The organism is Halorubrum sp. (assembly GCF_046498025.1).
In the GTDB taxonomy this organism is placed as follows: domain Archaea; phylum Halobacteriota; class Halobacteria; order Halobacteriales; family Haloferacaceae; genus Halorubrum.
The window spans coordinates 1-41,214 of sequence record NZ_JAWOBM010000028.1; the positions used below are offsets into that span (position 1 = coordinate 1).

The 41,214-nt window shown below is 66.6% G+C and carries 45 protein-coding genes and 1 tRNA gene; 25 read left to right on the forward strand and 21 right to left on the reverse strand.

Annotated features, from left to right (window positions below; all coding sequences use genetic code 11):
- Positions 1-514: 514 nt before the first annotated feature.
- Entirely contained in the window at positions 515-1,246 is a 732-nt protein-coding gene (gene ribB, locus R6U01_RS06395; protein ID WP_410285631.1) for a 3,4-dihydroxy-2-butanone-4-phosphate synthase, read from the reverse strand.
- Positions 1,246-2,010 (reverse strand): DUF120 domain-containing protein, encoded by a 765-nt coding sequence (locus tag R6U01_RS06400; protein WP_410285632.1) that lies wholly within the window; start codon positions 2,008-2,010, stop codon positions 1,246-1,248. The genes ribB and R6U01_RS06400 overlap by 1 nt, the downstream gene beginning before the upstream one ends.
- Positions 2,011-2,261: 251 nt before the next feature.
- Here R6U01_RS06400 and R6U01_RS06405 point away from each other — a divergent pair.
- The 3 genes from R6U01_RS06405 (at position 2,262) to R6U01_RS06415 (ending at position 4,428) form a co-directional block, all read left to right on the forward strand.
- Positions 2,262-2,333: transfer RNA gene (locus tag R6U01_RS06405), tRNA-Ala, on the forward strand.
- Positions 2,334-2,824: 491 nt separating this feature from the next.
- On the forward strand, positions 2,825-3,511 hold the full coding sequence (locus R6U01_RS06410; RefSeq protein WP_410285633.1) for a hypothetical protein: 687 nt from the start codon (positions 2,825-2,827) through the stop codon (positions 3,509-3,511).
- Positions 3,512-3,684: 173 nt separating this feature from the next.
- On the forward strand, positions 3,685-4,428 hold the full coding sequence (locus tag R6U01_RS06415; protein ID WP_410285634.1) for a hypothetical protein: 744 nt from the start codon (positions 3,685-3,687) through the stop codon (positions 4,426-4,428).
- Between the two features lie 905 nt (positions 4,429-5,333).
- On the opposite strand, the gene R6U01_RS06420 is transcribed toward R6U01_RS06415, so the two are convergent.
- The 4 genes from R6U01_RS06420 to R6U01_RS06435 form a co-directional block, all read right to left on the reverse strand.
- The gene (locus R6U01_RS06420) at positions 5,334-5,969 is read right to left on the reverse strand and encodes a hypothetical protein (protein WP_410285635.1); all 636 of its coding nucleotides are present in this window, start codon (positions 5,967-5,969) and stop codon (positions 5,334-5,336) included.
- Positions 5,970-6,219: 250 nt separating this feature from the next.
- Positions 6,220-6,903: a hypothetical protein gene (locus tag R6U01_RS06425; protein ID WP_410285636.1), complete on the reverse strand. Its 684-nt coding sequence runs from the start codon at positions 6,901-6,903 to the stop codon at positions 6,220-6,222.
- A gap of 49 nt (positions 6,904-6,952) precedes the next feature.
- Complete coding sequence (locus R6U01_RS06430) at positions 6,953-7,960, reverse strand: tyrosine-type recombinase/integrase (protein WP_410285637.1); 1,008 nt, start codon at positions 7,958-7,960, stop codon at positions 6,953-6,955.
- Between the two features lie 328 nt (positions 7,961-8,288).
- Positions 8,289-8,663 (reverse strand): hypothetical protein, encoded by a 375-nt coding sequence (locus R6U01_RS06435; protein WP_410285638.1) that lies wholly within the window; start codon positions 8,661-8,663, stop codon positions 8,289-8,291.
- 83 nt (positions 8,664-8,746) lie between these two features.
- On the opposite strand from R6U01_RS06435, the gene R6U01_RS06440 reads away from it, so the two are divergent.
- The 4 genes from R6U01_RS06440 to R6U01_RS06455 all read left to right on the forward strand — a co-directional run bounded on the left by R6U01_RS06440 (position 8,747) and on the right by R6U01_RS06455 (position 11,366).
- Positions 8,747-8,998 (forward strand): Rieske 2Fe-2S domain-containing protein, encoded by a 252-nt coding sequence (locus R6U01_RS06440; RefSeq protein ID WP_410285673.1) that lies wholly within the window; start codon positions 8,747-8,749, stop codon positions 8,996-8,998.
- Between the two features lie 75 nt (positions 8,999-9,073).
- Positions 9,074-9,208, forward strand: coding sequence for a hypothetical protein (locus R6U01_RS06445; protein WP_410285639.1), 135 nt, complete (start codon positions 9,074-9,076; stop codon positions 9,206-9,208).
- A 60-nt stretch (positions 9,209-9,268) separates the two neighbouring features.
- A complete protein-coding gene (locus R6U01_RS06450; RefSeq protein ID WP_410285640.1) occupies positions 9,269-10,012 on the forward strand; it encodes a MaoC family dehydratase in 744 nt (247 codons plus the stop codon).
- Between the two features lie 76 nt (positions 10,013-10,088).
- Entirely contained in the window at positions 10,089-11,366 is a 1,278-nt protein-coding gene (locus R6U01_RS06455; protein WP_410285641.1) for an MFS transporter, read from the forward strand.
- 22 nt (positions 11,367-11,388) lie between these two features.
- On the opposite strand, the gene R6U01_RS06460 is transcribed toward R6U01_RS06455, so the two are convergent.
- The 3 genes from R6U01_RS06460 to R6U01_RS06470 all read right to left on the reverse strand — a co-directional run bounded on the left by R6U01_RS06460 (position 11,389) and on the right by R6U01_RS06470 (position 13,656).
- Positions 11,389-11,808 (reverse strand): hypothetical protein, encoded by a 420-nt coding sequence (locus R6U01_RS06460; RefSeq protein ID WP_410285642.1) that lies wholly within the window; start codon positions 11,806-11,808, stop codon positions 11,389-11,391.
- Between the two features lie 115 nt (positions 11,809-11,923).
- Positions 11,924-13,225, reverse strand: a complete 1,302-nt coding sequence (locus tag R6U01_RS06465; protein ID WP_410285643.1) for an RNB domain-containing ribonuclease — start codon at positions 13,223-13,225, stop codon at positions 11,924-11,926.
- 80 nt (positions 13,226-13,305) lie between these two features.
- On the reverse strand, positions 13,306-13,656 hold the full coding sequence (locus R6U01_RS06470) for a hypothetical protein (RefSeq protein WP_410285644.1): 351 nt from the start codon (positions 13,654-13,656) through the stop codon (positions 13,306-13,308).
- Positions 13,657-13,846: 190 nt separating this feature from the next.
- Here R6U01_RS06470 and R6U01_RS06475 point away from each other — a divergent pair, with 190 nt between their 5' ends.
- The 3 genes from R6U01_RS06475 to R6U01_RS06485 all read left to right on the forward strand — a co-directional run bounded on the left by R6U01_RS06475 (position 13,847) and on the right by R6U01_RS06485 (position 16,941).
- Positions 13,847-14,326 carry a cation:proton antiporter regulatory subunit gene (locus R6U01_RS06475; protein WP_410285645.1) on the forward strand — a complete coding sequence of 160 codons (480 nt, stop codon included), beginning with the start codon at positions 13,847-13,849 and terminating at the stop codon, positions 14,324-14,326.
- Between the two features lie 61 nt (positions 14,327-14,387).
- Positions 14,388-15,608 carry a cation:proton antiporter gene (locus tag R6U01_RS06480; RefSeq protein ID WP_410285646.1) on the forward strand — a complete coding sequence of 407 codons (1,221 nt, stop codon included), beginning with the start codon at positions 14,388-14,390 and terminating at the stop codon, positions 15,606-15,608.
- Between the two features lie 265 nt (positions 15,609-15,873).
- Positions 15,874-16,941, forward strand: a complete 1,068-nt coding sequence (locus tag R6U01_RS06485) for a zinc-dependent alcohol dehydrogenase family protein (protein WP_410285647.1) — start codon at positions 15,874-15,876, stop codon at positions 16,939-16,941.
- Positions 16,942-16,981: 40 nt separating this feature from the next.
- Here the strand turns inward: R6U01_RS06485 and R6U01_RS06490 are convergent, their stop codons facing one another.
- The 3 genes from R6U01_RS06490 to R6U01_RS06500 form a co-directional block, all read right to left on the reverse strand.
- Entirely contained in the window at positions 16,982-17,428 is a 447-nt protein-coding gene (locus R6U01_RS06490; RefSeq protein ID WP_410285648.1) for a DUF302 domain-containing protein, read from the reverse strand.
- 50 nt (positions 17,429-17,478) lie between these two features.
- Positions 17,479-17,766, reverse strand: coding sequence for a DUF5789 family protein (locus R6U01_RS06495; protein WP_410285649.1), 288 nt, complete (start codon positions 17,764-17,766; stop codon positions 17,479-17,481).
- Positions 17,767-18,199: 433 nt separating this feature from the next.
- The gene (locus R6U01_RS06500; RefSeq protein WP_410285650.1) at positions 18,200-19,336 is read right to left on the reverse strand and encodes an aminopeptidase P family protein; all 1,137 of its coding nucleotides are present in this window, start codon (positions 19,334-19,336) and stop codon (positions 18,200-18,202) included.
- A 95-nt stretch (positions 19,337-19,431) separates the two neighbouring features.
- Between R6U01_RS06500 and R6U01_RS06505 the strand changes: the two genes are divergently transcribed.
- Together R6U01_RS06505 and R6U01_RS06510 are read left to right on the forward strand one after the other, a co-directional pair.
- On the forward strand, positions 19,432-19,572 hold the full coding sequence (locus R6U01_RS06505) for a hypothetical protein (RefSeq protein WP_410285651.1): 141 nt from the start codon (positions 19,432-19,434) through the stop codon (positions 19,570-19,572).
- 70 nt (positions 19,573-19,642) lie between these two features.
- Positions 19,643-19,873, forward strand: a complete 231-nt coding sequence (locus R6U01_RS06510; RefSeq protein ID WP_410285652.1) for a hypothetical protein — start codon at positions 19,643-19,645, stop codon at positions 19,871-19,873.
- A gap of 31 nt (positions 19,874-19,904) precedes the next feature.
- Here R6U01_RS06510 and R6U01_RS06515 read toward each other — a convergent pair whose 3' ends face one another.
- Positions 19,905-20,291 (reverse strand): VOC family protein, encoded by a 387-nt coding sequence (locus tag R6U01_RS06515; protein ID WP_410285653.1) that lies wholly within the window; start codon positions 20,289-20,291, stop codon positions 19,905-19,907.
- 26 nt (positions 20,292-20,317) lie between these two features.
- A complete protein-coding gene (locus tag R6U01_RS06520) occupies positions 20,318-21,775 on the reverse strand; it encodes a DUF1743 domain-containing protein (protein WP_410285654.1) in 1,458 nt (485 codons plus the stop codon).
- Positions 21,776-21,973: 198 nt separating this feature from the next.
- On the opposite strand from R6U01_RS06520, the gene R6U01_RS06525 reads away from it, so the two are divergent.
- The gene (locus R6U01_RS06525) at positions 21,974-22,945 is read left to right on the forward strand and encodes a transcriptional regulator (RefSeq protein ID WP_410285655.1); all 972 of its coding nucleotides are present in this window, start codon (positions 21,974-21,976) and stop codon (positions 22,943-22,945) included.
- 24 nt (positions 22,946-22,969) lie between these two features.
- Here R6U01_RS06525 and R6U01_RS06530 read toward each other — a convergent pair whose 3' ends face one another.
- Positions 22,970-24,634, reverse strand: a complete 1,665-nt coding sequence (locus R6U01_RS06530) for a P-loop NTPase (protein WP_410285656.1) — start codon at positions 24,632-24,634, stop codon at positions 22,970-22,972.
- A 156-nt stretch (positions 24,635-24,790) separates the two neighbouring features.
- On the opposite strand from R6U01_RS06530, the gene ahaH reads away from it, so the two are divergent.
- From ahaH to R6U01_RS06580, 10 genes are all read left to right on the forward strand, one after another.
- Complete coding sequence (gene ahaH, locus R6U01_RS06535) at positions 24,791-25,147, forward strand: ATP synthase archaeal subunit H (protein WP_410285657.1); 357 nt, start codon at positions 24,791-24,793, stop codon at positions 25,145-25,147.
- A 4-nt stretch (positions 25,148-25,151) separates the two neighbouring features.
- On the forward strand, positions 25,152-27,380 hold the full coding sequence (locus tag R6U01_RS06540; protein WP_410285674.1) for a V-type ATP synthase subunit I: 2,229 nt from the start codon (positions 25,152-25,154) through the stop codon (positions 27,378-27,380).
- A 286-nt stretch (positions 27,381-27,666) separates the two neighbouring features.
- Complete coding sequence (locus R6U01_RS06545) at positions 27,667-27,918, forward strand: ATP synthase subunit K (protein WP_066412079.1); 252 nt, start codon at positions 27,667-27,669, stop codon at positions 27,916-27,918.
- A 21-nt stretch (positions 27,919-27,939) separates the two neighbouring features.
- A complete protein-coding gene (locus R6U01_RS06550) occupies positions 27,940-28,518 on the forward strand; it encodes a V-type ATP synthase subunit E (RefSeq protein ID WP_410285658.1) in 579 nt (192 codons plus the stop codon).
- A complete protein-coding gene (locus R6U01_RS06555; protein ID WP_410285659.1) occupies positions 28,515-29,561 on the forward strand; it encodes a V-type ATP synthase subunit C in 1,047 nt (348 codons plus the stop codon). Before R6U01_RS06550 ends, R6U01_RS06555 begins: the two co-directional genes overlap by 4 nt.
- Positions 29,558-29,887 (forward strand): V-type ATP synthase subunit F, encoded by a 330-nt coding sequence (locus R6U01_RS06560; RefSeq protein WP_410285660.1) that lies wholly within the window; start codon positions 29,558-29,560, stop codon positions 29,885-29,887. Before R6U01_RS06555 ends, R6U01_RS06560 begins: the two co-directional genes overlap by 4 nt.
- Position 29,888: 1 nt before the next feature.
- Positions 29,889-31,667, forward strand: a complete 1,779-nt coding sequence (locus R6U01_RS06565; protein WP_410285661.1) for an ATP synthase subunit A — start codon at positions 29,889-29,891, stop codon at positions 31,665-31,667.
- Between the two features lies 1 nt (position 31,668).
- The gene (locus R6U01_RS06570; RefSeq protein WP_410285662.1) at positions 31,669-33,090 is read left to right on the forward strand and encodes a V-type ATP synthase subunit B; all 1,422 of its coding nucleotides are present in this window, start codon (positions 31,669-31,671) and stop codon (positions 33,088-33,090) included.
- A gap of 200 nt (positions 33,091-33,290) precedes the next feature.
- Positions 33,291-33,986, forward strand: a complete 696-nt coding sequence (locus R6U01_RS06575; RefSeq protein WP_410285663.1) for a V-type ATP synthase subunit D — start codon at positions 33,291-33,293, stop codon at positions 33,984-33,986.
- Positions 33,987-34,047: 61 nt separating this feature from the next.
- On the forward strand, positions 34,048-34,473 hold the full coding sequence (locus R6U01_RS06580) for a DUF6276 family protein (protein WP_410285664.1): 426 nt from the start codon (positions 34,048-34,050) through the stop codon (positions 34,471-34,473).
- 19 nt (positions 34,474-34,492) lie between these two features.
- On the opposite strand, the gene R6U01_RS06585 is transcribed toward R6U01_RS06580, so the two are convergent.
- Entirely contained in the window at positions 34,493-34,849 is a 357-nt protein-coding gene (locus tag R6U01_RS06585) for a hypothetical protein (protein ID WP_410285665.1), read from the reverse strand.
- A gap of 164 nt (positions 34,850-35,013) precedes the next feature.
- Between R6U01_RS06585 and R6U01_RS06590 the strand changes: the two genes are divergently transcribed.
- The gene (locus tag R6U01_RS06590; protein WP_410285666.1) at positions 35,014-36,399 is read left to right on the forward strand and encodes a cryptochrome/photolyase family protein; all 1,386 of its coding nucleotides are present in this window, start codon (positions 35,014-35,016) and stop codon (positions 36,397-36,399) included.
- Between the two features lie 563 nt (positions 36,400-36,962).
- Entirely contained in the window at positions 36,963-38,462 is a 1,500-nt protein-coding gene (gene cysS / locus R6U01_RS06595) for a cysteine--tRNA ligase (RefSeq protein WP_410285667.1), read from the forward strand.
- Between the two features lie 69 nt (positions 38,463-38,531).
- On the opposite strand, the gene R6U01_RS06600 is transcribed toward cysS, so the two are convergent.
- The 5 genes from R6U01_RS06600 to R6U01_RS06620 form a co-directional block, all read right to left on the reverse strand.
- Complete coding sequence (locus tag R6U01_RS06600; RefSeq protein WP_410285668.1) at positions 38,532-38,804, reverse strand: hypothetical protein; 273 nt, start codon at positions 38,802-38,804, stop codon at positions 38,532-38,534.
- 55 nt (positions 38,805-38,859) lie between these two features.
- Positions 38,860-39,135 carry an ArsR/SmtB family transcription factor gene (locus R6U01_RS06605; protein WP_410285669.1) on the reverse strand — a complete coding sequence of 92 codons (276 nt, stop codon included), beginning with the start codon at positions 39,133-39,135 and terminating at the stop codon, positions 38,860-38,862.
- Between the two features lie 102 nt (positions 39,136-39,237).
- Positions 39,238-39,738 (reverse strand): fasciclin domain-containing protein, encoded by a 501-nt coding sequence (locus R6U01_RS06610; protein ID WP_410285670.1) that lies wholly within the window; start codon positions 39,736-39,738, stop codon positions 39,238-39,240.
- Between the two features lie 163 nt (positions 39,739-39,901).
- Complete coding sequence (gene pheA, locus R6U01_RS06615) at positions 39,902-40,708, reverse strand: prephenate dehydratase (RefSeq protein WP_410285671.1); 807 nt, start codon at positions 40,706-40,708, stop codon at positions 39,902-39,904.
- Between the two features lie 134 nt (positions 40,709-40,842).
- Positions 40,843-41,214, reverse strand: a 372-nt coding sequence (locus R6U01_RS06620) for a hypothetical protein (protein ID WP_410285672.1), incomplete at its 5' end; no start/stop codon positions are given.

A 41,214-nucleotide genomic window follows, 5' to 3' on the forward strand; every position in this document is an offset into this window, starting at 1 on the left:
GACGCGGACCGCGTCGCCGCGCAGGTGCCCTGTCGGTTGCATACCCGAAGGCGGGCCCGGACGGGGTAAGGGGGTTGCGGTCGGTACTCGGCCGATCACGGAGTCTCTGGTCGGGAAGCAGACATTTATAAATGAATCCGGATGTTGCCGTCGAATATTTATAAACGATCGATGGCGCTGCGACGAACGACTTCAAAGCCCCAACCGCTCGGCTATACGTCGTCACAGTCGCTGTGACAGAGAACACCTCCAAAGCCCCAGCCGCGAGGACGGCGCACGCTCGCTTCGCTCCTCAGTCGCTCGTTACACTCGCTCCTTGCGGTGCTTACGTCGCCTGCGCCGTCCTCGCGGCTGCCCCTTTGAGTCCCACCGACCGCACCGCGCCCGCACCGCAACCGCACCTCACGCCTCCCCAGCCTCGCGGCTCCCTTCGGTCGCCGCGTCCCTCGCACGCGCCCCTCACGGCCGCCTCCGGCGGCCGTTCGGCGGCGCGCGCCGACGGCACCGCGTTCGGTTATTTAAGCGCCTCGACGAGCGCCGCGCCCTCGACGTAGGGGATGCCGCGCCGGCGGGCGTACACCTCGGCGTCCGCAGGCGTCAGTGCGGCACCGGTCTCGTCGTCGAGCATCTCGCAGACCACGGCGGCGGGGGCAGCGCCGACGGCTTCCGTCATCGCGAGCCCGAGCTCGGTGTGACCGGTCCGGCCGGCGAGGCCGTCGCGGTCGCCCCGGAGCACGTGGACGTGGCCGGGCGCGCGGAACTCCGCCGCGAAGTCCTCGGGGCCGTACTCCGCGGGATCGTCGTCGACTGCGGCGGCCGCGCCCGCCAGTTCGACGATGGTCCGAGCGCGGTCCTCGTCGGTGATGCCGGTGAACGTCTCGCGGTGGTTCACGGGCAGCGAGAACGAGGAGCGGTCGTCGTAGTCGGGGTCGTCGTCGACCGCGGGGTGGTCGAGGGCGTCCGCGAGGAACGGGAGCCCGAACGCGTCGGCGACGGGGTCCCCGACCGCCACGCAGATCAGCCCGCCGGCGTCGTTGCGCATGTGCGCGACGGCCGCCTCGTCGACGGCGCCGGCCGGGTAGACGATGTCGGTCTCGCCCTCGCGGTCGGCGAAGTCGTGGACGCAGACGGGTTCGCCGGCGCGGAACGCGTCGAGCGCGCGCTCGACGGACTCACTCGCGTCGGCGGGCGTCCCGGTCTCGGCCTCGGGGGCGACCTCCGCGTCGGCGTCGACGTCGGCGCGCATCAGGCCACCTCCGTCCCGGGGGCGTCGCGCTCGGTCTCCTCGTCGTCGGGGTCGTCCGCCCGGCTCGCCGTGGTTACGCGCACTTCGACCTCGTCGCCGTCGGCGAGCGCGAGGGCGTCGCGAAGCCGGTCGGGCGCGATGAGCTCGAGCTGGTCGTCGTCGTGGTGGGTGCGGTCGGGGACGATCGCGTGGACCTCCTCGTAGCGCTCGTCGCCGGCGACGAGGGTGACTCCGTAGCACGAGGCCGCGCCGTAGGTGCGGTCCTCGTCCTCCCACGCATCGATGGGGACCGCGTCGATTCCGGCCATCTCGCCGCGGCGCCGGATGCTCTCCTCGCTCAGGTCGACGTTGAGCGTCCCCGGGAACGGCTCGTAGCCGAGCCGCGCCCGGAACTGCTCGGCGTAGCCGGGCAGGGTGATGTAGTGACGTCCCTCGCCCATCCCGCCGGTGACGGCGCCGCGGAGGACGAGTTCGATGTCGGTCTCGAACAGCCGGCGGTAGTCGGCGTACTCGGCGCGGAGGGCCGCCTCGCCCGCGTCCGTGATACGCACCCACTGACCGTCGCCGACCACGTCGCGTTCGACGTAGCCCGCGGATTCGAGCGTCTGGAGCCGCCGAGAGGCGGTCTGTGTCGAGGCGTCGAGCCGGTCCCCGAGGGCCGCACACGACACCTTCGTCTCGGTCAGGCCGCCGACGAGCCCGACGTGTTTCAGGGCCGCGATCGCGGCCGGATCGGGGTCCGTCGTCGCCGTCGCTTCTGCCATACTCCGATCTGCGCCGCCCGTACGCAAAAGTGTAACGAATATGGGATGCGTCTCAAAAACGTTAATCTGGTTTTAATTCGGCACCGACCGTTCGACACCGCTCCGTTTCAGGTGCAACTCGGTGCGACGGTTACCTAATCCCGTCGGTACCGGCGGGGCTCGTCCCGTGTCGGATACTCGCCTGCGAACCTCTCTCGTGCGGGTCGTCGAAAGGTAAGGTACAAATACGAACGGCGAGTGGTTTCGGGTGCGGGCTCGTAGATCAGCGGCAGATCGCTTCCTTCGCAAGGAAGAGGCCCGGGGTTCAAATCCCCGCGAGTCCACTCACTTTTTGAAACCGCCGAATGACTGTATTACTACCTTAGAGGGCCTCATACATCAATATTCGCATTCAGGTACTCTCCAACAAGGCCATTTGAATCCGTCTCGCGGACGGGATTGCCGCCAACATTTGATTCGGTAGCGGGGTTGCGGGCGAGCCGTGATGCGGTCTGTGCAAAGGAGCTGTATTCGGACAAGCTTCCGGTTCGAGGTTGATCGCCGGCACCCTCGCGTGGGCTCTCGTTGCGATAGAACGCCCCAGCGACGCCGAATGACGCCCGGGTCGGTTAGAACACGGTCAGGCGACTTGTGTGCGTGACACAGAGTTAGGCCGAGAATCGATCTCGAATTTTGCGATGGTCATATATGGCTGCTTGATTGTGGCCAATCATCTTTGTAAATAATAATTGACAGAACTATAATGACGGGCACAAAGATATTCACATACAATAATAAGTAATGTCTGTGTGTATGTTCTCATAAGGGCAGAAAGATGTCATTAGGGACAAATCAACAATTAGCACGCAAAGTTGCCTCAGCGATTGAAGATTGGACGCCATCAGAGGCCCACGATCATGAGTCAAAGTTCCAAAACGAATTACAGGCTCATCTTGATCACCAGCTAAACTCAAGTAACAGCATGATCGGTGCGAATGATGAAATTGTAGTCGAACGCGAACACGGTAATGTCAACGGAGATGTCGTTGTTAATGGGGAGATCGGGGTTGAGATGAAACGCGATTTCTCGAACAGTCAGGGCAAGAAATTACGCGGACAGATTGAGGAATATCAGAAAGAGTATTCTCATGTCATTGCTCTTGCCTGCGGTATTGATGATATGGATGGGTGGCGGAGATTAAAGAACGACTACGAGAATCAGGCTGGGATGGGAATGAACCCAGACGATGCGCCTGTCAGATTCATTCACAAACGAAAATCAAATTACGGAACAGGCGGCCCTACGGGTGATGATGAGCGCGCAGGCGGGAACAGTCATAATGGTTCAGAATTAGAGGAGATTGCTAACGTAATTGAAGAGGGAGTGAACGGATATCAATCGCTTACAGGCGATGGGTCTATGAACACCGGCAAAGCCGTTGTAGCCGTCGTCCAAGCCACACTCATTATCGGTGTCATCGTTGCTCTCATAGGATTCATTTTATTCAATTTTGCTCTGTGAATGGTACTCTTTTTTGGCTCTGCTGAGATGCTAAGTAAGCGATGCGGACCTGCTTATCAGGGCAAAAAACAATTTTTACAGAAGGTCGCTCTGTTAACGCCTTTGGTAAACTACTATTCCACTAAGGTCTGCTCACGGTAATATTAATGTGCATTAATGAATCACCTCTGGTAATGAGTGATACAAGAGCAGAGATCATAATAAAGGGAGAGATACACACCTCGAACGCTGATCTTGAGGAAGAACGTGAAATCCTCGTTGAAGGCGTAGATCATCTCATTCTTGAGGGGCAAGCTGATGAAGCCGAATATAGCCTTACACAGCAATGGTACGGTTGGATAATGCTCATCTTCCAATATCTATTTGCCCGCCAAATTTACCTTGACCACTCCATCCTCGGAGACCTCGCTGATGCACAAGGGGCTGAAACCGAGTACACCAGAGAAACTGACCTCGACATACTACAAAACTCCCACCTACTTGTGCAGATGTTCGCAGTCGGCCTCTTTTTTGTTATTCTGACCTACTCGCTCTACGTGGGAATAGATGGCAGAGTCTTGCAGGGTTCCGGTTGGTTGTTTGTCAGTTCACTCCTACCACTTCTCGTTCTCCGCGTCCACGAATCTCGAAGGTCAGAGGGCGGTCGAGATGAGATGATCGCTGAGCAGATCACCGAAGCAGCTCGGGAAGGTGGCCGAGTTGTCGCCGTAGTTGGTAACGAACACGCGAAGAACATCCCTGACTACCTCTCAGACGATTTACCTGAACCAGATGTCAGGCCCCCAAAGTACCCATTTTTATCAATCCCGTCGCTGAAAGAACTTCTCTATCCCGGATTCGTGTTTTTCAGCGTCCTCTATATCTTCTATACAGTCCTGTTAACCTACGTTCAAATCCTGCACACTCCGTTCACCTGACCTCAAGTTGGGCCATCCGAAAGAGGTCCTATCGTATCACGAGTCCCGACGTCATCAATAACGCGCCGACTGTGGCTGATCCGATATTGATAGTTACACCGAGATAGCTCACTCTTACGGGCATGCTCACGCTGTTTACCCGACGTTGAGACCGGACTGGTACCAAGGTAGCGAGCGAACTCAGAATCGTGTGTCGGACCGCCCTGAGCAAATTGAACGAACTCGCTGAGGCAGGGCAGATCCAAAAATAAGATGGGCGGCCGAGCGGGTGGTACGGCGGGGTGTCTGGCGATGACAAGTGACCGGCCAGAGTCGCCTCAGACGACCAAGGACACTCCGAACGGTCTTCGGGAAACGGGGAGCATGGAAGGTATTGTTTCCACGTCGGCGTGTACCACGGGGCTCACCGTTGGCCTACGAACGAGAGAAGCCGCCGGCGGTGGTGAACAGATACAAGGCGGGTTACTACACGGTCAGGTTTGGCCTTCACGTGACATAGAGTCGGCCAGAGAATTGCTGATCCGATTTCTGAAGATTTCTATAGAGACACACATCATGCTATGAGATAGCAAATATTCTCCAGACTATACCGTTGACCTAATATCGGAAACTGTCGGTGGTGTTGCCGTCTCCCGGGTCGCTAACTACGCCAAGAGACGTTTACTTTTGTGTCACGATGGTTCGTTTCACAGGGTATTCCGGCTTAGTGTCGGAGTCGCGGCGGTGGATGTGGGTTGATTCTACGGGCGGCGGTTCTATCGCGTTAGTGACTTGAGTTGGACAGAACCGGAACTGATAACGGTTTATCCTTGATTGCGGACGACTATCCTGTCCTAATTCGGTCCTCTGTAGTTCTTCTACAGTAGTATTAATGGAAAGGGGTTTATATAGGGGGTACCGGCGAGTCAGGTCATCCCGTACTGTGGCACACCATTATGTACCCCGGTAATGCGCTTTCCTTGATATATCTCAGGCTGGTAACTATCTGTACTGAAGCGATCGAACTGCGGTTTCGGAGCCACCTCGTGGGTGTCAAAGTGCTGTTTGAGTTTCTGGTAGATGCTTCGGACTTGTTTGTCGGTGATGCCGAGGCTCAGTTGAATCTTCTCGAATAGCGGATCTCTGTCTGTACAATCGGGGTACGTCTTTCGCACATCGTTTGAGTCCTCATGGACAAGGAGTGAGCAGATTCCAAACATGACGAGAGACGCATTCTTACCCCACCTGTCGAGCTGGAGGGAGTGAATATACGTCGAAGCTTTCGAGGTCTGCCACGGTAGTAGCTCAATTTGGCTCGCTACTGATCGGATGCCCCACTCGTTCAATCTGTATCGGACCAAGTCCTTGTTTTCCCATTTCTGTCCGTTGTATGCTCCCTGATTGAGTAGATCGAAGTTCTTGAACCGTTCACGGTATGTCTCTCCGGGATACCCGTCTTGTGGGTATCGGGGGACTGTTTCATCCTGCCAAGTGATGCTTGTCGCGTTGTTCGTGTCGGGCGTCGCCAGCGCAGCATATGCTTCTGAGAGTTCTTCATTCATGGTAGATAGAGGAGAAAAACCGCGCGCAGAATCGGAGATCGGGCTTTCATGGCCTTGAAACACCCCATACAACGATATTCGAATACCAGCCGCTAACCGAGAATTAGAGTTTCCTCCTCATTTGAACTAGACCACGTTCTCCGTATTATAGATACCGTGACACGAGATAGCAGATAGATCGTCCGTCGAACATGAGAGACGGTGATAACATGCAAATCTGGACTGCGATCAAATATGTGGAGTCGACGTATTATTGGCTATATCCGTTTAATCGCCAATCCAGATAGATCTGTTTCATCCACGGTCCACAGCGTCCGTCCTCATGATGACTAATCATACCCGTCAGCATTCTCACGTGCTCAACTCTCTCCGGGGGCTTACCACAGGAAGGACACAGAAATGGTGTCTCCTCCTCAATTTGGCCTCTTTCCATGGGCTCTGGCAATTCCTCACGGAGATGTTCGTTGAAATGGGAATGGCAACCGTCACAGATGTTTATCAACGACCGTTGTCTTGGGGTGATCTTATCCGCCCGAACCTTCTCTCCGTCATGGATGTCGACGTTGTATTTACAGACATTCTCAAACTTCCCCGTCCTCGATTTTCTCAAGACGTGATCCCGGAACGGTGGAGGTCGAAAGAGAATGTAATGCTTCCCAAAGTCGGGAGGCACCTCACCGATTACCTCGATAGAGTCAATCGGTCCCTCGTTGAAAACATCAGCCGAAAGGTATCCCCCCGAATCGGTGATGTGGACTTCGTCGTTGGTTGTGTTTCCCCACTCATCAAGGAGAGTGATCAAGGTCTCTCCGCCGTGTTCTCTGACTGAGTCTACCACAACCTCAACTCTACTTTCTGTGTCGAATGCCGTCCTGTGGTAGTCTATGCGGAGTATGTCTCCGTTGCTCAATTCGTTGGGATTCGGTATTGTCATAGTCTCTATTTGAATTTGATTGATATGTTTGTGCCGGTCATCAGTTCGATCAAATATCCTTCAAGAAGTCCTTCCGCCGTTCAGCCTTCTCGTCGTGCGAGCCTTTGTCGTAGTGCCGATCCAAGATAGACCCGCTCATGTTCACCCGATCGCCGGTCACGTCCTTCGGCTGCCCCGCGTTCCGTGCTGCCGTCACATAGCCCCTACGAAGCGCGTGGGGACTGACTGAGCCGGGGCACTTCGAGGCGTGGCCCCAACTGGTTGCCTGACACTCCTGCGGGTCCTCGTTGAACGGGCAGGTTCCGCCGTTGTAGAAGCACGGTGACGTGGACAGGTAGACGTGTTTGGTGATAGTCGTTCGACTCGCCCGCCCGTGTGTCGTGGCGATCAGGGGGGTTCTATCGTAATCATCGGTCACGTCCGGGCGCGTCGTTTCGATGTAGTCGGCGACCACTTCGGCGGTCTCCGGAGTGATGAAGACGTCCCGCTCGCTGTCCAGCTTCCGCTTGAGTGGCGTCCGCGTTCCGGGCCGGTGGCGGATCTCGATCGCGGGCCGTCCCTCATCGAAGTCCTCCACGTCAAGCGCACGGAGGCCGCTGATCCGCATGCCGCACTTCCAGAGAAGCAGGAAGACGACGTGTCGGGTGCTGGCATAGTCGAACTTCGAGAGCCTGTCTAAGATCGCCACGGCTTCCTCCCGCGTCACGAAGTCGTCGCACACCTCGTCGCCGGGCTTGATCTTCGTGACTTGGATCAGCTCGTGTAGTCTGGCGGGGACGGCCTGAATCGACTCGCAGAACTGGATGAAGTTCTTGACAATCCGCATGTCGTTGCGGCAGGTGATGGGCTTCACCGACCGCAGGCGGTGTTCCTCGAACCGGGCGATCGTGTCGCTGGTCACGTCGCGCATGTCGGTGGTTCCCTCGCTGTCGAGGAAGTCGAGGAACTGCCGCAGGGTGGCGTCGTAGTTGTGGATCGTCTTGTCGGTGACGTGGCTGCGCTTCTTGTTCAGGAACCGGGTCTTGGCGTCGGTCGGGGGTGTGGTCTTCAGATTCATCGCTGGTGCCAGTCACCCGTAGACGGCTTCTCCAGCCTGTCAGACCCCGGAGTTCAAATCCCCGCGAGTCCACTCGACTCACTTCGTTCGTCTCGTTCCCTCGCGTGGTCCCGTTCGCTACCGCTCACGGGACCCCCGCGAGTCCTCATTTCTGCGCCGCGAGCAATATCGCGAGCGGCGCAATTTTGTAACAAGCGGGGATTTGAACCCTGCCAGTCGCGCGCAGCGAACGGAGTGAGCGAGCACGTCTGGCTCTGGTTCAAATCCCCGCGAGTCCATCTGAGTTTTACTCGACTCCTCAGGACCGAGGAGCCGATGCTCAGCCGTTCTACTCCCGAGTCTGTGCTTCCGTATATATACCCGCGAGCGGAGCCGCTGAAAGAGTTCGTCGCGCGTACCGTTGCACCCCGGCGCCGTCGCGTTCCTGTCCGATGAGCCCGGTCGCGCTCTTCATCTGCGAGACGCTCCCGTGTCGGACCGCCTCGTCGATCGTCCGCGTCGCCGCGTTCTGGATGATGAGCCGGCCGATCTCCGTGTCCTCGATCGGCTCGTCGATCAGCCCGTTGTAGTAGTTGAGGAGCCGGAGCGTCCGCCGGTCGTCGACGAGCCCAGCGAACGATCGGACGTTCTCGCCGGGGTCCTCGCCCCGGAGCTTCGATCCCAACTCGGCCGCCGCATACGCGCCTGTCTTGCCGTTTCCCATGGTAATCGTTCCTCGCGAGTGGTTCGGATCGACGGGACGCCGCCGGCGTCGCGGGTCACTTCGCGGGCGACTGGGCGGACGTACTGCTCTCGTCTGCCGACCTCCCGTCGGCGGGCGAGGCGAGCGTGATCCGCGAAGACGGTCGATCTCACGGCGTCTATCGCGACGAGAAGGGCCGAGTCCACGCCGTCTCGGCGGGCTGTCCGCACATGAAGTGTGTGACCCGCTGGAACGACGCCGAGCGCACCTGGGACTGCCCCTGTCACGGCTCGCGGTTCACCTACGAGGGCGAGGTCGTCTCCGGGCCCGCCCTGGACGACCCGCCCAAGCGCTGACGGAAGGCCGACTGACCGCTCTGTCGACCCTTTCTGTTGGAAGCCGTTATATACTCTGGGCGAATCGCCTCAGTTATGAGCGTCTCCGAGATACTCGAGGGAACGAACCTCTCGCATCGCCAGATGGGCGCGATCATGATCGGGTGGCTGGTGCTGGTCACCCTCGTCTCCGCCGGGCTGTTGTTGTACACGTCGATCAACTTCGCGTAGCCGGCGCGACGAGGTCCGCGAACACAACTCTCTTTTGACCCGTCGTCGTCGGTCGCCGATATGGTCCACGACAGCGATGCGCATGACCGCGGTGAATCGGCGACGACGGACAGCCACGGGGGGACAGGCGGTGACGCCGCGACTGACGATGGCGGTGACGCCGCGACTGACGATGGCGGTGACGCCGCGACAGGCGGCGGTTCCGTGGCCGACACCGCGACCGATAACGGTTCAGAGGTCGTCGCGACGACCGACGGAGGCACGGACCGCCGGCTCGTCGGCGGCTGGGAGGGACGCTACTACGAGGACTTCGACGTCGGCGACGTGTACAAACACCCGTACGGCCGGACGGTGACGGAGACGGACAACGTCTGGTTCACCAACCTCACATTGAACTGCAATCCGATGCACTTCAACGAGGCGTACGCGGCCGAGACGGAGTTCGGCGAGCGCCTCGTCGACGGCACCTTCGTCATCGCCTTGGCGGTCGGGATGAGCGTCGTCGACGTGAGCGCCAACGCCACCGCGAACCTCGGCTACGACGAGGTCCGCCACCACGCCCCCCTCTTCCACGGCGACACGCTGTTCGCGGAGTCCGAGGTGCTCGAGAAGCGCGAGTCCTCTTCCCGCGATCACGTCGGGATCGTCACTACCGAGCTGCGCGCGTACAACCAGAACGACGAGCTCGTGCTCTCCTTAGAGCGCACGCCGATGGTGTTGAAGCGGTCGCACGCCGAGCCGAGCCCCGCGCAACCGACGGGCTGGCCGGAGGGGATCGGCACGCAGCCGGCGGACTTGGAGTGACGCCGCCGGCCGGCACTCGCGGCAACCCCGACAGCAACCACCGAAGCTATCCTCCGCCGCGGGGAACGGTCGCCCGATGGACCGCGCCGAGCGACGGATCGTGGCGTTCACCGCCGGCTCGCACGGACTCGTCCACACCTACGAGCTCTCGATCCCGATCCTGTTGACGGTGTGGATCGGGGAGTTCTCGACGACCGCGGCCACGCTCGGGCTCGTCTCCACCGTCGGCTACGGGCTGTTCGGGGTCGGCGCGCTCCCCGGCGGCATCCTCGTCGACCGGTTCGGCTCCAAGCCACTCATCCTCGCGTGTCTCGGCGGGATGGCGGCGTCGTTCCTCCTCGTGAGCGTCGCTCCCACACTCCCCGCGCTCGCGCTCGCCATCGCCGCGTGGGGCGTCACCGCGAGCGTCTACCACCCCGCCGGGCTGTCGCTGCTCTCCAAGTCGGTGGAGCGCCGCGGGACCGCGCTCGGCTACCACGGGATCGGCGGAAACCTCGGTATCGCGCTCGGTCCGCTCGCCACCGCGCTGCTCCTGTTAGCGTTCGACTGGCGGATCGTCGCGGCCGCGCTCACGGTTCCCGCCGTCGTCGTCGCCGCCTACGGCGTCACCGTCGACGTCGACGCGGCGCTGCCCGACCCCGCGGCCGCCGACGGCGGGGCGGGGACTGACGCCGCCGGAAGCGACGGCGACGGCGCCAAGGGCGAGGTCTCCCCGTCGACGATCGTCGACGACACGCGGGTCCTGCTCGCCGGCGGGTTCCTGATCGTGTTCGCGTTCGTCACGCTCAGCGGGCTCTACTACCGGACGTTCCTCACGTTCCTGCCGGACCTCCTCGGGGACGCCCTCGACGGGCTGATCGACGTCCACCTCGTCGACCCCGAGAGTCCGTACGCCCAGGAGTTCGACCTCGCGCGGTACGTGTACGTCGCGGTCCTCACGGTCGGCGTCCTCGGCCAGTACCTCGGCGGACGGATCGCCGACCGGATGCCGCCGGAGCGGGGGCTGATGGTTCTCATGACCGTGCTGGCCGGGCTCGCGCTCCTCTTCGTCCCCGCCGGTGCGACCACCGCGTCGTTCCTCGCGGTCTCGCTCGCGCTCGGGGTCGCGCTGTTCACGGTCCAGCCGCTCTCGCAGGCGACGGTCGCGGCCTACTCGCCGAGCGAGGCGCGCGGCATCTCGTTCGGCTACACGTACCTCGGCATCTTCGGCGTCGGGGCGCTCGGCGCCGCGCTCGCGGGCTGGGTCCTCACGCTCGCCGGACCGCGGGAACTGTTCTTCGTCCTCGCGGGCATCGCTGCGCTCGGGGCGCTCTCGGCGACCGCGATCGCTCGGTTCGCGACCCGGCGGGACTGACGACGCGGGTCTCGCGCCCCGGTCACTCCTCGGATCGGTGATCGTCCTCGCCGTAGTCGCCTTCGCCGTAGTCGTCTTCGCCGTACTCCTCCTCGTCCCTATCATCGCCTTCGTCACCCTCGTCTGCCTCTTCGCCGACCTCGATCCGGACCGGTCCCTCGTCTCCGGGACCGTCGTCGGTCGCGTAGTCGTCGAGCGTCGTCTCGTGGGGATCGCCGCCTTTCTCCTCCAGTTCGCTCAGCGCGTAGCCGACGGCGTAGCCGGTCGATCCGCCGACGAAGGCGCCGATTCCGGCTCCGATCGGGCCACCGCGAGCGCCGAGCACCGCTCCGGTGAACCCGCCGAGCGTCGCGGCTCGCTCCGCGTCCCGCTCGGCCCGCGTGCGGTCTCGGTCGGCTCTCCGATCGACCGCGTGACGCTCTTCGTGGTCGTGATGGGTCATACCGACGACTAGGGACTCCGGCGGTCTATACGCTTCGGCGGCCTACACGCTTCGGCAGTCCGTACGCTCGGGCCCTCGACGACGTCGGAGACGCCCTCTCGCGAGCGTCGACGGGTCAGACGGTGTGTTTCGCCTCTTCCGTGTCGTCGACGACCTCGATCCCGCGGTTGTTCACCGCGTGGGGGTCGAGCCCCTGCTCCTGGAGGAACTGCTTATATATGCGCTCGACCGTTTCGCCGTCTTTCTGCCGGTCGCTGGCGTGGTCGCACAGCTCCACGAGGTTCTCCGGCACGTCGTTCTCGTGGACGATCCAGTGGTTGATCGTGTCCGAGAGCCGGCGGATGGGCGAGGTGAAGTGCCCGTAGATGTCGAAGTTGAGGGCGTGGTGGCCGCCGAACGGGTCGTTCATGTACTTCGCGCGGGGCATCACCTTCAGCACGGCGCGCTGGATCTTGTTGAGCTGCCGGCCGGGCGACTCCTCGAGGGCGGCGTTGACGGCCTTCCGCGGGTCGTCGCCCCACGCGCTGCCGGGAATGGAGACGCCGTCGAGATCCTGTATCTCTTGGAGCGCCTTGCTCCACTGATCCGGCGTCGGCTGGGGGTGGACCCGGTACATCGCCTCGACGCCGCGGTCCCACATCAGCGTGTGCGTCACCGCCTTGTTCGCCTTCAGCATCGACTCCTCGATGATGGTGTGCGCGCGGTCTCGCCGGGGATTGAGGACGAGCGAGCCGTCCTCCTTGCGCTGCTCGTGCATTCGGTCGGCGAGCTCGAAGGCGAGCCGGTTCTCCTCGCCGAGGGGGAGCGAGGGGTCCTCCAGCCGCTCCTCGCACTGCTTGTAGGTGAGCCGCTCGTCGGAGTTGATGACGGACTTGTAGATGTCGATGTCCTCGAACGAGAGCGTCTCGTCGTCGATCTCCATCTCGACGGTGTGCGCGAGCCGGTCCTCGTTGGGGACGAGCGAGCAGACGGTCTCGGCAAGCACCGGCGGGAGCATGTGGATCGTGTAGTCGGGCAGGTAGACGGTGTTCGACCGCTTCACCGCCTCCTCCCACATCGCGGTGTCCGGGGTGACGTAGTGGGTGACGTCGGCGATGTGGACCCACAGCCGGTAGGCGCCCTCCTCGCGCTCGATGGAGATGGCGTCGTCGAAGTCCTGCGCGTCGATCGGGTCGGTGGTCCACGTCGTGAGGTCGCGGAGGTCCTCGCGCTCGTCGATCTCGGCGTCGATCTCGTCGTACACGTCCTCGGTCCGGGTCTCGGCCTCGCGGAGGACCTCGTTCGGGAACTCGTCGGGGATCTCGAACTCCTCGAACAGCTCCGTCCGCTTCTCGGCGAGTCGGTCCGCCAACTCCGCCGTGATCGTCACGGGGCCTTGGTCCTCGGCGGACCCGGGTTTCGGCTCGTCGTCTGACATACCGGGACCAACGCGTGTCCGTTAGAAAGGCCTGTCGGGCGGGGAGGCGGAGCCGTCCGGAACGACGGCGCGGGGTACGGCTACCGGTCGCGGTCGGACCGCTCTCGGTCGCGGTCCGATCGCCTGCGGGACTCGGTCGCGTCGGCGTCGTCGCGGTCGTCGGGCCCGACCGCGTCGGCGTACCGACCGAGGAACTCCTCGCGCGAGAGGCCGTCGGCCTCGATGGAGCAGATCAGTGCTTCGAGCCCGTCGCGGGGCTGATGACAGAGATTGTCGTCGCACTCTGTACAGAGGTACTCGAACTCCTTGTCGCGCCGGTCCCAGCGGTCCCCCTCCTTGTCGTACTCGCGCGCGTCCTCGCGCAACAGCGAGTCCCCACACGCGATGCAGGTCACCGTCCGCCGATCCCGGTTCTTCCGGGAGCGCCACATGGTCGCCACGTCGGCCCCAGCCCACTTAGCGTTTGGTACGACGTCGCGCGTCGTCGCGACCGTGACCTCGAGCGCGTCGTCGCGACCGTGGCCCCGAGCGCGTCGTCGCCGGGACCGGGCCGATACGGGGAACCGCCCGAGCGACGCGCCCGAGGTGTACACCTATTACCGAGGCCGCGTTCATCCCGATATGACGATCCGCGAATCCGACCTCCCGGGCGTCGGGAAGAAGTTCGAGATCGAACTCGACGACGGCGAGATGGTCGTCGTCATCCACAACACGGGGAAACGCGAGGTGTTCCGCCGTGCCGACTCGAACGCCGACGCGAAGCGGGTGTTCGAGTTCTCGGACGACCTCGCCCGAACGATCGGCTCGATCATCGAGGGCGCGTACTTCCAGCCGGTCGAACCCGACACGCAGGAGACGACCCTGCCCGGCGGGATCCTCTTGGAGTGGTACGAGCTCCACCCGGGGTCGCCGCTCATCGGCGAGACGTTAGAGAGCGCGGACATCGGCAACCAGACCGGGTTCGTCGTGGTCGCGATCCAGCGCGGCGACGAGGTCGTCGAGAGCCCGACCGCCGACACAACGCTCCGCGAGGGCGACACCGTCATCGGGGTCGGCACGCCCGAGGACTGCGCGGCGTTCGAGGAGCTCCTCACCGGATGAGCGGCCGGTCCGACGCGGTCGTGCCGATCGTCCCGGTCGCCCGTTTCGGGGGTGACCGGTAGTGGCGTTACTCGACATCGGCGTCATGTTCGCCGCGGTCGCGGTCGCCGGCGGGCTCGCGAACCGCCTCGGCCAGTCCGTGATACCCTTCTACATCGTCGCCGGGATGCTGCTCGGGCCGTTCGTCCTCGGGCGGCTCTCGCTGCCGACGCTCGGGACCGTCTACGTCCCCGAGACGGAGTTCATCGCGATCGGCGCGGAGCTCGGGATCGTCTTCCTCCTGTTCTTCCTCGGGCTGGAGTTCAACCTCGACCGCCTGCTCGCGCGGCGGCGCCAGATCGGGACGGCGGGGACGATCGACCTCGCGAACCTCGGGGTCGGGCTCGTCCTCGGCTGGCTCGTCTTCGGCGCGCTCCTGCCCGCCGTGCTGCTCGCCGGGATCGTGTACATCTCCTCGTCGGCGGTGATCACGAAGTCGCTCATCGACCTCGGCTGGATCGCCAACGACGAGGCCGAGCCGCTGCTCGGGACGCTCGTCTACGAGGACCTCTTCATCGCCGTTTACCTCGCCGTGACCTCCGCGCTCGTGCTCGGCGGCGGCGACCTGGGCGCGGCCGCGGCCGACGTCGGCATCGCGATCGGGTTCATCCTCGTGCTCTTGGCCGCGGTCCAGTTCGGCACGCCCGCGTTCGACCGACTGGTGGCGACCGACAACCGCGAGTTCGTCGCGCTCCGGTCGATCGCGACGGTCGTGCTCGTCGCCGGCGCGGCGCTCGCGCTCGGCGTCAGCGAGGCGGTCGCCGCCTTCTTCGTCGGGATGGCGTTCGCCTCGACCGCGTACGCCCACGATATCGAGGCGCTGCTTGAGCCCGTGCGCGACACGTTCGCGGCGGTGTTCTTCTTCTGGATCGGGCTCATCACCGACCCGATGCTGTTCGGGGGCGTGGCGGCGCTGATCGCGCTCGCGGTGCTCGTCACGACGCCGACGAAGCTCGTCACCGGCTTCTTCGCCGGTCGGGCCTTCGACCTCGACACCAGGCGTTCGACCCGCGTCGCGCTCGGAATGACGACCCGCGGGGAGTTCTCGCTGATCATCGCCACGATCGCGGTGAGCGGGGCCCAGGCGGGGACGTTCGACTCGGCGCTCGCCCAGACGATCAACGCCTTCGCGGTCGGCTACGTGCTGGTGATGGCGATCCTCGGCACGACGCTGATGCAGTACTCCAGCCCGTTCGAGTCGTTCGCGGTCTCGTGGCTGGATCGATCGGCGTCGCCGGAGTGACCGACGAGTCAAAGTGACCGACCGGGTCGGAGTGACCCACGAGTCGGAATGACCGACCGGGTCGGAGCGACCGACCGAAACGGACCGGTCGTTTCGATCCGCCTCGGCGTCGTCCCGAGCGCCCCCTCTACTCGTGAATCTTCGCCGCGAACGACGACGAAGAAGTCACACTCCTCGGAATGTGAGAAAGATAGCACGACTGATATTACTTCAAATCCCATATATCATTAATTTTAATGTGTGACTTCCCGACCGTGCTAACGCGATGCAAGCCGTACTACTGGAGGAGTTTCAGGAACCGCTCGAGGTACAGGACGTCGACCGTCCCGAGCCGGAGCCCGACGGAGCCGTCGCCGAAGTCGTCGGCTGCGGGGTCTGTCGGTCGGACTGGCACTGCTGGCAGGGCGATTGGGACTGGTTCGGATACAGACCCGACCCGCCGCACATTCTCGGCCACGAACCGACGGGACGTATCGTCGCCGTCGGCGACGACGTCGAAAGCGTCGAGGAGGGTCAAGAGATCGCGATCCCGTTCAACTTCGCCTGCGGCGACTGCGACATGTGTCGGAACGGACGAGAGAACATCTGCGAGAATCACGTCGGTCTCGGGTTTATGAACGAGGCGCCCGGCGCGTTCGCCGAGGAGGTCCACATCCCCAACGCGGACATCAACGCGGTCCCGCTCCCGAGCGGTATCGACGCGGAGGCGGCCGCCGGGTGCGGGTGTCGGTTTATGACCTCGTTCCACGCGATGGCACACCGGGCCCCCGTGAGCGCCGGAGACGACGTCGTCATCCACGGCTGCGGCGGGATCGGCCTGTCAGCGGTGCATATCGCCAACGCGCTTGGCGGCAACGTCATCGGTGTCGACCTGACCGACGACAAACTGGAGAAAGCCGAGGAGCTCGGGGCCGTCGCCACGGTCAACGCTACGGAGGTCGACGACCCCGCCGCCGAAGTCCGAGACATCACGAACGGCGGCGCCGACGTCTCGGCGGACGCGCTCGGCATCGCGACGACGTGCCAGAACGCCGTCAACAGCCTCCGAAAGGGAGGGACACACGTACAGATCGGGCTGACGACCTCCGAAGAGGAGGGAATGGTGTCGCTGCCGACCGACGAGTTCGTCGCGAAGGAGATCGATTTCAAGGGGTCGCTGGGGCTCCAACCGTCCCGATACAGCGAGATGCTGGACATGATCAGCTCCGGGAAACTGGACCCGACGGCGCTGGTCGAAAAGACGATCGACATCCACGCGGTGCCCGACGAGCTGGCGGCGATGAGCGACTACAACACGCTGGGGATTCCGGTCTGCAACGACTTCAGCAGTTGAATCGTCCCCGTCCGCGATTTTTCGTCCCTCTCGCCGCCGGCTACTCCTCCAGTTCCTCGAACACGGCCTCGACCATCTCGCCGGTGTCGGCGACGATCGCGTCCATCTCTCCGTCGTCCACGGGCAGGCCGAGGAGCCGCGCGGTCTTCATGATCGAGATGTGGTAGACGACCTGCTCGCCGGGCGACTCCTCCCAGATCACCATGTTGCAGGGGAACAGCCCCCCGATGCGCTTGTCGGTCGCGTCGAGCGCCCGGTCCGCGATCGCCGGGTTACAGGCGCCGAGGACGTAGTACGGGTCGCGGTCGGCGTCGACCTTCTTGTTCAGCAGCTCCGACGGGGAGAACTCGACCGGGATGCCGAAGCCGGCGTCGAGACACACCTCGCGGACGCGCTCGACGGCCGACTCGTGGTCCATGGACAGCGTTGTCCGCGTCTCGCCGTACTCCACGGGGTCGAGTTCGTGCGGATCGAAGGGGATCGCCATGCGCAGACTCCGTCTCGCCGGGGCAAAAAGGCCGCGGCGGGGGGACCGGGTTACTCGCTCGCGACCGGACCGCGACCGACGAGCTCTTCGACCTCCGCGACGAACTCGCTGCGGCTCTCGAACAGCGGGACCTCGGAGTCCGCGATCACGTCGTCGAGGTCGCGCGGGCCGTCCGGGCTCCGAACCGCGGCGTCGCCTTCCTGTGCCACCACGTCGCTGCGCTTCGCGGGCCACGTGAGCCGGGACGCGACGCGGGCGATCGGTTCGCCGGCCACGTCCGGTCCGTCGCCGAGCTCGACGGCCGGTTCGCTCTCCTCGGCCTCCTCGTTGTCGCTCATACCCCGCGGTTCCCCTCCGGCGACACTAATGGTTTCGATGCGGATCGGATCCGGCCTCCCACGATTCGCGCCTCCGATTCGGTCGATCGATCGGTTTCTGTTCCTCTCAGACCAGATTACGACCGATCTGTTCGAACCCGCCTCTCGGACTGTCCACCCCTGAACCCGAAATAATTCGGTATCACAACTATACAAGTCGGCAACGACCTCCGATTGCGGAGTAGGCACACGACTCCCGCATCTCGTGTCGGACGCCCGGCGCGTCGGTTTTCAGGACCCCCTCGTCCCATTCCACGTCGCCTCTCGTCCCATTCCACGTCGCCTCTCGTTCCCTCCTCACGCTTCGACGGTCGATCCTCTCACGACGGTCGCCTGACGCGTCTCGGGTCCCGCCCGGACCGATGCGTCCCGGATCCCGCCCGGACCGACGCGGTCACCGCCACCCCCGGTCGGTGTCGTTCAGTCGCTCGCAGCCGTCCGTCGTGACGACGACCAGGTCCTCGATCCGGCAGCCGAACCGGCCGTCGAGGTAGATCCCCGGCTCGACGGAGAAGACCATCCCCGGTTCGAGCTCCCGGTCGTTGCCCGCGACGATGTACGGCTCCTCGTGGACGTCGAGCCCGACTCCGTGCCCGGTCCGGTGGACGAACGCGTCGCCGTACCCCCTCGCCTCGATCGCCTCGCGCGCGGCCCGGTCGACCGCCGCGGCTGTGACGCCCGGTTCGACGGCGTCGACCGCGGCCGCCTGCGCCTCTCGGACCGCCTCGTGGACGCGTTCGTACGCCGCCGGGGGGTCGCCGTCGAAGACGAGCGTGCGCGTCTGGTCGGAGGGGTAGCCGTCGACGCGCGTCCCGAAGTCGAGCACGACGGGCTCGCCTGCCCGGATCTGGCGGTCGCCGTGGCCGTGGTGGGGTTTCGCCCCGTTCGGTCCCGCGCCCACGATCGTCTCGAACGAGACGCCGGTGCCGCCGCGAGCCGCCAGTCGGTCGGCGATCCACTCGGCGAGGTCGCGCTCGGTCATCCCGACCGCGTCGGCGCCCAGCTCGCGGAGGTCGCGCACGGTCGCGTCCGCGACGGCGGCCGCGTCGCGCAGGGCCGTCAGCTCGGCGTCGTCCTTGCGCACCCGGAGGTCGGCGAGGGCCTCGCTCGCCAGTCCCCAGGTCGCGTCCGGCGCCGCCGCGCGGAGGTCCTGCGTGAACGTCGCCCACATCGTGTCGTCGACGAGGAGCCGCCCCTCGCGGAGGGAGAGGTCGGCGAGCAGGTCGCGCACGGCCGCGACCGGATCGTCGCCGTCGGCCCACGTCCGGACGGCCGCGACCGTCGTCTCCTCGCGCACCTGCGACTCGTACAGCGTCGGAACCAGGAGCGTCGGGGCGTCGCGGGCCGGCGGGTCGCCGGAGCGGTCCGCCGCCGGCACCGCGAGCAGGAAGTGCCGCTCGCCCGGCTCCTCGTCGAAGCCGGTGAGGTACTGGAGGTTCCGGCTCGGGAAGCAGACGAGCCCGTCGGCGTCCTCGTCTCGGAGCAGCGCGGCGGCGCGCCGCCGTCGGTCCGCGTGGATGTCCTCGGCCATGAACGACCTCGGTAGGGCGGTCGCTTATAAGTAAGGACTCGCTGACGGGGGTCAAACGACGGATAACAATACCGGTCGTCGCGCTACGGTGAGCCATGAGCCTCGACGACGCGTCAACGTTCGACTGTCCGGAGTGCAACGTGACCTCCCCCTCGGCGTCCGTCCGGTACGACAGCCTCGGCTACGCGGTCTGTCCGGTCTGCTCGCACGCGACGAGTCCCGCCGGGGAGGAGTGACTCGCCGGTCCGGCTCCCCCGACCGCGCCCGAACCGCGCCGTTTTAGCCGCCGCGCCCGCCCCGTGAGGTATGAGCTGGTCACTGGGACGCGAGGACGAGGCGATCACCGAGTGGGAGCGCTCCGACGGCTACGCGACCGTCAGGCTCCGCGAGCGCGCCGACGGCGGGTTCGTCGTCCGCCTCGACGTGATGGAACAGGCCGTCGACGAGTCGGCTTACGAGCGCGAGCGCTTCGACGGCCGCGAGGCCGCGCTCGACCGCGCCGCCGAGTGGCGCGACGAGCGGACCCTCGAGGACTGACCGAGGAGCGCCGCTCTCCGTCTGATCCTTTTTAAACCAGTTCCACGTCGTCGTCGAGGAACGCCTGGCACTCGACGGTCCGCCCGTCCGGATCCTCGGCGAAGAACTGGTAGATGTCGTACCGCTCGTTCTCGCGCGGCGTCTCGACCGCGCTCGGGGCGCTCGCGTCGTCGCGACGGTCGCCGGCCCGGGCGAGGTCCTCGCGGACGTCGTCGACCGCCTCGCGATCGGGGTAGACGAACGTGAGGGTCCCGCACGTCTCCGTCTCGTCGCGGTCGCAGAAGCCGAACAGGAAGTTGTCGTAGCGCAGGATCGTGCAGTCCGGCTGTTCGAGCCACGTCTCGGCGCCCAGCTCCTCGCGGTAGAAGTCGACCACGCCGCCTCGGTTCTCCGTCCCGTAGAAGACGATTCCGGACATGCCCGACCGGTCGCGTTCCGGTCACTTCACCGCTCCGGGTGGATCGGCGCGTCGAACCCGCCCCTGACCAGCGGCTTCGCGACGTGACGCCGGGCGCTCGGGGGGACCTCGTACCAGCCGGGCTCCAGCTCGCGGTCGACCTCGCGGTCGACCTTCCCGGGCGCGGCGGTGCCGCAGTCGCGGCAGCGGTACCCCTGGTCCCGCCCCGCCGATGACATCGATCGGCCGCAGTCCGGACACGTCGGCACGGCCGCTTCGGTCCGCACGAGGTCGCGCACCGCGAACTTCTCCAGTTTGAGCGTCGACGTCGGCCGTTTCATGTTCCCCGTCGCTGCCTCGTCGCTCGCCCCCTCCGAGCCCGCCGCCGACCCCCGCCGCTCGTGTTCGCCGCACAGCGTCACCCGGTCGCCGGGGCGGAGGGCGCGCACGCGGTCGCGGAAGCGGCCGGTCGGCGCGAACGCGACGCAGCGGAGGCGGTCACCGGCGTTCGCGGGGCGCTCTGCTCCGGGCGCCGCGACGTCGAGGTGGACGTGACCCCCTCGTTTCGTCTCCGGGTCGGTCGCGACCACGCCGGCGACCCGGTAGCCCGCGCCGTCGCGGAGGGCGCCGATCCGCTTGGGCGCGAGGTGGGTGTCGGTGCCCTGGTTCGTGAGGAAGGTCGCGGCGCGCTCCACGGGCTCGCTCTCGATGGCCTCGGCCACGTCCCGGCACACTGCCGGGTCGTCGCCGCGGATCCCGTGGAGGATCGGGCCGGGGGCGTTGGGGACGCAGACGGCCGCCCCCGTCTCGCGTTCGACGGTGTCCCAGACGGTCGGGTACCCCGCGTCGGCCGCGGCGAAGACGCTCTCGACGTCGACCTCGCGGGGCGTCCCGCAGCGGTCCAGCTCCCGGTAGGAGATCCGCTCCGCCGTCCAGTCGTCGAACGCCGCCGGCGCGCCGACCGCCGCGAGCGCGCCGATGCGGCCGCGACCGGCGACGGCCGACCCCTCCGTCTCTCCGCCGGTGCCGAACGCGGCGTGGCGGTAGCCGTGCGCCTCGGCGAGCGACACCGCCTCGTCGAGGGACAGCCGGTGACGGAGCGCGCGGCGAGCGAAGTCGGCCACGTCGCCGGGGATCCGCGGCGCGGACGCGGCGTCGTCCATCGCAGCGGTACGGGAGGATCCTGGCGCGAACGGGTCGCCCGCGACGTCAACGTCGGCGACCACGACGCCCGGCGAGGTCCGCGGGTCGTCGGCGGCGGCGAACTCCCGGACGGTCTTCGCGGCGAGGTCGAACGCCGTCGTCGCGTCCACCCCCGAGGCGTGGACCGCGACGGCGGCGTTCCCTCGGGTCTTGTGTTTCACGGCGGGGTTCAGCCGGACGAGGAGTCGGCGACGGACCGCCCCGCCGACCGAGTCGAGGCGCTCGGCGAGCCGCGCGCCGACGTACGTCGTGCACATCCCTCGCTCGCGGGAGTCGGTGTCGTCGACGGCGACGATGGGCATACGCGCCCTTGCCCGTTCCCGGACAAACCGGTTTCGCCCCGCAGTCCGGCCGCGGTCACGGGCGTCGGCCGCCCTCGATTCGAGAGTCGGTATTTAACCCCTCCGACGGCGATCGCGGGAAAACCGCAAGCGGGCGGTGATTTCGGACGGATTCAAGTGACACAACGCATATATACGGCGAGCCGCTTATTTTCGGGCATGTCCCGGACTGCGCTGATCGAGAACGTCACCGCGATGCTGGAAGACGCGGGCTTCCTCGTCAGCGACCGGTGTGCGGTCCGGCCCAAGAGCTTCGACGTGGCGGCCCGGCGCGGCGACGACCTCCTACTCCTGAAGATCCTCGGCAACGTCGACGCCTTGGACGCGGAGACGGGCGCCGAGATGCGCCGGCTCGGGGAGTACCTGCTCGCGACGCCGATGGTGATCGGCATCCGGACCCGCGACGAGGAGCTGAAGCCGGGCGTCGTCTACTTCCGGCACGGCGTCCCGGTCATCAACCCCGACACGGGGTACGACCTGTTCGTCGAGGGGATGCCGCCGCTCATCTACGCGGCCCCGGGCGGGCTGTACGTCAGCCTCGACGGCGACCTCCTCGCCGACGAACGGGAGGAACGCGGCTGGTCGCTCGGTCGGCTCGCGACCGAGTTGGGCGTCTCCCGGCGCACCGTCTCGAAGTACGAGGACGGGATGAACGCCTCCATCGAGGTCGCGATCCAGCTCGAAGAGCTGTTCGACGAGCCGTTCTCCAGCCCGGTCGACGTGCTGGACGGCGCGGACGACGTGCGCGACGCCGAGCCGACCCCGTCGGCGCCCGAGACCGACCCCGACGACGAGCACGTCCTCCACGTGCTCACCAACGCCGGCTTCACCGTCCACCCGACCGCCCGCGCGCCGTTCAAGGCGGTCTCCGAGGACGACCAGCGCGCCGAGGCCCGCGTGCTCACCGGCCACTCGGCGTTCACCCCCGCCGCGGAAAAGCGCGCGCGCATCATGTCCTCGATCGGCGAGGTCGCCCGCACGCGGTCCGTCTACTTCACCGAGGAGGACGAGAAGCGCGAATCGGTCGACGGCACCGCGTTGGTCTCCTGCGAGGAGCTCGCGGGCATCACGGACCCCGAGGAGATCCGCCAGCTCATTCGCGACCGCGCGGAGGCGCCGTCCGAGGCCTGAGCCGACCGGGGGCGTTCGACGCCCTCACCGGCCGAACAACCGACTGAAAAAGCCGCCGCTCTTCTCGTCGTCGTCCGCCGGTTCGACTTCGTCATCGCTCTCCTCGTCGGCCTCGCCGCCTTCGTTGCTCTCATCCTCCGCCGAGCGACCGGCGTTCCTCGTCCCGCTGTCGTCGTCGCGGAACGGGATACTTCCCGCGAGTTCGTCGTCGGTGTCGCTCGCCGTCTCGTCGGCGGTCGCGCCGTCAGCCGTCGCGGGTTCGTCGTCCGTCGCGGGTTCGTCGTCCGTCGCGGGTTCGTCTTCGACTGCGACTCCCTCGTCAGCCGCGACCGACTCGTCGTCGTCACCCGGCGTGGGTTCACCGTCGTCGTCCGAACCGGTCGCTCCCGCGCCTTCGAACGCCTCGGCCTCGTCGTTGTCCTCCTCGATCATCGCCTCGAGGTCGTCGCCGTCGACGTGCTCCTCACCGACGGTTTCCGTCTCTCCGGGTACCGTCGGTTCCGGGGGAGTCACCCCACCGGTCGACTCGTCGTCGTCGGCCTCGGGATCGGGGACCGCCATCTCTGCGTCCGCCTCCGCGACGGGGGCCTCGTCGGCGACGGCGGTGTCCTCCTCGTCGCTCGCGTCGCTCAGTCCCCCCGTCTCCGCGTCGGCGACGACGACGTCCTCGTCTTCCGAGTCGCCGGCGTCGTCGGTGTCGTCGGTATCGACCGTGTCGTCGGTGTCGTCCGCGTCTTCGGTGTCGTCCGCGTCGGCCGTATCGTCCGCGCCGCCTGGCGGCGACGCGACTGCCGCAACCTCGTCTTCGTCGTCTTCCTCGGCGTCGCCTTCGGATCCGCCGGACCGGGGGTCGCCTTCGTCGGCGTCGTCCGATCTCCCCCTGCCGCCGTCGTCGCGGTCGGCGCTCTCCGGTTCGTCGGCGCTCTCCGGTTCGTCGGCGCTCTCGCCGACGTCGCCGAGTCCGGCTCCCTCGATCGCCGCGCCGGTCAACGCCCGCGTGAGATCCCGGTAGGCGCGGGTCGCGGGCGCGTCCGGCGCGAACGTCGCCAAGGGGCGGTTCACGGCCGCCGCCCGCACCACCGCGTCGTCCTCCGGGATCCTGCCGAGGACCGTCGCGTCGAGCACGTCGCCGACGTCGTCGAGCCCGTGAGGGCCCGCCTCGCCGGCGTCGGGATCGACGCGAGTGATCGCGGCGCCGGCGACCGCGCCGCCGAGCCGCTCGGCGAGCTGCCGGGTCTTTTCCGTGTCGCCGAGGGCGCTCCGTTCGGCGGTCGAGACCAGCAGAGTCTCGTCGGCGATCGCGAGCGGGAGACTCGAGTCGTGCGAGAGCCCCGCACCCGCGTCGACGAACACGTAGTCGGCGTCCTCGAAGGCCGCGACCGCGTCGGCGAGCCCGGCGGGGTCCGCGGCCGCGTACGCGTCGAGGTCGTCCGCGCCGGGAACGACGCGGAGGCCCGCCGGTCCCTCGTGCACCGCGTCGGGCGGGTCGGCCCGTCCCGCGAGCACGTCGTGGAGCGTCGTCTCGCCGGGCGTCACGCCCAGCGCGCCCGCGAGGTTCGCCATGCCGATGTCGGCGTCGATCGCGACGACGTCGGCGCCGGAGCCCGCCAGGATCGTCGCCATCGCCGCGGTCGTGGTGGTCTTCCCGACCCCACCTTTCGCCGACGCGACCGCATACACCGTTGCCATACGGTGACGGTCCGGCGACTGGTACTTAAATGTAGGCGGCGGCCGTCGGTCGTCGCTCGCCACCCACGGCGGTTCGCCGTCGATACCGGCCGCAGGGCCCGCGTATTTTCGCAAACACCTTATACGTCGCTCGTGGAGTTTCAGGCGATTAGTAGTATGGCGAGACCAGAGGTGCTCGACCGGATCAAGGAGGCTGAACGGGAGGCGGACGAGATCATCGCGACGGCGGAATCGGACGCCGACGAGCGCCTCGCCGAGGCTCGAGCGCGCGCGGACGAGATCCGCGCCGAGGCCGAGGAGGAGGCCGAGTCAGAGGCCGAAGCGCGGCTCGAGGCGGCCCGCGAGGAGATCGAGGAACGGCGGGAGAAGATCCTCGAGGCTGGCCGCTCCGACCGCGACGAGCTCGAACGCGAGGCCCGTGAGCGCGTGGATTCGGCCGTCGACTACGGGGTCGAACGGTTCGAAGAAGCGGTGAACCAACAGGCCGAGGAGGCGGTGGATGCTCAGGCCTGAGCGGATGAGCAAGGTGTCGGTGACTGGCTCGAAGCGTGTCATCGACGACGTCATCGAGGCGGCGTACGACCACCACTCGCTACACGTCACGGACTACGACGAGCGCTACGAGGGATTCGCGCCCGGCGAATCGCTCGAGGGCGCCGAGACGGTGAACGAGCGGCTCGTCACCGTCCGCGCGCTGGAGAGCGTCCTCGACGTCGATGGCGACGAGGTCGACGCGGTCCGCGCGCTCGACGACGAGGAGCTCGAACGCGAGCTCGCGGAGGTCCGCGAGCGCGTCAACGAGCTCGACGACCGCCGCGACGAGCTCCGGACCGAGATACGCGACCGGGAGGAGGAGATCGACCGGATGGAGCCGTTCGCGGACCTGGGGATCGAGCTCGATCTCCTCCGCGGCTACGACTCGCTCGAGGTCATCGTCGGCGAGGCCAAGCCCGACGCCGTCGAGGCGACGCTCGCCGACGCCGACGGGATCGAGGCGTACGAGGTGTTCGCCGGGGGCGACGTCGTGGCGATCTTCGCGCGACCCGCCGACGAGGCCGAGGAGGGCGTCCTGCAGGACTCGCTCGTCGGCGTCGACATCGCGCTGCTGGAGGTGCCCGACGCAGAGACCAGCCCCGCCGAGTACGTCGCGGAGCTGGAACGCGAGTGCGAGGACCTGCGCGCCGATCTCGAAGCGGTGGAGGACGACCTCGCGGCGACGAAGGGGGAGGCGGCCGCGTTCCTGCTTCGCGCCGAGGAGCAGCTCACCATCGAGGCCCAGAAGAAGGAGGCGCCGCTCTCGTTCGCGACCACCGAGAACGCGTTCATCGCCGAGGGGTGGATCCCGACGGACACCTTCCCCGACTTCGAGGCGACCGTCGCCGACGCCGTCGGCGACCACGCCGAGGTCGAGGAGCTCGAACGCGCCTCGTTCACGCCCGACGGCGAGCACCACACCGAAGCCGTCCGCCGCGACGACACCGACGCCGGGTCGGCGGACGGAGACGGCACGGCCGCCGACGCGGCGGACGCAGCCGCCGAGCGCGAGGCGGCCACGGACGGCGGCCACGTGGGCCACGGCGACGACGACCCGCCGGTCGTCCAGGACAACGGGGGCGCGGCCGGCCCCTTCGAGCTGCTCGTGCAGGGGTTCGGACGACCGAAGTACTCGGAGTTCGACCCGACGCTGCTCGTCTTCCTCACCTTCCCGCTCATGTTCGGCTTCATGATCGGCGACGTGGGATACGGCGTTCTCTACGCCGCGATCGGCTACTTCCTGTACAGCCGATACGAGGGGACGTTCCGCGAGCTCGGCGCCGTCGCGATGTGGGCGGGCGGCTTCACGATCCTGTTCGGGATCTACTTCGGGATCGACGTGTTCGGCTACCACGCCTACCCGCTCTTCGGCCTCGACTGGCCCGTCGACGGGAAGGGGCTCTCGCCGGCCGACCTCGACTGGGGGCTGGCGTTCCTCGTGGTCAGCGTGCTGTTCGGGATGATACACCTGAACGTGGGACACGCCCTCTCGTTCGTGAGCCACTACCAGCAGCACGACCTCAAACACGCGCTGTACGAGGGCGGCTCGTGGCTCCTCATCCTCAACGGCGCGTGGATCTGGATCTTCAGTCAGCACCTGCCGGGTCCGAAGCCCGACTTCCTCTTCGAGTCGGTCTCGATACTCACCTTCGGGACCGTGTCGTTCGCCGGATTCCCGGTCGCGGTCGGGATCGGGGGACTCGTGGCCGCCGCGGTCGGCGTGGGGCTCCTCGCCGTCGGCGAACCGGCCGAACTCGCGGAGGTGCTCGCGCCCATCGTCAACGTCATCTCGTATGCCCGGATCATGGCGGTGCTGCTCGCGAAGGGCGGGATGGCGCTCGCGGTGAACCTGCTCGCGTTCGGCGCGTACATCGACGGAGAGGGCGAGGGGAGCTTCCACTTCATCTTCACGCCGGAGTACCTCTCGTACGTCCAGGAGCACTCCGTCGCGAACGGCGGCGAGTACGAGCTCGTCTTCGCGGGGCTGACGACGGCATTCGAGCCCGGGCTCGTCGGCGTCGTCGCGCTCCTCGCCGGCATCGCCGTGGCGTTCGTCGGCCACGTCGTCGTCCTCCTGCTCGGCGTCACGTCGGCCGGCATTCAGGCCGTGCGTCTCGAGTACGTCGAGTTCTTCGGGAAGTTCTACGAGGGCGGCGGCGAAACCTACCGACCGTTCGGGTACGACCGGCAGTACACCACCGAGGACGACTAGAGACGCCTCCGAGAACGACTAGTCGGCATCCCGTTCGGACGCGTTCGGAAACTCGCCCCGGCCGGGTACGACGCCACCGCGCCGGGTACGACGCCACCGCGCCGGGTGCGACGCCACCGCACGATTTCGCTCCCGTCTCCGCCGCGATTTCGACGGGACGACACCTCCGTCAGTCGCTGCTTTCTCTCCCGTTTCGTTCGCGCTATTCGGTCGTTTTGGGAAGCTTTATGACTACTGTGGAGGCAAATAGCAACTGTTCGGAGACGAGCAACCGCAACTACTACCAATGCTTGAAGCTACCAACGCACTCGGGAACGCCGTACTGTCCACCGGAGGAACCCTCACCGACCCCAGCGCCGCCGCGGCGCTCGCCGTCGGGCTCGCCGCCCTCGGTGCGGGCTACGCCGAGCGTGGTATCGGTTCGGCCGCCGTCGGCGCGATGGCTGAGGACGACGACCTCTTCGTCAACGGGCTCATCCTGACGGTGCTTCCCGAGACGATCGTCATCCTCGCACTCGTCGTCGTCTTCATCGTCTAAGCGGTACTTCCTTTCACACCAATGAGTTTGGACACTGTCGTTGAGGACGTTCGAGACGAAGCCCGCGCGCGTGCAGAGGAGATCCGCGAAGCGGCGGAGTCCGAGGCGGACGAGATCATCGCCGAGGCCGAGGCCGACGCCGAGCGGATCCGCGAGGAGCGGCTCGCCGAAGTCGACAGCCAGATCGATCAGGAGCGCGAACAGACGCTCTCCTCGGCGAAGCTCGAGGCCAAACAGGAGCGGCTCGGGGCCCGCCGGGACGTCCTCGAAGACGTCCACGACGAGGTCGAGGCGGCGATCGCCGGCCTCGACGACGACCGTCGGCGCGAGCTGACCGAGACGCTGCTCGACGCGACCCTCGCCGAGTTCGACGACGACGACGCCGTCGCCGTCTACACTCGCGCCGAGGACGTCGAGCTCCTCGAGGAGGTCGTGGCCGACCGCAACGCCGAGGTCGACGGCGAGGTCGACTGTCTCGGCGGCGTGGTCGCCGAGAGCGACACCTCTCGCGTTCGCGTGAACAACACGTTCGACTCGGTCCTGGAGTCCGTCTGGGACGACGAGTTGAAGAACATCTCGGAGCAGCTGTTCGACCAATGAGCGCCGCCGGGAGCTCGAACCCAGAGTACGTCGTCGCGCGGGTTCGCGCCCGCCGCGGCAGCCTCTACGGCGACGAGGAGTACCGGAAGCTGACTCGAATGAGCCCGGCCGAGATCGCCCGGTTCATGGAGGAGTCGAGCTACGGCCGAGAGATCAACGCCCTCGGGAGCCGCCACAGCGGCGTGGACCTCATCGAGTACGCGTTGAACCGGAACCTCGCCCACCAGTTCGAGGGGATCTTGGACTGGAGCGAAGGATCGCTGTACGACCTCATCGCCCGATACCTCCGCAAGTTCGACGCGTGGAACGTGAAGACGGTCATCCGCGGCGTCTACACCGACGCGGACCAGTCCGCCATCGAGGTCGACCTGATCCGCGCCGGCGAGTTCGACGACCGGCGGATCCGGCGGCTGTTGGAGGCCGACTCCATCGACGCCGTCGTCGACGTGCTGGAGGACACGATTTACGGTCCGCCGCTCCGCGAGGCGTACGCCGAGTACGAGGAGACGGACGTCTTGGTGCCGCTCGAGAACGCCGTCGACCGCGCGTTCTACGAGCGGCTCCTGTTCGGGCTCGGCGGCGACGAACCCACCCAGCAGTACGAGGCGTTCCTCAAGGCGGAGGTCGACTTCCGGAACGCGAAGAACGCCCTCCGGCTCGCCCGGTCGGGCGCGGACGTCGACCCCGCCGCGTACTTCATCGAGGGCGGTGAGCTGTTCACCCGCGACTCGCTCGCGCGGCTCGCGCGGAACCTCGACGAGCTCGTGGAGTACATCGCGGACAGTCAGTACGCCGACGAGCTCGGCCCGGCGCTGCGCGAACTCGAGGAGGCGGACAGCCTCATCTCGTTCGAGCACGCGACCGACGCCGCGCTGTTGGCGTACGGCGACCGGCTCGGTACGATCCACCCGGTGTCGGTCACCCCGATCATCTCCTACATCCTCGCGAAGGAGCGCGAGGTGGAGAACATTCGGGCGATCGCGCGGGGCAAGGAGGCCGGTCTGTCGGCCGAGGAGATCGAATCGGAGCTGGTGATAACATGAGTCAGGAGATCGCCGTCGTCGGCAGCCCCGAGTTCACCACCGGGTTCCGGCTCGCCGGCGTGCGGAAGTTCGAAAACGTCCCGGACGACGAGAAGGACGAGCGGCTCGACGACGCCGTCGAACGGACCCTCGACGACGAGGACACCGGCATCATCGTGATGTACAACGACGATCTCGACTACCTCTCGCGGGGGACCCGCGAGGCGGTGGAGGGAAGCATTGAGCCCGTGCTCGTCACGCTCGGCGGCGCCGGCGCCGGCAGCGGTGGGCTGCGCGACCAGATCAAACGAGCCATCGGGATCGACCTGATGGATGAGGAGGACTAATATGAGTAAAGCAGAATCCACGGAGACCACCACAGCGGAAAAGGGTGTTATCCAGAGCGTGAGCGGTCCGGTCGTGAGTGCCCGCGACCTCGACGCCCGCATGAACGACGTCGTCTACGTCGGCGACGAAGGCCTCATGGGGGAAGTGATCGAGATCGAAGGCGACATCACGACCATTCAGGTGTACGAGGAAACCTCCGGGGTCGCCCCCGGCGAGCCCGTCGAAACCACGGGCGAGCCGCTGTCGGTCGACCTTGGTCCGGGCATGCTGGACGCCATCTACGACGGCGTTCAGCGTCCCCTGGACGTGTTGGAGGGCAAGATGGACAGCCCGTACCTCGACCGCGGGGTCGACGCGCCGGGCATCGACCTCGAGAAGAAGTGGGAGTTCGAGCCCGCCGTCGAGGTCGGCGACGAGGTCGGCCGCGGCGACGTCGTCGGCGTCGTCGAGGAGACGGTCACCATCGACCACAAGGTGATGGTCCCGCCGGACGCCCTCGAGGAGGGCGAGACCACGGAGGTCACCGCCATCGAGTCGGGCTCGTTCGACGTCACCGAGACGGTGGCCGAGCTCGCCAACGGGACGGACATCTCGATGCATCAGGAGTGGCCCGTCCGCGAGGCGCGCCCCTCCGAGAACAAGAAGACGCCCCGGACGCCGCTGGTGTCCGGGCAGCGCATCCTCGACGGGCTGTTCCCCATCGCGAAGGGCGGAACGGCCGCGATCCCGGGCCCGTTCGGCTCCGGGAAGACGGTCACGCAGCACCAGCTCGCGAAGTACGCCGACGCGGACATCATCGTCTACGTCGGGTGCGGCGAGCGCGGCAACGAGATGACCGAGGTCATCGAGGACTTCCCCGAGCTCGAGGACCCGGCCAACGGCAACCCGCTGATGGCCCGGACCTCGCTCATTGCGAACACCTCGAACATGCCCGTCGCGGCGCGTGAGTCCTGTATCTACACGGGAATCACGATCGCGGAGTACTACCGCGACATGGGGTACGACGTCGCGCTCATGGCCGACTCCACCTCGCGGTGGGCGGAGGCGATGCGCGAGATCTCCTCCCGGCTTGAGGAGATGCCCGGTGAGGAGGGGTACCCCGCGTACCTCGCCGCCCGGCTCGCGCAGTTCTACGAACGCGCCGGCTACTTCGAGAACGTCAACGGGACGGAGGGGTCCGTCTCGGCGATCGGCGCCGTGTCGCCGCCCGGCGGCGACTTCTCCGAGCCGGTCACCCAGAACACGCTACGCATCGTGAAGACGTTCTGGGCGCTCGACGCGGACCTGGCGGAGCGCCGCCACTTCCCGTCGATCAACTGGAACGAGTCGTACTCGCTGTACAAGAACCAGCTCGACCCGTGGTTCGAGAACGAGGTCGCCGACGACTGGGCGGAGCGGCGCCAGTGGGCGGTCGACGTGCTCGACGAGGAGACCGAGCTGCAGGAGATCGTCCAGCTCGTCGGGAAGGACGCCCTGCCCGACGACCAGCAGCTCACGTTGGAGGTCGCTCGCTACCTGCGTGAGGCGTACCTCCAGCAGAACGCGTTCCACCCGGTCGACACGTACTGCCCGCCCGAGAAGACGTACCTCATGCTGACGACGATCCAGAAGTTCAACGACGAGGCGTTCGACGCCCTCGAAGCGGGCGTCCCCGTCGAGGAGATCGTCGACACCGACGCGGCCCCTCGGATCAATCGGATCGGTGTCCAAGAGGACTACGAAGCGTACACCGAGGAGCTCAAAGCGGAGATAACCGAGGAACTCCGGAGCCTCTACTAACATGAAAGAGTATCAAACCATCACCGAGATCAGCGGCCCCCTCGTGTACGCCGAGGTCGACGAGGCGATCGGCTACGACGAGATCGTCGAGATCGAGACGGCACAGGGGGAGACGCTGCGCGGACAGGTGCTCGAATCCTCGGAGGGCGTCGTCGCCATCCAGGTGTTCGAGGGCACCTCCGGTATCGACCAGAACGCGTCCGTCCGCTTCCTGGGCGAGACGATGAAGATGCCCGTGACCGAGGATCTGCTCGGCCGGGTCCTCGACGGCTCCGGCCGCCCGATCGACGACGGCCCGGAGATCGTCCCCGAGGAACGTCAGGACATCGTCGGGGCGGCGATCAACCCGTACTCCCGGGAGTACCCCGAGGAGTTCATCGAGACCGGCGTCTCCGCGATCGACGGGATGAACACCCTCGTTCGCGGCCAGAAGCTCCCGATCTTCTCCAGCTCCGGCCAGCCGCACAGCGAGCTGGCGATGCAGATCGCCCGACAGGCGAGCGTGCCGGAAGAGGAGGAGGGGGAAGGCGAGGAGAGCTCCGAGTTCGCCGTCATCTTCGGTGCGATGGGGATCACGGCCGAGGAGGCGAACGAGTTCATGGAGGACTTCGAGCGCACCGGTGCGCTGGAGCGCTCCGTCGTCTTCATGAACCTCGCGGACGACCCCGCCGTCGAGCGGACGGTCACGCCGCGGATGGTGCTCACCACGGCCGAGTACCTCGCCTTCGAGAAGGGGTACCACGTCCTCGTCATCCTGACGGACATGACCAACTACTGCGAGGCGCTCCGCGAGATCGGGGCGGCCCGCGAGGAGGTCCCGGGTCGGCGTGGCTACCCCGGATACATGTACACCGACCTGGCGCAGCTGTACGAGCGCGCCGGGCGGATCCAGGGTCGTGAGGGGTCGGTGACGCAGATTCCGATCCTCACGATGCCGGGCGACGACGACACCCACCCGATCCCGGACCTGACCGGGTACATCACGGAAGGGCAGATCTACGTCGACCCCGACCTGAACAGTCAGGGGTTACAGCCCCCGATCAACGTCCTTCCGAGCCTGTCGCGGCTGATGGACGACGGGATCGGCGAGGGGCTCACCCGCGCCGACCACGCCGACGTGAAAGACCAGATGTTCGCGGCGTACGCGGAGGGCGAGGACCTGCGCGACCTCGTGAACATCGTCGGTCGCGAGGCGCTCTCGGAGCTCGACAACAAGTACCTCGACTTCGCGGACGCGTTCGAGTCCGAGTTCATCGACCAGGGCTTCGACCAGAACCGCGACATCGAGGAGACGCTGGAGATCGGCTGGGACCTGCTCTCGATGCTCCCGAAGGACGCCCTCAACCGGATCGACGAGGAGTTCATCGAGGAGCACTACCGCGGGGAGGACTCCGAGCGCGAAGTCGTCGAAGCGGCCGACTGACCCCGCGCTTTCTTTCAGTTTCGCCCGCGAATAGCGATCGCGCGAGCGACGCGACGCGGTCGCTCCCCCCGTTGCTCCTCGCGACCGCGCCCCTCTCACAGCGCTCCTCGCGACCGTCACGGTCGCCCGTCTCCTCCTCGCACGCCACGTCACGACTGAAAAGAATTATCCGCCTCGGAGCGGAACGTTCCCCCAATAAGATGGCCAAGGACGTCAAACCGACGCGGAAGAACCTGATGGCGATCGAGGACCGCATCGACCTCTCCGAGCGCGGTCACGACACGCTCGAGCAGAAGCGTGACGGCCTCATCATGGAGTTCATGGACATCCTCGATCAGGCACAGGACGTCCGCTCGGACGTGTCCGAGAACTACGAGACGGCCCAGCGCACGATCGACATGGCCCGGGCGATGGAGGGCGACGTCGCCGTCCGCGGCGCGGCCGCGGCGCTGAAAGAGCACCCGGAGATCACCACCCAGTCGAAGAACATCATGGGCGTGGTCGTCCCGCAGATCGAGTCCTCGAAGGTGAAAAAGAGCCTCGACGAGCGCGGGTACGGGCTGCTCGGCTCCTCGGCGCGGATCGACGAGGCGGCCGACGCCTACGAGGAGCTGTTAGAGAAGATCATCCTCGCGGCCGAGGTCGAGACGGCGATGAAGAAGATGCTCACGGAGATCGAGACCACGAAGCGCCGCGTGAACGCCCTGGAGTTCACGCTCCTCCCGCGCCTCTACGAGAACCAGGAGTACATCGAGCAGAAGCTCGAGGAGCAGGAGCGCGAGGAGATCTTCCGCCTGAAGAAGATCAAGGCGAAAAAGGAGGAAGAAGAGAAGGAGGAGAACGCGGAAGCCGCCGCCGAGGCGGTCGCGATCGAGGAGCCGGAACCCGCGGACTGACCGGCTCCGCCGAACCGCCCAACGCTCGCAGACCGATCTCGCACCGGTCATCTCGCTTCGCATGTCCTGTCCCCGCTGTGACGCCCCTCTCGTCGCGTTCACCGTGCCGCCCGTGCTCCGCGAGCACGCGCCGGCCGCGACGACCGCGATCTGCACTCGCTGTCTGCGGACGTTCGCGGTCGGCGAGGGAGGCGACGTCGCGGCCGCGGAGACGTCCGCAGGCGACGTCGCGGTCGAGGGGACGCCCTCTGACACCGACTTCTCCGCCGTCGATCCCGCGTTTCCAGACGACGAGGCGGGCGTGGCGCTCGCGCTCGTCTGCGGTCACTTGGAGTCGTTCGCGCTGAACCGCGCCTCGATCGAGGCGCTCGTCGACCACGCGGAGCGGTCGGGCGCAGACGTCTTCGCGTTCTTCGAGCGGCTCGACGCGCCCGACGCCGCCTTCGACCTCGACCGGCGGCGAGCGGCGCTGCTCGACCTGTTGTGATGCCTCGGCGGGCGCCGTTTCAGGTGTCGTCGACGTCGACGCCCGGCGGGTCGTCCCACTCGTCGTCGGCCTCGTCGTCGGCCTCGGTTCCGGCCGGACCGAGCGACTCCTCGCCTCGCCGCCGCTCGTGGACGGCGAACCCGGCCGTGCGCGAGTCGCTCCCGCCGGCGTAGGGGTCCTCGGACGGGTCGTACGACTGTTCGTCGCGCTCGAAGAGGTACGCGAAGAGACCGAACAGCGGGACGACGAAGGCGATGAGCGCCCACTTCCGGGGGTTCATCCCGCGTTTCGGCGCGTCGACGTAGACGTACGCGGCGAAGCCGACGAGCCACGCGAGCGGGACGCCGACGAGGATGGCGACGACCAGGGGTTGCATACGTTCGCTTCGGGCTCGTCGGCTTAAACACACGGGTGGATTTCGCCCCGCGCCGGCGCTCGCGTGCGGTCTGCGTCGGCGATCCGCGGGGACGGCGGCGTTCCCGCGGCGCCCCCGATCCGGCCGGCCGAAGGACACTACTCGACGGAGTCCCTACCGGTCTCATGCAGCTGTTCTGGCACCGACGCGACCCGCGCACTCGTGACAACGCCGGGCTCGCGGCGGCCGCGCGAGCGGGGACTGTCGTCCCCGTCTTCGTCTACGACGCCGACCTGTTCGCGACGGTGGGAGCGCGCCAGCGGGCGTTCTTCCTCCGACACGTGAAGCGGCTGGCGGCGCGCTACCGAGAGCTCGGGAGCGACCTCGTCGTCCGCGCGGGCGACCCCGACGTGGTCCTCCCCGACCTCGCCGACGAGTACGACGCCGAGACCGTCTTTTACAACGAGTACTACCGCCCGGCTCGCCGCAATCGCCAGCGGGCGGTCGAGGAGGCCCTCGCGGACGCCGGCGTGGAGACGGACGCGCGGACCGACGCCGTGCTGGTCGATCCGAGCCGGCTCGAGGCGCGGTACGCGACCCACAGTCAGTTTCACCACGACTGGGAGGCGGTCCCGAAGCGGGACCCGTATCCGGAGCCGGAGTCGGACGCGCTCGCGGCCGTGCGCGACGGGAAGACGGTCCCCGAGCCGGACGCCGACATCGACCTCCCGGCCGCGGGGTACGAGGCCGCTCGCGAGCGGTTCGACGACTTCATCGACCACGGGATCACGTCGTACGCCGACACCCGCGACGACCTCCGGCGCGCCGTGAAGGCGCCCACCCACGCCGTCTCGCGGCTCTCCCCGTACCTCGCGACCGGCGCGATCGGGATCCGCGAGGTGTGGGCCGGCGCGAGCGACGTCTACGAGGCCGTGACGGGCGACGAGCGACGCAACGTCGACAAGTACCGGTACGAGCTGTCGTGGCGCGAGCAGATGTACCACCTGCTCTACTACACCCCCGATCTCGGGGTGTCGAACTACAAGTCGTTCCCGAACGAGATCGCGTGGCGCGACGACGAGGAGGGGTTCGAGGCGTGGACGCGCGGCGAGACGGGCTACCCGCTCGTCGACGCCGGGATGCGCCAGCTGAACGCGGAGGGGTACATCCACAACCGCCCGCGACAGGTCGTCGCGAGCTTCCTCACCAAACACCTCCTGATCGACTGGCGGCGCGGGGCGCGCTACTTCACGAAGCAGCTGATCGACCACGACTACGCCTCGAACCACGGCGCGTGGCAGTGGACCGCGTCCACCGGCACCGACTCCGTCGACGTCCGCATCTTCGACCCGGTGAGTCAGATGGCGAAGTACGACGACGGCGCGCACTTCGTGAAGGCGTACGTCCCCGAACTCCGCGACGTGCCCGCGGGCAAAATCGTCGACTGGCCCGCCCTCTCTCACGGAGAGCGCGGGGACCTCGCCCCCGACTATCCGCACCCGATCGTCGACCGGAACGGGGGGTACGAGCGCGCCCAGCGCGTCTTCGAGGAGGCGCTCGGAAAGCGGTGAAGGGCGGCCATTTATAAATAAACGAGGCGGTCGGCGCGCGCCTCCGAGCGGCCGATAGGCCACGAGGAGCGCGCGCGAGGGACGCGGTGAGCGCTCGAAGAGTGCGAACCGCGAGGCTGGGGAGGTGTGAGGTGCGGTGTGGGGCGGGGCTCAAAGGGGCAGCCGCGAGGAGCGCGGAGGCGTTCACGAGAGCTTTGCTCTCGTGAGCCAATCAGAACGCGAGGCGTTCTGATGACGACGTAAGCACCGCAGGGAGCGAGCGGAGTGAGCGACCGAGGAGCGTGGTTCGAGAGAGCTTTGCTCTCTCGTCATCACGAAAGGCGCTCCGCGCCTTTCGAACGACAGCGAGCGTGCGGGCTCCTCGCGGCTGGGGCTTTGGAGGTGCTCTCCGTCGAGTAACCAGATGTGTATAAGCGAGCGGCTGGGGCTTTGGCGGTGTTCACCGCAGATCTGCCATCGACACCGACTATTCATATGGGAATACGGGACCAGTCAGCGCCCTCGTCTCCGTACCTTCGCCCGATCCGACGGTTTAAAACTCTCACCTCGGCAATCACCCGGTAATGAGTCTCGTCGTTACCGACACCCTGGCAGACGAGCGCGTCGAGTTCACGGCCGACGGCGACGTCACGCTGTACGTCTGCGGCCTGACGGTGTCGGACGACCCCCACCTCGGGCACGCCCGCCTGTGGTTCCACGCCGACGTCCTCCACCGGTGGCTCGATCACCTCGGCTACGACGTGCGCCACGTCGAGAACGTCACCGACGTCAACGAGAAGATCACGGCCCGCGTCGGCGAGCGCGACGAGTGGGCCGAGGAGCGCGACGTGGCCGAGGCGTTCACCGCGACCACCTTCGACGCGATGCGCGGGCTGAACCTCCTGCGCGCGGAGGTGTACCCCCGCGTCACCGAACACGTCCCGGAGATACGCGAGCTCGTCGCGACCCTGATCGAGAAGGGGTACGCCTACGAGTCGAACGGCTCCGTCTACTTCGACGTCACGACGTTCGACGACTACGGGAAGCTCTCGAACCAGGACGTCGACGAGCTGGAGGCGCAGGGCGAGCCGGACGAGCGGTCGGAGAAGCGCAACCCCGCCGACTTCGCGCTGTGGAAGGCCGGCGGCGTGAGCGAGACCGCCGCGCGCGAGCACGCGAAACACGACCACGGCGACGCGGTCCCCGAAGGCGAGACGTGGGAGTCGTCGTGGGGCGAGGGGCGCCCGGGGTGGCACGTCGAGTGCTCGGCGATGTCGACGACGCACCTCGGCGACACCCTCGATATCCACATGGGCGGGCGCGACCTCGTCTTCCCCCACCACGAGAACGAGATCGCGCAGTCGGAGGCGGCCACCGGTGAGACGTTCGCCCGCCACTGGCTCCACGTCGGCCTGCTGGCGATGGAGGGCGAGAAGATGTCCTCCTCGATCGGCAACTTCTGGACCGTGCCGGACGCCCTCGACGAGCTCGGCGTCAACGTGATCCGGACCTTCTACGCCGGGGCCGCCTACCGCTCCGAGCAGGCGCTCACCGAGGAGACGATCGCGGAGGCCGAGGAGCGCTGGGAGCGGCTCTCCCGGACCTACGACCGCGCCGTCGACGCGCTCGACTCCGTCGACGCCAGCGCGAAGGCGACCGACGAGGACCTCCGCGCGGCGGTCGGGACGGCCCGCGACGACTTCGCGGCCGCGATGAACGACGACCTGAACCTCCGGGAGGCGACCGCCGCGCTGTTGGAGCTCACCGACGCGGTGAACCGACACGTGGACGAGGCGGGCGCCGGGGCCGGCGACGACCCCCCCGCGTACGACTACCGCGGGCTCCGCGAGGCCGTGGAGGCGTTCGAGGAACTCGCCGGCGACGTGCTCGGCCTCCAGTTCGAGACCGAGACGGACGGCGATGTGGAGCTGGCCGGCGAGCTGGTCGAGCTCGTGCTGGACGTGCGCGAGGCGGAGCGCGAGGCCGGCAACTACGAGCGCGCCGACGAGCTCCGGGACGCGCTCCGCGAGGTCGGCGTCGAGATCGAGGACGGGCCGGACGGCGCGACGTACCGGTTCGAGTAGGGCCGCACGGAGCGGGCGGACGTCGAACGACCGGCCGGAGGAGCCCCCCATCGCCGAGAGGGCCGGCCCTCAGTCCACGGTCACGTAGACGAGAAAGGCGATTCCGACGAACTCCAGGACCTGGAGGTACATCATCGCCCGGACCGCCGGCGTCGACATCGCCGGCGGGTTGAGGTAGTAGAACAGCGCGAGCGCGTTCTCGGCGAGGAGAAACAGCGCGAACACCGCCGAGCCGAGCGTGTGCTTCGACCGGATCGTGAGGTAGTTGCGTCCCCAGATCCCGACGAGGACGAGCAACAGCAGTATATTGACCCCGGCGGCGACCCGCGCCACGTCGAGCATTACCGTCATCGCGCCTCCCCTCCGTCGATTGCTGCGTTCCAGATTCGCGTCATACTCACTCCACCTGATCGATAATTTTCTCGACAGTCTCCCAGTGGTTCCGGGCCCGCTCTGTCGGTAGGTACACGGCTCCGTAGTTCTGTTCGGTGCTCTCGACGACGTCGTTCTTCTCCAGCACGTCGAGGTGGTGCCTGACGGTCTTGTACGCGAGATCGAGCTCCTCGGCGAGCTGGTTGGCGTTTCGCGGCCGTTCGTCGAGCGCTCGGAGCAGACGGGCCCGGTTGGGTCCCCCCCGTGTTCCCGCTAACACCTGCCAGAGCACCGGCTCCATCGACTGCACACATCGCAACTGCGACATATAAATACGTGGATACGCGAACCGGGCGAACGGAGGGGGCGCGACGTCGGCGGGGACCATCAGGGAGTCGGCCGGCTACGGGAGCAACACGCCGTTGATGACGTGGATGATCCCGTTCGAGGCCTCGATGTCCGTGGCGACGATCTCGGCCTGACCGTCGTTGAGCATTTTGCCGTCCACGTCGATTTTCTCACCGTTCAACATCTCGATTTGCGGGGCATTAATTACAGAGTCGGCGTTCCGACGTCCGTTCGTCACGTGATACAGAAGGATGTCCTCCAAATTGTCAAGCTGTAACAGGTCTTCGACTTCGACTTCCAGTTCGTCGGCCAGTGCTTCGAACGCCTCGTCGGTCGGGGCGAACACGGTCAACTGACGGTTCCCGCTCAGCGCGTCGACGAGTCCCGCCTGCGTCACCGCGTCGACGAGCACGTTGAAGTCGTCGGCCGCGACGGCCACGTCGACGATGGTGTCGCCCTCGCTCGGTGGCTTGGCCGCGGCTGAGCCGACGCCGCCGAGTAACGCTACTGTTCCCGCACCGATGCCCTTGAACGCCGTTCTTCTGTTAATGTCCATGGGATGTACCCACTGACGTAGACGTTTCAGTATGTAATCAACTATTTGCTGAAAGTAACCGTACTGTGACCACAGAGAGGCCCAAATCTCAGCAGGAGTTGCCGGTTGTATCGCCGTCGGGGGTCCCGTTTCGGCTCGGCGCCGGTACCGCGCGCGGACGCGTCTACTCCAACACGTGCTGCGTGTCGTACGACCCGAGCACGCGCACCCAGCCGTTGTCGGCGATGGCCTCGATGTCCTCGACCGCCTTCGCCATGTGGTCCTCGTAGAGCCCGGCGTCGACGTCGAAGTGGAACAGGTAGTCGCCGAGGCGCTCCCCGCTCGGGCGCGACTCGATCCGCGAGAGGTTGAGGTTGCGGTCGGCGAACGCCTCCAAGAGTTCCAGCAGGAGCCCCGGGTAGTTCGCGTTCGGGTAGACGATCAGGGTGGTCTTCCCTCCCGCGTCGGAGCGGGCCGACGCGGGCGCGACGACGAGGAACCGAGTCGCGTTGGAGGTGCGGTCCTGGATGTCCTCGGCGAGGATATCGAGGTCGTCGCCGGCGTTGTCCGGGTGACCGATCCCGGCGACCCGGGCGTCCTCGCGGGCGCGCTCGACGCCGCGAGCCGTCGAGGCGACCGCTTCGAGCCCCACGGAGGGGTACTGTTTCTCCAGCCAGTTGCGGCACTGCGCGAGCGCCTGCGAGTGGCTGGCGACGACCTCGAACTCCGGGCCCTGCGCCAGGAGCGCGTGCCGGATCGGCGTGACGATCTCGCGGGTGACCGCGACGTCGTAGTCGGCCAGCGCGTCGAGGCTCTCCGTGACGGAGCCCTCGATGCTGTTCTCGATGGGGACGACTCCCCGCTCGAACTCGCCGGCCGCGACGGCGTCGACGATGGCGGTGACCGACTCGCGGAACGACACCTCGGCGGCGACGGCCCGCGCCGCACGGTGTGAGTACGTGCCGGCGGGACCGAGCGTGACGGCGTTCATCGACCCTACCTATCAGACGGCATTAAAAAAGCGTGCGGGTCGAACGAACACTGTCGCGCGACGCGGTCGGGCCGCGCTCGAGCCGCGGTCGTCGCCGAGACCGGCGAGCCACCGCGGCTCGCCTGGGCCCTCACTCAGTCCCCGTCGGCCGGCACCGCCGCCAGCGCGTCCTCGACGACCCGGACCGTGGTCGCGCCGTCGCGACGCCCCACGACGACGACGAGCGCGTCCCCGGCGACCCCCGCGGCCGCGACGGCGACGCCGACGGCGTCGAGGCGGCGGAGGACGGTCGCGAGCGCCCCGGCGTCGACGTCGCCGGTCGCGAGAACGGCCGTGTCGCGTCCCTCGGGGACGACCGCCGCGCCGCCGACCCGGAGGAGGGAGTCGGCGTCTGTGGCTTCGGCGTCGTCCGCGTCCTCGCTCAGCCCCACCCCGCTCCGCATCGATACCCTCGCCGCGCGCTCGGCGGTCGCGTACGCGGGGAGCTCCTCGCGGAACCGGCGGAG

Coding starts and splice junctions, on each gene's coding strand:
- ribB (WP_410285631.1), bottom strand. CDS start 1,246: ATGCGCGCCGACGTCGACGCCGACGCGGAGGTCGCCCCCGAGGCCGAG.
- R6U01_RS06400 (WP_410285632.1), bottom strand. CDS start 2,010: ATGGCAGAAGCGACGGCGACGACGGACCCCGATCCGGCCGCGATCGCG.
- R6U01_RS06410 (WP_410285633.1), top strand. CDS start 2,825: ATGTCATTAGGGACAAATCAACAATTAGCACGCAAAGTTGCCTCAGCG.
- R6U01_RS06415 (WP_410285634.1), top strand. CDS start 3,685: ATGAGTGATACAAGAGCAGAGATCATAATAAAGGGAGAGATACACACC.
- R6U01_RS06420 (WP_410285635.1), bottom strand. CDS start 5,969: ATGAATGAAGAACTCTCAGAAGCATATGCTGCGCTGGCGACGCCCGAC.
- R6U01_RS06425 (WP_410285636.1), bottom strand. CDS start 6,903: ATGACAATACCGAATCCCAACGAATTGAGCAACGGAGACATACTCCGC.
- R6U01_RS06430 (WP_410285637.1), bottom strand. CDS start 7,960: ATGAATCTGAAGACCACACCCCCGACCGACGCCAAGACCCGGTTCCTG.
- R6U01_RS06435 (WP_410285638.1), bottom strand. CDS start 8,663: ATGGGAAACGGCAAGACAGGCGCGTATGCGGCGGCCGAGTTGGGATCG.
- R6U01_RS06445 (WP_410285639.1), top strand. CDS start 9,074: ATGAGCGTCTCCGAGATACTCGAGGGAACGAACCTCTCGCATCGCCAG.
- R6U01_RS06450 (WP_410285640.1), top strand. CDS start 9,269: ATGGTCCACGACAGCGATGCGCATGACCGCGGTGAATCGGCGACGACG.
- R6U01_RS06455 (WP_410285641.1), top strand. CDS start 10,089: ATGGACCGCGCCGAGCGACGGATCGTGGCGTTCACCGCCGGCTCGCAC.
- R6U01_RS06460 (WP_410285642.1), bottom strand. CDS start 11,808: ATGACCCATCACGACCACGAAGAGCGTCACGCGGTCGATCGGAGAGCC.
- R6U01_RS06465 (WP_410285643.1), bottom strand. CDS start 13,225: ATGTCAGACGACGAGCCGAAACCCGGGTCCGCCGAGGACCAAGGCCCC.
- R6U01_RS06470 (WP_410285644.1), bottom strand. CDS start 13,656: ATGTGGCGCTCCCGGAAGAACCGGGATCGGCGGACGGTGACCTGCATC.
- R6U01_RS06475 (WP_410285645.1), top strand. CDS start 13,847: ATGACGATCCGCGAATCCGACCTCCCGGGCGTCGGGAAGAAGTTCGAG.
- R6U01_RS06485 (WP_410285647.1), top strand. CDS start 15,874: ATGCAAGCCGTACTACTGGAGGAGTTTCAGGAACCGCTCGAGGTACAG.
- R6U01_RS06490 (WP_410285648.1), bottom strand. CDS start 17,428: ATGGCGATCCCCTTCGATCCGCACGAACTCGACCCCGTGGAGTACGGC.
- R6U01_RS06495 (WP_410285649.1), bottom strand. CDS start 17,766: ATGAGCGACAACGAGGAGGCCGAGGAGAGCGAACCGGCCGTCGAGCTC.
- R6U01_RS06500 (WP_410285650.1), bottom strand. CDS start 19,336: ATGGCCGAGGACATCCACGCGGACCGACGGCGGCGCGCCGCCGCGCTG.
- R6U01_RS06505 (WP_410285651.1), top strand. CDS start 19,432: ATGAGCCTCGACGACGCGTCAACGTTCGACTGTCCGGAGTGCAACGTG.
- R6U01_RS06510 (WP_410285652.1), top strand. CDS start 19,643: ATGAGCTGGTCACTGGGACGCGAGGACGAGGCGATCACCGAGTGGGAG.
- R6U01_RS06515 (WP_410285653.1), bottom strand. CDS start 20,291: ATGTCCGGAATCGTCTTCTACGGGACGGAGAACCGAGGCGGCGTGGTC.
- R6U01_RS06520 (WP_410285654.1), bottom strand. CDS start 21,775: ATGCCCATCGTCGCCGTCGACGACACCGACTCCCGCGAGCGAGGGATG.
- R6U01_RS06525 (WP_410285655.1), top strand. CDS start 21,974: ATGTCCCGGACTGCGCTGATCGAGAACGTCACCGCGATGCTGGAAGAC.
- R6U01_RS06530 (WP_410285656.1), bottom strand. CDS start 24,634: ATGGCAACGGTGTATGCGGTCGCGTCGGCGAAAGGTGGGGTCGGGAAG.
- ahaH (WP_410285657.1), top strand. CDS start 24,791: ATGGCGAGACCAGAGGTGCTCGACCGGATCAAGGAGGCTGAACGGGAG.
- R6U01_RS06540 (WP_410285674.1), top strand. CDS start 25,152: ATGAGCAAGGTGTCGGTGACTGGCTCGAAGCGTGTCATCGACGACGTC.
- R6U01_RS06545 (WP_066412079.1), top strand. CDS start 27,667: ATGCTTGAAGCTACCAACGCACTCGGGAACGCCGTACTGTCCACCGGA.
- R6U01_RS06550 (WP_410285658.1), top strand. CDS start 27,940: ATGAGTTTGGACACTGTCGTTGAGGACGTTCGAGACGAAGCCCGCGCG.
- R6U01_RS06555 (WP_410285659.1), top strand. CDS start 28,515: ATGAGCGCCGCCGGGAGCTCGAACCCAGAGTACGTCGTCGCGCGGGTT.
- R6U01_RS06560 (WP_410285660.1), top strand. CDS start 29,558: ATGAGTCAGGAGATCGCCGTCGTCGGCAGCCCCGAGTTCACCACCGGG.
- R6U01_RS06565 (WP_410285661.1), top strand. CDS start 29,889: ATGAGTAAAGCAGAATCCACGGAGACCACCACAGCGGAAAAGGGTGTT.
- R6U01_RS06570 (WP_410285662.1), top strand. CDS start 31,669: ATGAAAGAGTATCAAACCATCACCGAGATCAGCGGCCCCCTCGTGTAC.
- R6U01_RS06575 (WP_410285663.1), top strand. CDS start 33,291: ATGGCCAAGGACGTCAAACCGACGCGGAAGAACCTGATGGCGATCGAG.
- R6U01_RS06580 (WP_410285664.1), top strand. CDS start 34,048: ATGTCCTGTCCCCGCTGTGACGCCCCTCTCGTCGCGTTCACCGTGCCG.
- R6U01_RS06585 (WP_410285665.1), bottom strand. CDS start 34,849: ATGCAACCCCTGGTCGTCGCCATCCTCGTCGGCGTCCCGCTCGCGTGG.
- R6U01_RS06590 (WP_410285666.1), top strand. CDS start 35,014: ATGCAGCTGTTCTGGCACCGACGCGACCCGCGCACTCGTGACAACGCC.
- cysS (WP_410285667.1), top strand. CDS start 36,963: ATGAGTCTCGTCGTTACCGACACCCTGGCAGACGAGCGCGTCGAGTTC.
- R6U01_RS06600 (WP_410285668.1), bottom strand. CDS start 38,804: ATGCTCGACGTGGCGCGGGTCGCCGCCGGGGTCAATATACTGCTGTTG.
- R6U01_RS06605 (WP_410285669.1), bottom strand. CDS start 39,135: ATGGAGCCGGTGCTCTGGCAGGTGTTAGCGGGAACACGGGGGGGACCC.
- R6U01_RS06610 (WP_410285670.1), bottom strand. CDS start 39,738: ATGGACATTAACAGAAGAACGGCGTTCAAGGGCATCGGTGCGGGAACA.
- pheA (WP_410285671.1), bottom strand. CDS start 40,708: ATGAACGCCGTCACGCTCGGTCCCGCCGGCACGTACTCACACCGTGCG.